Genomic DNA, 57,671 nt, shown 5'->3' on the forward strand with positions numbered 1-57,671 from the left:
TAAAGCCGGTTGTCCCCACCCGCATAGCGGGTGGTTTCTGATGCGGCGCGCTGCGCGCCCCGCACAGGCTAAAGCCTTTAAACAAAATACGGGCGCCCACATCAGCAGGCGCCCGTAAAGTGAAAACGATTTATCAATAAATGGCCAAAACGGCTTCAGCCAAATCCCTACTTTACCCCGTGGCCCATCTCGACGACCTTAGTCAGTGACCCAAACACACCCTCGTCAGCCACGAGCTGTGCCTCGGCGCGATCAAGCTGCACGGCAACGGCGGCAGGGGCGGTGCCGCCCTCGGTCGTGCGCGCGGCGACAATCGACGGGATGTCGAGCGCCTCGGTAATGTCGCGCTCAAAGAGCGGGCTTGCCTCCTGGAACACCTCAAACGGCAGGTCCTCAAGATTGCAGCCGCGCTTCTCGCACATCAGGACCAGATGGCCCACCACGGCATGTGCCTCGCGGAACGGCAGGCCACGCTTGGCCAGGTAATCGGCAACATCGGTGGCGGCAAGGTGCCCCACGCCGCACTCGCGCGCCATGGCATCCTCGTTGACGGTCCAAGTCGAAATCATTCCGGCCATAACGGACAGGCACTGCATGAGCGTATGGGCGGTATCGAGCGCGCCCTCCTTGTCCTCCTGCAAGTCCTTGTTATAAGCAAGCGGCAAGCCCTTCATGGTTACCAGCAGCTGCACCAGGTTGCCGTACACGCGACCGCTCTTGCCGCGGATAAGCTCGGCAAAGTCGGGGTTCTTCTTCTGCGGCATGATAGACGAGCCGGTGGAGTAGGAGTCTGAAAGCGTGATAAAGCCAAATTCGGAGCTCGACCACAGCACGATCTCCTCGGAAAGACGCGACAGGTGCATCGCCATGACGGATCCGGCGTAATGCAGATCGAGCAGGAAATCACGGTCGGAAACCGCATCGAGCGAGTTGGGGATCACGCCCGCAAAGCCAAGTTCGGCAGCCGTCATCTGGCGATCGAGCGGATAGCTCGTACCGGCAAGCGCGGCAGCACCAAGCGGGCAGTTGTCGGCGGCATCAAAGGCGGCCTTCAGGCGCGTAAAGTCGCGCGCGAACATCCAGAAATACGCCAGCAGATGATGCGAGAGCAGCACGGGCTGAGCGTGCTGCATATGCGTGTAGCCCGGCAGAATCACCTTGTCGTACTTCTTGGCCGCATCCACCAGCACATGGCGCAGCTCAAGATTGGCCTCCATGAGCTCCTTGGCCAGCGCCTTGACGCCCAGGCGCGTATCGGTCGCCACCTGGTCGTTGCGCGAACGCCCAGTATGCAAGCGCTTGCCAGCCTCGCCGATGCGACGCGTCAGCTCGCTCTCGATGGACATATGAATGTCCTCATCGTTGATGTCGAAGGTAAAGTTGCCGGCATCGATATCCTGTTCGATTCCGGTCAGGCCCTTGGCAATCGCCTGCTCGTCCTCGGCACTGATGATGCCCTGGGCGGCCAACATCTTGGCATGCGCCTTAGAGCCGGCGATATCCTGCTTATAGAGATGTTTGTCGACCGGCAGCGACGCGCCAAACTCCTGCGTGACCTCGGCCACGCCCGCCTCAAAACGACCGCCCCAAAGAGCCATGGAACCGTCTCCTTTCTCCAAATACCAAAACAAGCGTCCAAAGCAATGTGCCCTGTCGCTAAAGCGATTTATCAACCGCTAGTTTTACACACTCCCTGCCGCGCGCGGGGCCATGTGGCTAATTTGCAAAGAAGTGACGCACCATGCACTTGGCGCCCAACGTCTCCCTCCGGATGTTGCCCTGCGAACCATCGATCCAGGCCTTCAGGCTCATAGGAACGTCCTCGACCCTTACAGCATCGAACTCGGGCGCGAGGGCAAGCAAAGCATGCGCGATAGCATTGAACATAATGGATACTCCTCATATATATAGGCACAGAGCCGCCAAATTGATAGAAGGAGCCCCGCCGGACAACCCCGGCGGGGCTCGGACTCAGCCGCAGACGCGGCATCATATATGCGGGCGGAACGTAGGGGCCACCGATGTTAAGAAGTGTCAGCAAGCATAACGAAAGGTAGGGACCCCGTGCGCCCGTTATGTATCACGCGGATGGGCCGCGCGGATACCAAGGGAAGGAGGCGCTAGGCCTGGGCAGCAGCAGAGCTGGGGCCCTGGACCTTTGCCCACGTCTTGAGCGACAGCGTATCGATCTCGATAAAGCCGGCGCTGGCCTTCTCGTCAAACGTGGTGTCGCGGTCGTAGGTAGCCAGACCGTAGTCGTAGAGGCTGAAGGGGCTCTTGCGGCCGACGACATGGCAGTTGCCCTTAAAGAACTTCAGACGGACAGTGCCGGTCACGAACTTTTGCGTGTCGGCCATAAAGGCATCGAGCGCGTTCTTGAGCGGGCTGTACCACTGGCCGTTGTACACGGCGGTGGCCCAATCCTGCTCGAGCTTGATCTTGGTCTTGAGCAGGTCGCCCTCGACGCAGATGTCCTCGAGCGCCTTGTGGGCGGTGATGAGCGTCAGGGCGCCGGGAACCTCGTAGCACTCGCGGCTCTTAAGGCCCACCAGGCGATCCTCGACCAGATCGAGACGGCCAAAGCCATTGTCGCCGGAGATCTTGTTGAGGGCGATGACGATCTCAGAGAGCTTCATCTTCTTGCCGTCGACGGCGACGGGCTTGCCGGCCTCAAACTCAATCTCGGTGTAGGTCGGGGTGTCCGGGGTGTCCTCGGGATTCTTGGTCATAACCCAAGCGTCGTCGAGCGGCTCATTCCAGGGATCCTCCAGGTGACCGCACTCAATGGCACGACCCCACAGGTTGTCGTCGATGGAGTAGGGGTTGTCGTTGGCACCCTCGGGAACCGGCACGTTGTGGGCGTGGGCATAGGCGACCTCGTCGGGGCGACACTTCAGGTCCCACTCGCGAACCGGGGCGATAACCTTGAGCTCGGGGTCGAGGGCCTTGACGGCGGCCTCAAAACGGACCTGGTCGTTACCCTTGCCGGTGCAGCCGTGGGCGACGTAGGTCGCGCCAAACTCGTGGGCGACCTCAACAAGCTTCTTGGCAAGCAGCGGGCGGGAAAGAGCGGAGAGCAGCGGATACTTGTTCTCGTACATGGAGTTTGCTGCAATGGCTTTGGTCAGGAACTCATCGGAGAACTCGTCGCGCAGGTCGAGCACCTGGCAATCGAGAACGCCCAGGTCGAGCGCCTTCTGCTTCTTGGCATCCAGTTCGGTCTCTTCCTGGCCCACGTTGCCGCAGACACAAACGACATCGAGATTCTTCTCGTCCTGGAGCCACTTGACACATACGGATGTATCAAGACCACCGGAATATGCGAGAACGACTTTTTCCTTGCTCATGGCTGTTTCCTTTCGCCCTTGGTAGCTAGTTAGAACATCGGTCAGTTGCAAGTCATTTCAAGGTCATATACCGTGCAATATCAGGTTAAATAGCAAAAATCAGCACATACATGCCCTAGAAACATGCAGCAATGTCGTGCTAAAACCCAACGACCTCAAAATGACTCTGTTGAGGCAATTCGCCCCATGCGGACAGAGACGATTGTTATCGTCGTCGGGAAATTGCGCGCTGGCGTCGGATGGCATTGTCTGCAGTGGTGATGATCGTTACGAACTGCATCTGCCTCTCCTTTCACCTATCGCCGGGCGCAATTCTAATATCGTAAACGGTACCTTTTCCTCGGTAAGCGGTTGTTTTTCCGTCTCCGTTTTCGATGGTCGCTATATTACGCTAAAGTGCCCGCAGCACAAGCGACAAATTCAAATTTCTGAAAAGTTTTTTCATTACTTTGTGAAGCGTGGTGCAAATACGCTCCGTTCCTGCGAAAATACGCCCGACTACGAATTGATGGCTATAACGTCTGAAACAATCTCGAAACGAAAGGCTCGCTTTTATGCAAACTTACGAATCGGACGCCAATATCGGAAACATTAAGATTCTCGCCGTCGACATGGACAAGACGCTGCTGACCGACGAGCGCGTGCTGCCCCAGGGTCTTGATGAGCGCCTAGACAAGCTCGCCGACGCCGACATCGTATTCTGCCCCGCCAGCGGACGTCCCGCCCCCAAGCTCGAGGAGATGTTCGAGGGCGTCAAGAACCGCCTCGCCTTTTGTCCCGACAACGGAGCGTGCGTGATCTATCGCGGCAGCTATATCTATAAGAGCACTATTGACGTGGAGCTGTATCAGCAGGTCTTGAGCCGTGCCTCGGAGGATCCGCGCGCTGTCCCCGTCCTTTGCTGCTTCGACGAGTTCTACGTGCTTGCCCGCGACCATCAATACCACGACGAGATCAGCGTCTACTACAACACAATCAACTACGTCGACAGCTTTGATGGCATTGATTTCGAGTCCAACAAGATTTCGGTCTTCTTCCCCGGCTACGACGCCGAGCCCGCTTTCCGCGAGACCTATAGTCCCGAGTTCTCGGACAAGCTCTACGTCACCAACGCCGGGCGCGAGTGGATCGACTTTATGAACCTGGGCGTCGACAAGGGCGCCGGCGTCGCGCACCTGTGCGAACACCTGGGCATCGATATTGCCGACGCCGCCGCCGTGGGCGATACGTACAACGACATCCCCATGCTGGAGCGCGTCGGTCAAAGCTTTATCGTAGACAATGCCGAGGAGCACATGAACGCGCACGCCAAGTGGCGCATTCCGAGCAACAACGACGGGGGCGTACTGACGCTCATCGACGCCATCTTGGCGGCTCGTTAATCTATCCCGTCGCCATGCCCGGGGCCGACCGCTTGATTTTTGCTCGGTCAAGTCCTGGGCTCGCACGAAGAGCACATTTAGTGCTCTTCGGCTCGTGCGGAATCTACAAAAATCAAGCGGTCGGCCCCGGGCATGGCCATGTTGACTTTGCTTGCCGCCAAGATGGCCTCTTGAGTGTCTAGATACTTGGCTGAATTTATTTGAACAGAGGGGAGCCCCTTTTTGGAAGGGGCTCCCCTCTGTTTTGGTTACTTTGGGGTTGTGGGCACTTCCCTATTTCGCGTCGGCCCAGGTTATGCCGGTGCTGGCTTCGGCGATTAGGGGGACGCGGAGGTCTACGACGTGCTCCATGACGTCGCGGACCATGGTGGTTAGGCGCTCGACTTCGTCGATGGGGCACTCAAAGTCCAGTTCGTCGTGCACTTGCAGGATCATGTGGGCGGCAAAGCCTTCCTCTTCCAGGCGGCGGCTTACGCGGGCCATGGCGATCTTGATGATGTCGGCGGCGGTTCCCTGCATGGGGTGGTTCATGGCCGTGCGCTCGCCAAAGCCGCGGAGTTGCGGGTTTTTGGCCTTGAGCTCGGGAATATGGCGTCTGCGGCCATACATGGTCTCGGCGTAGCCCGTCTGCTTGGCGCGCGCCACTACGTTGTCGAGGAACGTACGCACGCCCGGGTAGGCCTCGTAGTAGCGGTCGATCATGTCGCGTGCCTCGGCCATCGAGATATGCAGCGACTGCGACAGGCCGTAGGCCTGCTGACCATACACGATGCCAAAGTTCACGGCCTTGGCGCGACTGCGCAGGTCGGGCGTTACCTCGGACACCGGCACACCGAACACGCGCGCCGCCGTCTCGGCATGGAAGTCCTCGCCCTCGTTAAAGGCGCGCACCAAGTGCTCGTCACCTGAGAGATGCGCCAGCAGACGCAGCTCGATCTGCGAGTAGTCCACCGCCAAAAAGACGCTTCCCTCGCCTGCCGAAAACGCCGTCTTGACGGTACGACCCAGCTCCGAGCGCGTCGGGATGTTCTGCAGGTTCGGGTCGCTCGAGGACAGACGCCCCGTTGCCGTGATGGTCTGGTTGTACGTAGTGTGTACGCGACCGTCACCACGGCGTAGCGGGCCCAGCGTGTCCAGATAGGTGGACTTGATCTTAGATTTCTCACGCCAGTCCAAGATCAGACGCACGATTTCGTGGTCACGCGCAAGGTCGCTCAGCACCTTGGCGTTGGTCGAATAATAGCCGCGCTTAGTCTTCTTGAGGCCCTTGGTCGGAAGCCCCATCACATCAAAGAGCACGTGCGACAGCTGCATGGGACTGCCAATATTAAAGGTCTCGTCACCCGCCAGGTCGCGAATACTGCGCTCAACCTCGGTAATCTGGGTCGCCAGACCCTCGGACAGACTGTGCAGACGGTCGGGGTCCACGAGCATGCCCGCGCGCTCCATCTTGGCAAGTACCGGAACGAGCGGCATCTCGATGCCATCGAACACGTTGGCGGCATTCTCACGGGCCATGCACTCGCGCAACGGTGCCACGAGCGCCAGCGTCAGAGCCGCAGTACGGGCGGCAGGCGCCGGAGCGTCCTCACCGGCACCCTCTGCGCCGCGCGCCGCAGGCAGCGCCATCTGCAGATACGTATCGGCAAGATATGCCTCATCGAACTCGGAGCGATCGGAATCCAGCAGATAGGCAGCGACCACGGTATCGAAGATACGCGTGGAATCGGTAGCGAGCGGATCCATGAGCTCGGGCTCAGAAGAATCGACGGGCGAAAGCTCGTGCAACAGCGCCTTCATATCCGGGCTCGCCACGCGACCCTCCATAAACAGACGCGCGAGCACGCCGGCAATCACGCCGTGAACGAAGTTGAAGCCCTCAACCTCAGCCGCCGCACAGCTGTCGCCCTCCTCGAGCGCGAACAGGCCCTTGGACGTCGCCAACCACAGCGTGCGCGTCAGTCCAAAGAGCGCGCCCTCTTCCTTGTCGTCGTCCACCACGGCGGCGACCCACTCGCCGGCATCAATCGCGCGGGAGACCTCAGCCGCAACGGCACCAAGCGCGTCGGCATCGCCGGCGGCTGCGCGAACCATAGCAGGTATCTCAACCACACTGGAGGCAGCAGCAGCCCCGCCCTCGCCGCCGACCAGCGCCAAGAAACGGTTCTGCATGGCGGTGATACCAAGTGTGCCCAGCGCCGCGGACACTTCGTCGGCAGAAAACGCCGGGAAGGACGTTTCGTCAAAGTCGAGCTCGACGGGCGCATCGGTGCGAATGGTTGCGACCTTGCGGCTCAGCAGCGCATCGTCGATGTGCGCACGCAGGTTCTCGCCCATCTTGCCCTTGACCTCGTCGGCATGCGCGATGACCTCGTCCAAGCTGCCGTACTGTGCGATGAGCGCGCTCGCCTTTTTGGGGCCGATGCCCGGTACGCCGGGAATGTTGTCCGACGTATCGCCCTTTAGACCGTAAAAATCGGGCACGAGCGCCGGCGTAATGCCGTGATACAGGTCGTCCACGCTCTCGGGCGTCATGATCGCCACGTCGGACAGGCCCTTGCGGGTCGAGACCACGTTGACGTGCTCGGTCACGAGTTGATACATGTCGCGGTCGCCGGTCACCAGCAGCATGTCGCAGCCGGCCTCTTCACCCAGGCGCGCCATGGTTCCCAGGATATCGTCGCCTTCCCAGCCCTCGGACTGCAGAATCGGCACGTTGAGCGCGGTGAGCAGCTCCTTGATCATCGGAAACTGCGCATGCAGATCGGGGTCCATGGGCGGGCGTTGCGCCTTATACTGCGGCAGCATCTCCATGCGCACGCGCGGTTTGCCCTTGTCAAACGCCACGACCACACCGTCGGGGTTAAAGGCATCGATCATCTTGAGAAACATGTTCAGAAAGCCGAAGATCGCGTTGGTGGGGCGGCCGTCCGGCGCATTCATGGTGGGCGGCACGGCGTGGAAGGCGCGGTGCATGAGCGAGTTGCCGTCGATAACGGCAAAGGTGCGGCGCTTGTCAGACATATTGAATACCTCGCTTTGGGCTGGGCACGGTTTGCTCACACCAGTTTACACGCTCCCCGCCCCGCGGCCACCGCACATCAGGCTTCCCTGCCGCCGCGGGCCCGCGCGTGATACGATGGCTCACGGTACATCAACCAGCACAATCGATCCGAAAGGAGCCTGCGTCATGGAGCGTCCCTGCGCATGGAAAAAGTACACGCCACAGCAAGTCGAGGAGCTCGAGGAGCTTTGCCGCGGCTATAAGCAGTTTTTGAGCGAGAACAAGACCGAGCGCCTGTGCGTCAAGACCGGCATCAAGATGGCCGAGGAGGCGGGATACGTCGACCTGGAGACCGTGATCGCCGAGGGCCGCGAGCTCAAGGCAGGCGACAAGGTGTACGCCGCCAACCACGGCAAGGACCTTATGCTCGTCAACCTGGGCACCGCCCCGCTCGAGCAGGGCTTTAACATCCTGGGCGCCCACGTGGACTCGCCGCGCCTGGACCTTAAGCAGAATCCCGCCTTCGAGGCCGGCGACATGGCCTACCTCGACACGCACTACTACGGCGGCGTCAAGAGCTACCACTGGGTAGCCTCCCCGCTCGCACTCGTGGGCGTCATCTGCAAAAAGGACGGTACCACCGTCGACATCAATATCGGCGACAAGGCGGACGACCCGGTCTTTACCATCTCCGACCTGCTGATCCACCTCTCGAGCGAGCAGATGTCCAAGCCTGCCAAGGACGCCGTCGATGCCGAGATCCTCGACGTGATCGTGGGCGGTCGTCCCGTCAAGTTCGATGGGGACGACAAGGACGCCCCCAAGGAGCCCGTCAAGCAGATGTTCCTGGACATCCTCAAGGAGCAGTACGACGTCGAGGAGGAGGACTTCCTCTCCGCCGAGATCGAGGTCGTGCCCGCCGGCCCCGCCCGCGACATGGGCCTCGACCGCTCCATGATTTTGGGCTATGGCCACGACGATCGCGTCTGCGCCTACCCCTCCATGCTCGCCCAGATCGACGTCGCCAACGTGGAGCGCACGAGCATCACGCTCATCGTCGACAAGGAGGAGATCGGCTCCGTGGGTGCCACCGGTATGACGAGCCGCTTCTTCGAGAACACCGTCGCCGAGATCATGACGCTCGCCGGCGAGGATAGCCCGCTGGCCCTGCGCCGCGCACTCGCCCGCAGCCGCATGCTCTCCTCCGACGTGTCCGCCGGCTTCGACCCGGGCTATGCCGGCAAGTTCGAGACCAAGAACGCGGCCTTTATGGGTCGCGGCCTGTGCTTTAACAAGTACACGGGCAGCCGCGGCAAGGGCGGCTCCAACGACGCCGATGCCGAGTACGTGGCCCTCGTCCGCGACATCATGGACGAGGCCGGCGTGGACTTCCAGACCTGTGAGCTCGGTCGCGTCAACGCGGGCGGCGGCGGCACCATTGCCTACATCATGGCCAAGTATGGCATGAACGTCATCGACTCCGGCGTTGCCGTCCTGTCCATGCACGCCCTGTGGGAGGTCGCCAACAAGGCCGATATCTACGAGGCCTATCGCGGGTACAAAGCCTTCCTCGAGCGCGCCTAACCAACCCTTGTAAGGCGCACCAAACCAGCCCTTTATAACTTGCGGTGGAATACGGACTAACCTGGCCTTCAACCGGCTCGCGCAGACCGTATTCCGCCGCGACTTTTTTGGCAGAGGAGAGTTCATGCTCCAGGTCATCGTTTCACCCGCCAAGCAAATGCGCGCGGCACAAGATGCTTTTGAAGTTCAGGGGATTCCGCCCTTTGCGCGCGAGACCGCTCAGCTGCACCATGCGCTCTTGGACATCGAACGAACCGAAGGCGACAGCGGCCTACAAGCTCTGTGGAACGTCAGCGACAAGCTGCTGTCCCCTTGTCTCGACATTTTGCATGAGTTCGAGCCCATCTTGGGGAACGGCGATCTCGACAATCCCGCACTCGCCCGTCACCTCTCCCCCGCCATCATGTCCTATCACGGCATTCAGTACCAGAGCATGGCACCCGAGGTGATGGATTCAGTGCAGCTCGCATGGCTGCAAGACCATCTGTGGATCCTCTCCGGCCTCTACGGGTGCGTTCGTCCCTTCCATGCCGTCGAACCGTATCGACTGGAGATGGGCGCGAAGCTCGCCGTTGACGATGCCCAAGACCTCTACGCGTTTTGGAGCGACAAGCTCGCGCGGGCTATCGCCCCGGCAGGCTCAAACACCACGATCGTCAACCTCGCCAGCGTAGAGTATGCCAAAGCCGTTCTGCCCCACCTCGCGGACGACGCCACGGCCGTCACATGCCTCTTTGGCGAGGGCATCCGCAACGGGAAGCCCATCCAACGGTCGACCGCCAGCAAAAAGGCGCGCGGCTCCATGGTGCGGTGGATGGCAGAAAACAAGCTCGAGGATGCAAGCGAACTCACCGCATTCAACATCGGCTATCGGCACATCCCCGAGCTTTCAGACAAAAACACCCTGGTTTTCATGAACGCGCAGGCACAATAGGCCCGCCGTTTCCAAACACCCCATTACTCCGCCAAGCCATCGGCCTTTGCAATCTCGCTCGTCGAGCCATCTTGGTAGGTAATCTTAACGTGCTCCACCTCGGATACCGCAGCGCCCGCCGGGGGCTCCAAGCGCCATTCCGTCAGCGCAATGTCCATGGTCGTGGGCACGTCCCCTTGATCTTTGAGCTTCACCGTCAGCGTTTTGAGCGTCGCATCAAACGTCACGCGTTCGATTTCTTCGCCCGGAATAGACCCGCCGCTCAGCTGCAGCTGCACAAACTCGTCGCGCGGATACCAATAGTCGCCCGGTGCGGCAACCGTGTTGCCACCAGAAACTTTCATGGTCATAATCGGCAGGCCCTCGTCGGCTTCAAACCCCCAGGTAGCGCCGCCAGGACCGCCGAACGTCCAAATACAAAAGGCAATCACCAGCACGGCAAGCACCGCAAAACCAATCGCAACCAACCCATGGTGCGCACGGCTTTCCTCGGCCGATACATCCCATTGCGTCTCTCGATATAGATGCTTGTCTTCCATGTACGCCTCCCCACAGGCACGCTCGTTAGGCCAATCGTACCCATTCGAGCTATACTTGAGCCCATTACATAAACGGGGAGCTTGCAGGACAAGACGGCAGGCTGAGATTGGGCGCGCCCGCCCTGACCCGCAAACCTGATATGGGTAATGCCAACGAAGGGAGCCGTGCCAATGAGCACACAGACCGAGCCCAAGCTCGTCACGCAAATCGACTTCGCCCGCGCCGGGCAGATCACACCGCAGATGAAGGAGGTCGCCGAGCGCGAGCATCGCGACCCCGAGTACATCCGCGAGCGCGTGGCCGACGGCCGCATCGCCATTCCCGCCAACATCGTGCACATCAAAAAGGGCATGCGCGCCTTTGGCGTCGGCGAGGGCCTTTCCACCAAGGTCAACGTCAACCTGGGCATCTCGGGCGACAAGGCCGATGCCGCCGAGGAATGGAAGAAGGTCAAGATCGCCGAGGACTTTGGCGCCGACGCCATCATGGACCTCTCCAACTCGGGCAAGACGCGCCAGTTCCGCCAGCAGCTCATCGACGAGACACCGCTCATGGTAGGCACCGTCCCCATGTACGACGCCATCGGCTACATGGAAAAGCCGCTGGTCAAGCTCACCAAGGACGACCTGTTCGAAGTCGTGCGCGCGCATGCCGAGGACGGCGTGGACTTTATGACCATCCACTGCGGCATAAACAAGTCGGTCACCAAGACCTTTAAGGAGACCGGCCGCCTGATGAACATCGTGAGCCGTGGCGGCTCACTGCTGTTTGGCTGGATGGAGGTCACCGGTAACGAGAACCCATTCTATGAGTTCTACGACGAGTTGCTCGAGATTTGCCACGAGTACGACGTGACGATTTCGCTCGGCGACTCCTGCCGCCCGGGCTGCCTCTACGACTCCAACGACGCCACCGAGACCGCTGAGATGATCGAGCTGGGCAAGCTGTGCAAGCGCGCTTGGGCCGCCGGCGTCCAGGTCATGGTCGAGGGCCCGGGTCACATGGCGCTCGACGAGATCGCCGCCAACATGAAACTGCAGAAGCGCCTGTGCCACAATGCCCCGTTCTATGTGCTCGGGCCGCTGGTGACCGATATCGGCGTGGGCTACGACCACATCACCGCTGCCATCGGCGGCGCTACCTCCGCCAGTTCCGGCGCCGACTTCCTGTGCTACGTGACGCCGGCCGAGCACCTATGCCTGCCTAACGCCCAGGATGTGCTCGACGGCCTCATGGCCACCAAGATCGCCGCACACGCCGCCGACATCGCCAAAAAGGTGCCGCACGCCCGCGACATGGACGACAAGATGGGCCAGGCACGCCGCAAGCTTGACTGGGACGCCATGTGGGAGTGCGCGCTCGACCCGGTTACGGGCAAGAAGCGCTACGAGGAGTCCCCCGCCGCCACCGAGGGCACTTGCACCATGTGTGGCAAGATGTGCGCCGTCCGCACCGTCAACAAGATCTTCGAGGGCACCACGATCGACCTCGGCATGGAGGACTAACCCTGTCGCCGCGGCCGCCTCTGGCGGCGAGCTGGTGCCTGTCAATTGTTGACGTGTGAACATTTGCTTGCATTTGCGTAAAGATTGCATCGCCCGCCCGGGTTCGACATAGAGTCGGCCCGGGCATCTTTATAATGCTGGCTTAAAGACCCATTTGATTCCGACCGAACAAGGGAGCGAACATGGATCGTAGTAAGGTACCTACCGTCCTGTCCATCGCGGGATCCGATTCCAGCGGTGGCGCCGGCATTCAGGCCGACATCAAGACCATCACGGCGCACCGCCTGTATGCCGAGACGGCCATCACCGCCATCACAGCGCAAAACACACTGGGCGTCACCGCCGTGCAGGATATCTCACCAGATATCGTAGCCGCGCAAATTGACGCCGTTTTTGACGATATCCGCCCCAGCGCCGTCAAGATCGGCATGGTTTCTTCTGTCGAGATTATCGATGTTATCGCCGACCGCCTGAGCGCCTGGAACGCGACAAACGTGGTAGTCGACCCCGTCATGGTAGCCACCTCGGGCGCACGGCTGATTGCCGAAGATGCCGCCGAGGCGCTCACCCGCCGCCTGTTCCCGCTAGCAACCGTCATCACGCCCAATATTCCCGAGGCCATGGCGTTGCTCGATTATGAGGTCGATTCCGAGCGCACTCAGCAAAATGCCGCCATGCTTCTCACCCGCCGCTTTGGCTGCGCGTCTCTCGTTAAGGGCGGGCATTTTGTCAACGAGGCCAACGATGTGCTAGCAGAGCCCGCGCCGCTCGATGACGAGGGCAACCACCTGGGCGATCCGCTCACCACGTGGTTCCGCCACAAGCGCATCGAGACCGGCAACACGCATGGCACCGGTTGCACGCTCTCGTCCGCCATCGCCTGCGCGCTGGCCCAGGGCATGGATCTTGCCGACGCCGTCAACGCAGGCAAGGCATACCTGACAGGCGCTCTGGCCGCCGGCCTGAACATGGGCAAAGGTTCCGGCCCCGTCAACCACATGTGGCAATATTAAGATTCGCAGCCCAAAACCACCGCAAAGGGGACAGGCACCTTTGCGGCGGTTTTTCCTTTTTGACGTCTAGCCGTCGGCGAGTTGAATTCCCAACAAACCCGAGAGCGCCAGCGCCTGCTCGGCATTGACCGTCAGGCCCCGCAGCTCACGGTAGTCGCCCGAGATGACAGGAGCCGCGAACGCGCATCGCGATACATCCACGCCGGAAAGCGGCGTCTTGAACACATCGATTCGCGTCAGGTCGCAGCCGTCCAAGCGCAATTGCCCCAGCTTTGCCCCCTGGAGTGCGGCCTCGGTCAAACGCGTGTCACGCGCAGCCATGGGGCCAATGCGTCCCTCCGAAAGGTTCGCATAGCTCAAATCGCACGATCCAAACGACACGCTCGACAGGCGCGCCTTGAGCAAGTTGAGTCCCGGTGCCGAGCAGTCAACGAAGTCGCAGCGGCTGAGCCAGCAGCCTTCCATGTTGCAGCGGATAAAGCGGCAACCGCGAAACACCACGTCGCGAAACGTCGAGCCGCTCCAGTCAACGCTATCGAACTCGCAAGATCGGAACACAACGCCATCGAAGGTCGCGCCGTTCGCCACGTCGTAGGCAAGATCCAAATCCTCAAAAGCGGTATTGGAGACGAGCTCATCGCCCTCGGCAAAGAGGTCGATGAGCTCGTCCATGCCCATATGGCAGCCAATCCGTTCGTTTACCCGGGCAAAACCACCGCAAAGGCGCCTGTCCCCTTTGCGGTGGCTTGGGGCCGTGCTACTCACCGAGCATCTCTTTGAGCTTGGCTGCCACGGCGTGACCCAGGCTCTCATGGCTTTCGGGCATCATATGCAGATAGTCGATATCGCCCGGCTCGGCAAACTCCGCTGCATTCAAAAAGTCGCAGCCAAACTGCTCGGCTACGTGCGCATAGTATTCAGCAAAATGCTCCGAGGCCTCGACGGAACGCTCGTCAAAATCGGTCATATATACATCGGCGATTTGCGGCTTGATCTTGATAGGTGCCATCAGCAGAATACGCGGGCAGGGTGCAGCATTGGTCCAGGGAAATGCACGCACCGCGCGAATCAGCGCCATGGTGCCACGGGCAATATCGGAGGCCGTCACACCAAAGACCGTCTTGCAATCGTTGGTTCCCAGCATAATAACGATCGCATCCAGCGGCTTATGGGCCTCGAGCAGCATCGGCAGTGCGCGGATGCCGTTAAGATTGGTGTTCAGATGGCACATGTCGTCGTGTACCGTCGTGCGGCCGTTGAGGCCTTCTTCAATTACATGCCAGCCCTCGCCTAAGTCACGTTGGGCCACGCCGCACCAGCGCACATCCTGCGCATAGCGCACCGCGGTGCCGTCGCGCATGCCCGCCGGATCGTAACCATAGGTGTTGCTGTCGCCAAAGCATAGAACGTTTTTCATCGTAAGCCCCTCGCTCAGTAAAAAACCGACGGAAGCAGCCTCTCCCGCCGGCTCGACCCATCTGTCAGCACGTACCGATTACAGGTACTTGCGCCAGTCGTCCTCGTCCTCATCATCCTCGGTAGCAGCTTGGATCTGCTCGGCGGCGCGAGCTGCCGCAGCGCGAGCGGCAACCTGGGCATAGGACTCCTCGTTGCGCTCGGGGAAGTTTGCCAGCACGTGCTCGAACTTGGCAAAATCCTCATCCCAGCGCGTAGAAGGCACGGCAAAGAAGACTTGCTTGACCTTAAAGTCGCCCGACGCGAGCTCCTTGCGGAAGAGCTCGGCCACGGCCTCTGCGTCAAAGCCGTTGTTGTCGCAGCCCCAAGCGCCCAGCACGAGCTTCTCGCGACCTAGCTCGTCGCAGATGGCAAGCACAAAGCGAATGCGGTCGCGCAGGGCATCCAGCAGAGCATCGTCGCTCACGCGATACTCCTGGCGGGCGCGCTTAACGTTGGGCGCGGCGGCCACGATCACGTCGGCGTATGCATGCACGTGGTTGCGGTCGAAGCGCACCGCAGGCACCACCAGCGCACGGTTTCGGTAAAGCTCGCAGTTGATGTTGCGGCGACGGTTCTCGCCGTACCATTTGCGCTGCTTATCGAGAACGTTGTACAGATACGAATCGGCGCACAGCGTGGCCTCCTGGCCCAGATAACCCTGAATATAGCCACCGCCCGGATTGGTGAACGAGGCAAAGGCGAGCACGGCCATGTCGCAGAACTGCGCATAGCCACGACCGTTGTCCAAGATGGCCTGCGTGGTGGAGGCATCGAGCACGGTGACCTCGGGCAGAACCGGAGCGGGCTCCTCAGCAGGCGCGGACTCAGCTTCGGCGATTTCCTCGGCAGGCTCCTCGACGGGCTCGAGCGCTGCCTCGACCTCGGCAGCCTCCGCGCCCTCGACGTCCTCGGCAACCTGTTCTTCGGTGGCCACAGCACTCTGAACCTTGGCCTTCATCGCCGAGACAAAGCCGGCAGGCATACCGTCAAACTCGCGAACACCGGCAAGCGAACGCTCGATATCCTTGGCGCACGCTTCGGACACAGTTGCCACGTGACGCTCGGCGGCCTTGGCACGGGCCTCGCGCTTGGGATTGGGCTGACCCGCTCGGTTGGACCTGCGGTTACGGTTCCTGTTGTCGACGTCTGCCATAAGTGGTCACCTTTCTCGGTCTCTGCCGCTATCGGCTTTTCCCATCCATGATACCCCGCCGCGTACAAAAAAGACGGCCCCGAAGGACCGCCTTTCGCATCGATTTGCACGCACGGCAAGCACCGCCGCAATTCGCCACTAGTCGCGACGGCCGAGGATGTTCAGAATGCGCAGGAACACGTTGATAATATCCACGAACAGGTTAGAGGCCATAAGCACGGCGTTGGGCAGCGTAGGCGGCACCGTCGTGGCAACATAGGTGTCGTAGCCAATAAAGCCGGCGAACACCACGATCACGATCAGGTCGGTGATGGTCTGTGAGACGCCCATGAACATCAGCACGATCTCAACCAGAATAGTAGCGAGCAGAATGCCAAAACCGATGCCATATACGCGCTGGAAAAACTTGGGGAACGTCACGCCCAAGGCGCCAAAGACAAAGGTGATGGCGGCCGTGGCGATAAAGGCAGTGTTGATGGTGGGCAGGTCGTAGTTGGCAAGGCCAAACGACGCGGTCAGGCCAAAGGTGCTCGCAAAGATTACGTAGCCCACAAGGGACAGGCCCACGGACTGCTTGCTGGCGGCGGCCGACATCATGACCATGCCGACGATGGTCAAAATAAATGAGCCAAAGACCAGCGGCAAAGCGGCGCCGCTCATCATCATGCGCGCAAACGACATGGTGCTCGTAAAGTAAGCACCGACGTCCATGGCGCAAAAGCCCAAAAAGATCAGGGCAGACATGACAAGGTTGTACGCGCGCGGCGACATCTCCTTGGCGCGGCTTGCGCCGCTCTCGACGGGGCCGTTCTGATAGCCCTGGATATCGTTCATAGGTTCGTCCTTTCAAAAAGTGCCGTGAAAGACGGCGCAGCAGGTGACAAGATTCCTGTCATTGTACCCGAATGCCGTACGTCCTTACCCACGGCGCTCGCCCTCGAGCGTACGGTCGAATGCCCACACCCACCAACGCATCAGATGGGCCTGCGAACCATCTGGTCGTTCGCGCGTCTGGTCCTCCAGATACAACTCGGTCGCGTGCCCGCCAAAACGCACCTTATAGGTTGCCGTACGGATGCCGTGAACCGTCAGGCCAAACCCAGTGGTCGAGACAATCTCGTCAATCGTAAAGCAACGACCGTCGACCCAGCAGACGGTGACCGGCACGACCTGTCCGCCCGCGAGGATGCGAGCCACGACGTCCACATACTGCTTGTGCACGCGCCGAGTTTTGCCATCTGTCTGTCGATATTCCATGCCTCCTATTATCGAACGCATGTTTGCATGTTGTAAAGCGAACAGACTGTGGTTTTGGAGTGTCGTAGTAATCGCACGTGTCCGCATGGCGTGTTAGCAAAAAGAACACCCGCGGTCAACAGGGCTAATATTCAATTTTAGTGCCAAAAAGTTCACTTCTCCCATCAGAACTCGGTAAAGAGACCCGCAGGAGGTGATACGATTTATCATGTTTTTGTAACGTGTCTGCAAACTTCGAGAAAGCCCATATATGGACGTAACGTTCTCAACCTTCCTCGGCCAAATTGTGTCGAACCCAGTCCTTGCCGTCACCGTGATCCTCGCGTTGGGCGCCATCTTCGTCAATGGATGGACCGACGCGCCCAACGCCATCGCGACCTGCGTCACTACGCGTTGCATGCCCGCCCGCGCCGCCATTCTCATGAGCGCCGCATTCAACTTCCTCGGCGTGCTCATCATGACGCACTTTAACGCGAGCGTCGCCAACACCATCTCACATATCGTCGACTTTGGCGGAAACAGCACCATGGCGCTCGCCTGCCTATGCGCGGCGCTGTTCTCCATCGTCGTCTACGGCGCCACAGCGTCGCGTTTTGGCATCCCCACCTCGCAAAGCCACAGCCTTATCGCCGGCCTGACCGGTGCCGCCATCGCCCTCGGCGGTGCGAGCAGCGTCAACGTCCACGAGTGGATGAAGGTCATCTACGGTCTGGCGCTCTCCATCGGCCTGGGCTTTGTCATGGGCTGGGTCCTGTGCAAGCTCGTCTCGATTCTTTTCGCCGCCGCCAACAGGCGACGTGCCAATGTCTTCTTTAAATACGCTCAGATCGCGAGCGCTGCGGCCATGAGCTTTATGCACGGCGCGCAGGATGGACAGAAGTTCATCGGCGTGCTCTTTTTAGGCGTGGCCTTTGCCAGCGGCCAGACGAGCGTCGGCGATGCAGGCATCCCCATCTGGATTATGCTGCTGTGCTCGGCCACTATGGGTATCGGCACCAGCGTGGGCGGCGAGCGCATCATCAAGTCCGTCGGCCAGAGCATGGTCAAGCTCGAAAAGTATCAGGGCTTCTCCGCCGACCTCGCAGGCGCCGCAAACCTGCTGCTTGCCACCCTTACCGGCATCCCCGTGTCCTCCACACACATCAAGACCTGCGCCATCATGGGCGTCGGTGCCGTCAAGCGCCTCTCAGCCATCAACTTCGGCGTCGTCAAAGACATGATGTTCACCTGGTTCTTCACCTTCCCCGCCTGCGGACTCATCAGCTTTGTCATGGCCAAGCTGTTCATGATGTTCCTCTAGTCAAACCGAACGTCCATCCGGACTGCATTACCTCGCCCACCCGTCTTCACCTCGAAAGGACCCACTCATGGCAAAGAAACCCGATTCGTTCTACTTTGACAACTACGTCGCCTGCGCCGACCTCGCCGTCCAGGCCGCAGAGCTGCTCACCAAGATTTTCGAGAACTTCGATCCCGCAAAGATTCACGATATGCTCAACAAGATGCACGCGATCGAGCATGCGGCCGACAAGAAGCACCATGAGCTTGAGGACGCCTTGCTCACCGCCTTTATCACCCCGCTCGAGCGCGAGGATCTGGATCTGATGAGCTGCTCACTCGACACCGTGCTCGACCGCATCGAGGGCGTCGTGCAGCGCGTCTACTTCACCAACATCCAGAGCATCCATCCCGACGCCATCGTCATCGCCCACAAGGTGACTGACGCCTGCCGCGCCATGAAAGACCTGATGGTCGAGCTGCCCAACTACCGCAAGTCCAAGACCCTGCGCGAACTCGTCATCCAGATCAACACCATCGAGTCCGAAGCCGACGAGCTCTATATCAACGCCATGCGCAACCTGCACGTTAACGGCAAGGACCCGCTCGAGGTCATCGCCTGGCGTGACGTATACGCCTTCCTGGAGTACTGCGCTGACTGCTGTGAGAATGTGGCCGATGTCGTGGATTCGATTGTCATGAAGAACAGTTAATTGGGGGCACGTATCCCACCGGTCGCGGGCCCGACCACTAATACCTTTTTCACTCCGGCTGCAAGCAGAGTCGTTCAAAAGGTATTAGTGGTCGGGCCCGCTCCCTTACGTACCACCATTGGGAACCTTGGCTGATAGTTGTAGCGCAATGGGGGTTTGGCTGAAGGGACCTTTGGTACCCGTTCGGACACTTTGGCCCTTGATGAGCGTTTGGCCGATTGCTGCTTTGGGTACTCTTTGGGTTACTTTGGATTTGTTTGACTTTTAATTGAAGGAAGGCTTGTATGTCTTATTTGGATCTGGCTCGGTCTCGGTATTCTTGTCGCGAGTTTGAGGATCGTTCTGTTGAGCAAGCTGTTGTGGATGCCATTGTTGAGGCTGGGCGTATTGCTCCTTCTGCTTGTAATAATCATCCAACCCGTGTGATGGTGTTGGATACGCCTGAGCTTCTGGAGAAAGCAGCTGCTTGTCAGCCTCGGTTTGCTCGTGATGAGTCTATCTTTGGCGCTCCGCTTGTCTTCCTTATTTGCAGCGTTACCGGTGATGCTTGGGTGCGCCCTTATGACCAGATGAATTCTAGTGAAATCGACACCTCAATCGTGTGTGATCAGATGATGATGGAGGCCACCGAGCAGGGCCTGGGAACGTGCTGGGTATGCCATTTTAAGCCTGAGGTGGCGCAGGAGCAGTTCAATCTGCCCAAGGGCGTCTATCCCTATCACATGCTCGTCTGTGGATATCCTGCCGACCACATCGCCGATCCCGAGCATCACGAGGCCCGTACCATTCCCCTCTCCGACTTCCTCCTCAAGTAGGTTTTGGGACATGCCTTAAAACCTACCCTTGACCGCTCACCCGTTCGCCGAGTTCTGCGCCATTATGTGCAGGGCTCGGTTTTTTATGTTACGCACTCCGGCACGGTCATAAAAAAGGACCCGCAAGCTGCGGGTCCTTTCTAGGCACTAAATTGTAGGCCGAATGTTAGTCCAGGTCGTCGGCAGCAAAGTTGTCGATCGGGGCGAAGGGATCGGCCACGGGGACAACCGGGTCAGCGACGGGCAGCGACTCGGCGGGAACAGTCACTGCAGGAGAAGCGGCAGAACCGACCGGCGTGGAGGCCATGAGGTCGGCCGGGAAGGAGTTCTGGGCATCGTCCATGAAGTGCTGGATGAGCTTGAGATACTCGGCCTTGAACTCCTCACGGGAGGCCTTGAGTCGATCGATCTCCTCGAGCTCGGCCTGCTTTTCGGTCAGAGCCTGGCGGATAACCTCGCGGGCCTTGGCGTCAGCCTCGTTGCGAATACGCTCAGCGTTCTCGTTGGCATCGTTGACGATGGTCTCAGCGGTCTGCTGGGCAGCGATCAGGGCAGCGGAAATCTGGCGCTCCTGAGCGGAGAAGTCAGGGGCGGGAGCAGCAACGGGGGCGGCAGGAACGGCCTGGGCGGGGGCATCCTGAGCCTGGGCAAGCTGAGCCTGCGCATCGGCAAGCTGCTGCTCAGTAGCAGTCAGACGACCCTTAAGGTCGACGATCTTAGCGAGCATAGCGTCAACCTCGGAGGACAGCGTCTCCAAGAAGACGTCGACCTCAGCAGGATCGTAGCCACGCTTGGCCTCAGAGAAAGTCTGAGCCTGGATGTCTGCAGGGGTAATAGCCATAACAAGTCTCCTTTTCATCGCCTCGGCGCTACACGCCCGACGTAAGTTACTAAGTCAGTTCTACACGAGTATACCTATAAGAAGCTGCAGAACCAGCCTCTGCACCAACTGCAACGCAATAATCGCAACGACCGGCGAAAAATCGATACCGCCCATCGGCGGGATGAAACGACGGAACAGGTTGAGCCACGGACCGCACACGCTATCAAGCACCGCGGCAATATCCTGAAGCAAACCACCCTGCTTCATGGGAATCCACGTCATAAAGCAGTAGACGACAATGAGCGTGGAATAGAAGTTGAACAGCGTATTGACCAGCTGGACGATAGTGTAGATGTTGATGAGAATCTCCTCGTCTTGTCTTTACTTAAGGTAGCCGTCGGCACGAAGCTTCTTGAGATCGGAATCTTTGACCTCGCAACCGGCGGGCAGCACCATGAACACGCGGTCGCCCACCTCCTTGACCGTGGCACCCAGACCGCAGGCAAAGCCGTAAGAGAAGTCCAAAACGCGCTTGGCAACTTCGGTGCGTACGCCCACAAAAATCAGTGCGACAGGCTGCTTGGTGCGAACGCGGCGCACCACGGTCTCCACGTCGTCATAGCTCTCGGGGCGCAGGACATAGGCCGGCAGCTGCGGTGTGGCGTTGATGATATTGCTCGCATAGGCCGAGGCATCGCTCGGTGCAGGCGCAGGCGCAGCGGCGGCACGGGCGCGGGTGTTCTCGGCGTAGCTCGACGGCGTGTCATAGGCACCAGGACGATAACCGCTCGCAACACTGTCCTGCGAGCGCGAAGGCGGGTTATACGTCGTGGCATGGCGGGAGTCATCGCCGACCAGCTGCCCGGAGCGTGTATACACGGCAACCGACTCAGCTTCACCACGGCGCGTCTGACCAAGCAGGCCGTTGCTCGGCTCGTCTTGGGTGTAGAAGCCCTCGCCCGAAGCACCGCTGTAGCCGTTGCCCTGATAGCCATCGTCATAGCCATCATCGTAGCCGTAGTCGTCGTCCTGGCCATAACCCTGGTCGTAACCCTGCTGGCCGCCCAGGTGCATCTTATTTTTAATCTCGTCAAGGAAGCCCATGGTTGTGTCCTCTCGCGGTTTAGTGCAGGCGCCCCGATAATCAGTGCGCACTTCAGAGCCTTATTTTACTGCAAACTCCGGGCTAAATACTACCCTGCCCAGGCGAACGAGCGTAGAGCCCTCCTCAAGGGCAGACTCAAAGTCCTCGCTCATACCGCAGGAAAGCTCAGGCAGGTTCAAATCGGGATGCGCCGCCTCCAGCTCATCCCTCAGCTCACGAAGCCCCGCAAAGGTGCGGCGTGCCACATCCTTATTCCCCCGGGGCGCCATAGTCATAAGCCCCTGTACGCAAATTCCCTCAAGTTCTGCAAGCTCACCCGCGGCGGCGCGAATCTCATCGGGCGAAAAGCCTCCCTTTGACTCCTCACCACTCACATTGACCTCAATGAGCACACGCTGGGGGCCGGCGAGTTCGCCTGCCTCAATCTTGCGGGCAGCACGGCTCGAGATCGCCTGCGCCAGATGCAGCGAACCCACCGAGTGAATCAGCTCGGCTGAGCCCAGCACCGCATTGATCTTATTGGTCTGCAGGTTGCCGATCATATCGAAGCGCACCTCGGGCAGCTCCGGATGCTCCGCCAAACCTGTGAGCTTGCGAACCAGCTCCTGCGGGCGATTCTCGGCAAAATGGCGATACCCCGCCTGGATGGCGGCAACGGTCTCATCGACACCAACGGTCTTGGACACGGCAATGAGGCGCGCGGCGTCGTGGGGACGGCCCGCGCGATCGAGCGCCGCATAAAAACGTTTCAGAATCTGCTCGCGGCGAGCGCGCATCAAGTCCAAATAGTTATCCATTGCCAATCGCCTCCGCTGACAGCCAAACAAGTAGTCCCATGCTATCGCAAGAGCGCGGCCCCGCATGTGCAAGGCCGCGCTCACTTAGGTATTTACAATCTTTCGACGAACGAGGTTACTTACTCCTCGTCGTCCTCGCCATCGTCCTCGTCCTCAAGATGATCGAGCAGGTAGCGAAGACCCTCGCTGACCTCGTTAGTGGGCACCTTGGCAACGTAGCGAGCGTCGACGGCGGGCCTCATGATAACACCCTCGCCCGAAGGCACGCGCATGCTCTCGAGCTCATCCTCATCAGTGCGGGCGATATCGCCGGCATTCATGCGCTGACCAGTCAACAGGAAGGTCAGACGGCAAGCGGCATCGATGGAAATCGAAGCGATGCGATCGAGGTAGCGCGAAACCATGATGGCGCGGCGCAGGTCGTCATAGTTGCTGTCGTCGTCCATAAAGTCGCCCGTATCCATGCGGTTAAAGGTGCGGAAGAACTTCTCGTAGGCGGCGTGCACTGGCTCGTCCTCGACGGCCAAGTTGCAGATGATGGACATGTCATTGGTGACGAGCGCAGAAAGCGAAGAGCCCAGCACCTGGTAAACGGCCTCAGCCTCGGCCTCAACCGTGCCGACAAGCTCCTTGGGCAGCGAGATGTCGGCCTTGATCATATGACGCGTGGCGCGGCAGATCTGACGGACCTTATCGGTCATGCGCTGCAGGTTAAAGTCGACGTAGATAATCGTCTGCAGCAAGCGGAAGTCGGAGGCGACCGGTGACTGCGTGGCGATCAGGTTGTAGCACACGGCCTCCAAGTTAGCGCAGCGCGCGTCAATCGAAAGCGTGCGCTTCTTGGTCTTGGTGGCGAGCTTGCGGTCGTCGGTCACATAGGCCTTCACGGCATCGTGGAGGGCCAGATCGACGGCCTCGTAGATGCTCAGCATCTCGTGGCGGGCCTCGATGAGCTGACGGGAAAACAGTTTGCGCATGGTTCACTCCAATCAGTTGGGTGCGGTCATGCCGCCCGCACAGTGAATACGCACCGGACCAGGTCCGATCGACTTGGGACTAGTCGCATCGATCAGCCAAAGCGGCCGGTGATATAGTCTTCCGTCCGCGAGTCCACCGGGCTGGTAAAGATCGCGTCGGTTTGACCATACTCGATAAGCGTGGCGGGCTCGCCGGCAACTTCCTGCAAGAAGAACGCGGTGTAGTCACTGATACGAGCTGCCTGCTGCATTGAATGCGTGACGATGATAATCGTCATCTCGGGCGCCAGCTCGGCCATCAGATCCTCGACCTTAGAGACGGAAGTGGGGTCGATGGCGGAGCAGGGCTCGTCCATCAGGAGGACATCGGGTTGCACCGCAAGCACGCGCGCGATGCACAGACGCTGCTGCTGACCGCCCGAGAGCGCCAAACCATCCTTGTTGAGCTGATTGGATACCTCTTTCCAGAGGTTGGCGCGCTTGAGCGATTCTTCCACGATGTCATCGAGGTCGCTTTTGCTAGTCACGCCCTGCAGACGAGGGCCAAAGGCGACATTCTCGTAGATGGATTTGGGAAACGGGTTGGGCTGCTGAAAGATCATGCCAACGCGACGGCGGAGGTCGACCGGATCGACGCCCTCGGCATAGATATCGTTGCCGTCAAGCGTCATGGTGCCCTCGACGCGCGTACCCTCGATCAGGTCATTCATGCGGTTGATGCAGCGCAAAAACGTCGACTTGCCGCAGCCCGAAGGGCCAATGAAGGAGGTGATGGCGTTTTTGGCGATGTTGAGGTCGAGCCCCGTCAGCGCATGAAAGTCACCGTACCAAAAGTTGAAATCCTTGGCCGTGATGGCCGCTTGCTCCGGCGTGGGAGCGGACTGATAGACGGACATGGGACTCCTTAACTAGCGGCGCTTGCGCGACAGGAAACGCGCAAACAGGTTGAAGGCCAGAATGATCACCATCAGCAAGAGCGCGGTGCCATAGGCTGCGTTCATGTTGATGCCATCGTTGGCAAGCAGGTACAGATGGACCGTCATGGGGCGACCGGAATCAAGCGGCGAGATAGGCAGGTTGATGGCCTGACCCATGGTGTAAAGCACCACCGCAGTCTCGCCGATGGCACGGCCGATGGCAAGGACGATACCGGTGGCGATGCGGCCAAAGGCAGAAGGGAGCACGATCTTGGAAACGACCTGCCACTTGGTGGCGCCCAGGCCGTACGCGCCCCAACGGATATAGCGCGGCACGGCGCGAATAGCCTCCTCGGTGGTGCGCATGACGATGGGAAGCATCAAGAGCGCGAGCGCCAGAGCGGCCGAGACCATCGAAAGGCCCAGGCCCATAGCCTCGACAAACAAGGCGTAGCCAAACAAGCCCATAACGATGGAGGGCACCGAGGCCAAAGCGTCAGCGGCGTAGCGAATGAGCTCGACGATCTTGCCCTGCTTGGCGTACTCGGCCAGATAGACGGCTGCCAGCACAGCGATCGGCGTGCAGATAAGCATGGCGAGCGCCGTCACGTAGACGGTCGAGACGATCGTGGGCCAAATACCGCCCTCGGCGTTGACGCCCTGCGGCCAACCGAAGATAAAGTCGAGCGAGATATGTGGCAGGCCGTTAATGACCACGTAGGCGATGATAGCGACCAGCACCAGCGTGGTGATGTAGGCAGCGGCACGAAACACGCCAAGCATGATCTTGTTGGACAGGCCCTTGTTGATGCGGCCCTTCTTGCCGTGGGAAAGGGCACGCTTGATGCGCTCGCGCGACGAGGTCGTATCGACCGTCGTGTCAACGGAATCGGACATAGCCTACCCTCTCTTCTTCTTGGAAATCAGACGAACGATGCCCACCAGCGTGGCGGAGATGATAAACAGGACCACGCCCATGCCGAACAACGCCGAGCGGTGCAGACCCGAGGAATAGCTCATGTCGAGCGCAATCTGGCTCGTGAGCGTCGAGATGGGGCTCGCAATGCTGTCGGGAATAACCGGGGCGTTACCCACGACCATGAGCACGGCCATGGTCTCGCCGATGGCACGGCCCATACCCAGCACGATGGCATCCACGATACCCAGCTTGGCGGCAGGTAACACGACCTTATAGATGGTCTGCCACTTAGTAGCACCCATGGCATACGATGCCTCGCGAATGCCCATGGGAATGGAATTGAGGGCATCGATGGTAAGCGTCGTGATGGTAGGGACGATCATGATGGCGAGCACGAACCACGCTGTCAGCGCACCAAAACCAAGACCACCGGTCAGTTGCGCGATAAACGGACGAATGATGATCATGCCAAAGAAACCATAGATGATAGAAGGGATGCCGGCCAGCAGGTCGACGGCAGGGCTGATGAGCTTGCGCACGCGCTTGCTGGCGATCTCGACCAGGTACACGGCCGTACCTACGCCCAGCGGCACGCCCATGGCGAGCGCACCGACGGTCACCAGACCTGAGCCGGCAAGCAGCGACATGATGCCGTAGTGGCCCTCAGAGGGCGCCCACGTAAAGCTAAAGAATTCCGCCAGACCGATGTCGGTAAAGACGGGCAGCGCCGAGTACGTGGTAAAGACAAAAATCAGGATGACGGTAACGACCGCCAAGAACGCGCAGGCAAAGAAGATCCACTGCAGCGCCTTCTCCTTGATATAGGTACTGCGCGATACGAGCGCCAGCTCGCGCTTCTTGGGCGTCTGAACATTCTGCTCAGTCTGGGAGTTTTCCTGTGCTTCCATGCTACTCACTCCCCTTCTCGTCGTTGGTGACGGGGATAAAGCCCGCCTCACGAATCTGCTTGTCCATTTTTTCGGACGTCACGTAGTCGATGTAATCCTGCGCCTGCTGCGAAGGCGCACCCTTCACAAAGAAGTAAAGGTCGCGTGAGATGGGATAGCCGCCGCTCGCGACCGTCTTCTCGGACGCCTCAACATGATTGACCGAGACGGCCTTGACCGAGGTCTTGGCGTTGAGGCTATCGACGAAGCCCAGCGAAATGTAGCCAATGGCACCGCGCGAACGAGATACCACGTCGCGCACCTGGCCCGTGCCCGAAAGAACGGCCGAGCGGCGATCGAACGGGGTGCCGTCCATCACGATGGTGCGAAAGGCCTCACGCGTGCCGGACGCCTCATCTCGGTTGATGACCTGAATCCTCAGGTCCTCGCCACCGACTTCTTTCCAGTTGGTGATCTTGCCGGCGTAAATATCGCGGAGCTGCTCGGTCGAGAGGTTATCGACCGGGTTATCGTCGTTCACGATGACCGCGATACCGTCGTGGGCAATGACGATGGGAGTCAGGCCCAGATCCTGTTCGTCGGCATTGAGTCCACGGGAGGAGCTGGCGATATCGGCCGTGCCGGCGCTGACAGCCTCGATGCCAGCGGAAGAACCCAAACCGGAAACGAGCACGTCGATGCCGGTCTCCTCCTTAAAACCCTCGGCCGCAATCTCGGCGATAGGAAGGCAGGTCGTGGAGCCGGCGACGGTAATGGAAGAGGTAGAAGATCCCGAAGAACAGGCGCACAGCGTAAGCGTAAGCACAGCGGCGCTCAGGACCGATACGATCTTTCTCATAGCATCACGCCGATCGCAGCATGGCGCCCACAGGTGCCGTTCTCGTTACGGTAGGAATAAAAGCGGTCGTTCTGACGCACGGTCGAAAGCTGGGTATCCACGATATTATCCGCGTCGACACCGACATCTACCAGCGCCTCGCAAATGGCAGCGGAAAGATTGAGCATGCGAGAGGTGCTCGCATCGATGCACGAGAACTCGGCGGCAAAGCGATCCATGAGTTCCTGGGATACCTCATATTCGTCACCCAAGATATGGGGGCCGATATAGGCCGAGATGTCACTTGCATCGCAGCCGGCAGCATCGCAAAGCGCCTGGCACGCCTTGGCGGAAATACGTGCAATCGTGCCCTTCCAGCCGGAGTGCACCACGGCAAATCCGCCAGGGGCCACCAGCACCACGGGAACGCAGTCGGCAAAGCAGAGTAGCACGGGTACGTTATGCGCCGTGCAGACGATGGCATCGCAGCCCTCGGCAATCTGCTCGCGAACGTCCTCAAGGTCATCGGCGCCGTTCGAGGTCACCGCAACGATATGGTCACCATGGACCTGATTGGGAACGAGCAGGTTGTGCTCGCACTCGGCGGCACCCATAGCCTCGAGCGCGCGACGACGATTTTCTTGAACAGCAAAGGGGTCATCGCCAACATGCGAGCCCAAGTTGAGTGAGGAGTACGCATCTTCGGAAACACCACCGGCGCGTTCGGTGAAGGCAAAGCGAACATCGGATGTCGCGCCCTCCACCAACGTAACTCCATCATGGTCGACACGCGAAACGTTGTCCGCACGTGCTGCCATACTAAAGCCTCCTAATAACACAAGTATTGCGGCATCGCCGCTACAGCCAGCGTTTATATGGCTGTCATACTTCTCTTAAAGGATACCTGCTGCGCTGGAGGCAATCGTAAAGGGAACGTAAGGAGATTGGAGGTTCTAGTTTACAAAGTCGAAATAAAAAGGGCGCGCCCATACGGACACGCCCCTGTGCACAACAATGCAAAGAACGACTTAGAAGCTACCGCGCTTCAGGAAGTCGGGAAGCTCGAACTGATCGTTGCCGAAGTTAGGAAGCTCGGTGCCACCGACGTTGCGGGTCGGAGCGGCCTGAGCCGGGCTTGTGGCAGGAGCGGTGCGCTGCGGCTCAGCGGAGGCAGCGGCCTTGCTCTGAGACTGCTGGGCAGCAAAGAGCTCGTCCTGACGGTTGACGTTGGAGTCGGAGAAGCCCGTAGCGATGACGGTGATACGCACCTGATCGCCCAGGGACTCGTCGACAACGGTACCGAAGATGATGTTGGCCTCGGGGTCGACGGCGTTGGCGACAACGTCGGCGGCGTCGCTGATCTCCTGGATGCCCAGGTCCTTGGAACCGGCGATGGAGAGCAGCACGCGCGTGGCACCATCGATGGAGCTCTCGAGCAGCGGGCTGGAGATGGCCTGCTGGGCAGCGTCGACGGCACGGGTATCCCCAGAAGAGGTACCGATACCCATCATGGCGGTACCGGCCTGCTTCATGATGGTCTTAACATCGGCGAAGTCCAGGTTGATGATACCGGGGACGGTGATGAGGTCGGTGATGCCCTGGGTGCCCTGGGAAAGAACGCCATCGGCAATCGCGAAGGCCTCGAGCATGGTGGTCTTCTTCTCGGCGATGTCGAGCAGCTTATCGTTAGGGATGACGATCATGGTGTCGACGCAATCGGAGAGGGTCTTAATGCCCTCCTCGGCGCTCTTCTTGCGCTTGCGGCCCTCGAAGGTGAAGGGCTTGGTCACGACGGCGACGGTCAGCGCACCGACCTCGTTCATCGCGATATCGGCAACGATGGGAGCAGCGCCGGTACCGGTGCCACCGCCCTCGCCGCAGGTGATGAACACCATGTCGGCGCCAGCGAGCGCCTCGGCAATGTCGTCGCGGGACTCATCGGCAGCCTTGCGGCCAACCTCGGGGTTGGCGCCGGCGCCCAGGCCGCGGGTAAGGTCGGTGCCGATGTGCACCTTGATATCGGCATCAGAGATCGCGAGTGCCTGAGCATCGGTGTTGATGGCAACAAACTCGACGCCGCGGATGCCCTCTTCGATCATTCGATTGACCGCGTTGGTACCGCCGCCGCCGACGCCGACCACCTTAATGACGGCAAGGTAGTTGTTGATCTCTGTCTCGTGCATGTCGGTCCTCCGAACAAAGGTTATAGCCATAGCATGGGTCGACCCCTGCGCACATTAACCTTCAGGTTGAAAGTAAATGCAAAGGTAAACCGTATTATGTTTGCACATTATGAACGTATCAGTCAAATAATTGACCGTGAAAACCAAACAAACCAGATAAACGGCGTGGTATGGCCCCTCAACAAAGCATCAACCAGCGCTACGAGGTCGGAGCGTTCCTAAATGTATAGTTACCCGGAGAGCGCACATTGATATACGTTACGCCCTCTACCTGCGAAAGCAGCTTGGTGACTACGCGCTCCTTCTTGACGATATCGTTCGAATCGCCCAGCGACACCTCAATGCCGTTATTGAGGTTTGCCGAGATGGCTTCGACCGAAGGCGTGGAAATATCCTTGACTTGTCCCAAGAACTCGCTCGAAAAACCACGCACATAATCCAAGCCAGCCTTAACGGCCTTGGAGCTCACCGCCTGGCCGGAAACCGGAGCGACATCCGCCGAGACATCAGTCAACAACACCGCGCCATAGTGCTTAGCGAGCGCCAGCGCGGCATCAATGCCGGTCAGGGTATTTGAGCCCTGCCCCGTCGTGATGACGTTGCCCTGGTCATCCACTTCGACCGACGTCGACAGCGGGGCGATCCAGGTGTCATCATCCCCGATGGCCCAGGCAAGGTCATCGGAGCTGATATAGGCAATTGCGATGACCTTGCGCTCCATCGGCGTAATGATGAGCGTATGCGGGAACTGACGCTGGACATCCACGCCCGAGACCCACGGGTTCTGCTTGAGGTCCTCGGTAATCTGGTCGGGATCGACGTTAAAAAGCGACGTTCCCTCGGGCAAATCGATCAGCTGGATAGCATCGTGCTTCGTCACATGCTCGCTGCCTTGAATCTGAATATCAGTGGCGGTAAACAATCCAGAGTTGATCACCACGATAGCAACGACGACGAGCACGGCCAAGACGGCCAGAACGCCGCCCACGATTTTGCCTTTGCCTGTAACGAGAGAAGCGGCGTCTGACGTTTTATTTGCCATCGCCCCAAGTGAAGACAACGGGTTGACGCCTTTTTTACCCGAAGGCTTCTTGGCGGTAGCCGGCACCGATGTCAGCGAGCGCGGTTTCGATGCGCCCAGCGTGCGACCGGGACGCACCGCTTTAGTTCCTGTCGAGGGCTTAGGAGTTGCCATGGGACGGGCAGGCTTGGTGCCCATAACAGGCTTTGACGTCACCGAGGGACGCGAGGACTTTTTTGCGGCCGGACGATTACCGAGCTGCGAGCCGACAACCGGCCGACTGGTCTGTCGAGCATGCCCGACAGACTTAGAGTGCGCGACGGTATTGCGTTGAGGTTTGGCAGGCGCGCCGGAACGCCCTCCGGCGCGGCGGAAGGTGGGTTTCGATACTCTAGAAGCCGAGGAATTTAACTTCCGGTCTGAGCTCGATGCCATACGCCTCCCTCACCTTTCCGTGCACATGTCTGATAACCGCGGCAACGTCATCGGCCGAGGCAGTTCCGTTATTAACGATAAAATTAGCGTGAACGGGCGAAACTTCCGCGCCGCCAATCGAAAAACCCTTTAATCCACAATCCTCGATAAGCTTGCCCACACTCGCATCGGGCGGGTTGCGAAAGACAGACCCGCAGGATGCGCGACCCATGGGCTGCGTACGCTTGCGCCTTGTAAGGTACCGCTCCATGCGCTCGCGAATGTCGGCCTTGGGCGCCGGTTTAAGCTTGAACACGCACTCGAGGATGATCTCATTGCGGGGAAGGCTACATTCGCGGTAGCCCCAAGTGATCTCGGACCCCGCATAATGCTTGATACCGAATGCCGGGTCAAACGTTACGACATCCTCAACCAGCGAGCCAATCCACTCGGTCCGTGTGCCGGCATTCATAGATATCGCACCGCCGACCGAACCAGGGATGCCAACGGCAAACTCAAGGCCCGAAAGGCTACGCGACAGGGCATCGTTGACCAGGCGCGCAAACATCACGCCCGCACCGACCGTCAGCGTACAACCGTCATCGGCAACAACCGTGCGCTGAAACTCACGTCCGAGCGAAATGACGGCACCGCGATAACCGCCATCGGCAACCAGCAGATTGGAGCCCTTGCCGATGATGACCCACGGCACCTGCTCGCGATCGAGCACCGCCACGGCGCGACGGAGGGCATGATAGCTATGGCACGTCACAAAGAGGTCGGCCTTGCCGCCGATACGATAGCTCGTATGACGCGCAAGGCGCTCGTCCTCGATCACATCCGTGTCGATCATGCCCGAGAGCGCCATGACGGCGTTAAACAGACCCATTAGACTTAAGCGTCTTTCTTGGCAGTCAGATACTCAATGAACTCGGGGCCGACGGTCGTAACGTCGCCGGCACCCATGGTGAGCAGCAGGTCGCCCTCGCCCACCATCTGCTCGAGCTCCTGATTGAGCTCAAGACGGCTGGAGCAGTACACGACCTCCTTGCCAGGATGCTTGGCGCGCACGGTATCGGCGAGCATCTTAGAGGTGACACCCGGAATGGGCATTTCGCCAGCCGAGAACACATCAATCAGCAGCAGTTTATCGGCATTGGCAAATGCATCGGCAAAGTCGTCGCACAGGGCCTGCAGGCGCGAATAGCGGTGCGGCTGGAACACGACGTCGACGTGCTTGTAACCCAGCGACGAAGCGGCAGCAAGCGTCGCCTTGATCTCGGTGGGGTGATGGCCGTAATCATCGACCACGGTGATGCCATCGATATCGCCCACGTGGGTAAAGCGACGGCGGACGCCTTCAAAGCTCGAGAGCGCCTTGGCGGCGGCGTCGATGTCAAGGCCCAGGACATGGGCGACGGTGAGCACGGCCGTGGCGTTGAGCATGTTGTGGCGACCGGGATTGCTCTTGATCTCCACAGCGTGCTCAGTGCCGTCCTCAAAGCGAACGATAAAGTCACTCTGGATGCCCTTGACATCCGGGTGCATGCAGACGATGTCGTTGCTCTCGGCAAAGCCGTAGGAAAGCACGTGACGGCCCGTCGACTTGGCGAGCTCGACCAGATGCGGGTCCTCACCGCAGACGATGACGGTGCCGTCCTCGCCCACCAGGCTCATGAATTTGGCGAAAGTTGCCTCGATCTCCTCGATACCCGAGTAGTGATCGAGGTGGTCGGCCTCGACGTTGGTCACAATGACTACGTTGGGGTTCAGGAACAGGAAGGAGCTGTCGGACTCGTCGGCCTCGGCGACAAAGTAGTCGCCCGAGCCGTTCTTGCCGTTCGTGTCATAGCCCTCGACGATGCCACCGATCAAGAAGCTCGGATCCAGACCCATGCGGTCGAGCATGGTGGCGCACATCGAAGACGTGGTGGTCTTGCCATGCGTGCCGGCAACAGCGACGGTGGTGTACCCGTGGCCCAATGCAGAGAGCATCTTGGCACGGGGCCACACAGGAATGCCCAGCTCGCGAGCGCGCACGAGCTCAGGGTTGGACTCCGGAATAGCGGTGGAGACAACAACCACGTCGGGCTTGACCTCGTCGATCGTGGCGGCCTCATGGCCCACATGCACCTTCACACCAGCGCGGGTAAGCTGGCGGATATAACGTGACGTCTTAAGGTCGGAGCCGGTAACGGCATAACCGCGCTCGTGCAGAACGAGGGCGATGCCGCTCATGCCGGCGCCGCCGATACCGATAAAGTGGGCGCTCTTAAACTCGGGCGCGGAGGTTGCAGTCTGGGAATCAGCCATGTGCTCGTGTACTCCTTGCGTAAACACTGCCTGTAACCCGTTAACTGTACCGCACCTACCGCATCAGCGCGAGGGCGACCGACGATATCCCGTCTAACTAACGCAAACCCTCTACCGCATCCGCCAGAAGAGCGGCGGCCCTATCCTGAGCCAGACCACGTGCCGCCTGACGCATGGCGTCGCGCGCCGCCGCGTCATCGACCAAGTGCAGCAGCTCATCGGCAAAGGCAGAACCATCGATATCGGCATCGGCGCAGAGCACACCGGCCCCGGCGTCGACCAGATAACGGGCATTGGTGGTTTGGTGGTCGGCCGTCGCATGCGGATACGGCACGAGCACCGAGGGCACGGCGAGCGCAGCGATCTCGGCCACGCTCGATGCGCCCGAACGCGAGAGCACCAAATCGGCAGCAGCCAGCATATCGCCCATGTTGTCGATGTAAGGCTGGACGCGATAACGCTTCGCCTCCTCGGGCGTCAGCGCCAAAGCGCGCTCGGTCTCCTCAAAGCCGTCGGCACCCGTCGAATGCAACACATAGAGGCTCTTGCGCGAAAGCAGCTCGTTTTTGAGCGAGACCACGCGCTCGTTGAGGTGCTGGGCGCCAAGTGAACCGCCAAAGACGAGCAGCAGCGTAGCGTCCTCGGGAACGCCAAGTGCCTTGCGGCCGCGAGCGCGATCGCCCTCGATCACCGAGCGACGTACGGGGTTGCCGGTCATGAGCACGTGGTCAGGGTCACCTTCGCGCTCAAAAACCGAACGCGCTGCCGGCACCGAGATGCACACGCGGGCGGCGTGGGAGTTCATCATCTTGTTGGCCAGGCCCGGAACAGAGTTCTGCTCATGCAGCAGATACGGAACGCCCGCGCCCTTGCACCACCCCAGCAGCGGAACCTCGACATAGGCACCAAAACCGATGGCGGCGTCGGGCTTGCCGACCTTTGAGAAATGACTGGCGAGCGCACGCTTGGCTTTGTTGACACGCCACAGCGAGGTCAGCGCCGTCCAAGGACGGGAGCGGTCGAAGCCCGTGACCGTAATGGGCACAAAATCAAACCCAGCCTCGGGGACCAGACGACCCTCGAGCTTGCGCGACTGGCCCACGAACACAACGTGGTGGCCACGATCACGCAGTTCTTCGGCCAAGGCGAGCGCGGGGTTGATGTGTCCTGCCGTGCCGCCGGCTGCAATAGCAACGGTCATTTTATCGGTCATGGTAGTCCCTTCGTACACGCGGTCCCTGGTCGTCGGTGCGCAGACGCGCCGACGGGTCCGAGTTCAAATCGATTCGATTATATCCGCCGCCCGCGTTGCGAGGGCTGGGGCGCTGAGGACGACCTTGCGGAGCCATTCGCGGGCGTGGACGAGCTGCCGGCTCGGATGGAGAACCATCAAGAACGGTAAAGCCGCTACGCGAAGGTCGTTCACCGCGCACATGGGCCACGCCGGCAGTGCTCTCGTCCATAACGGCAAAGCTCTCGCGGCGACGGTCGTACTCATCGCGACGGGCGCTCTCATACGAAACGCGCAGGATCAGACCGGCGAGCATAAGCGACACGATAATCGACGAACCGCCGTAGCTAATAAACGGCAACGGTTTGCCCGTCATGGGAAACACGTTGAGGATGCCCAGCGCGTTAATCAAAAACTGCACCGCGAGAATGACCGCGGAGCCAGACGCCATAAGCGCGCCCCGACGATCGGTCGCCTGCTCGGCAATGCGAAACGCCGAGTAGATCAGCATCGCAAACACCAAGAAGAACAGCACGGTTCCGACAAAACCGACTTCCTCGCCAATGATGGCCAGGATGTAGTCATTGTGCGCCTCGGGAAGATACGAGTACTTCATGGTTGAGTTGCCGATGCCACGGCCGAACAGACCGCCCGAGGCAAAGGCCATGATGGCAAGCGTGGCCTGATAGCCGTCACCATACTCGTCGGCCCAAGGGTTCAAGGCAACCTGAATGCGCACCATACGGTACGGCTCTGCGACAAGCGCAATCACGATCACGAGAATGCCGAAGATTAGCACGCCGATGATAAATCTGGGGTCGAGACCCGCAAACAACGCCATGCACATGAGGGTCAACAGGATGATCAGGACAGTACCGAAATCGGGCTGGATAAAGATCAGAAAGAGCGAAATACCCAGGTAGATGCCCATCTTGCGAAGGAATTCGTTGATGTTGCCACCGGGCGAAAAGAAGCGATCAAGCATGATGGCCGAATACGCAATGGCAAATGGCTTTAAAAACTCGGAAGGCTGGAACTGAATACCGGCGATGTTGAGCCAGCGCGTGGCGCCACGGCTGCCGCTGCCCACCAAGAACACCAGAAGCAGTAGCCCTATCATGCCGATAAGGAAGATCCTGAGCACATCCTCCCCAAACCAGCTGTCCGGCAAAACGCGCACGATGGCAATCAGCGCTAGAACACCGACCACGGCAAACGCGGCCTGTCGACCCAGAAAAAACGTCGCCGAGCCATTCTCGTGCAGCGCCTCGACCGAAGACGCCGAGTACACCATCAACAGGCCAAAGCATACCAAGGTAAACAAGCAGGCCATGAATATCAAACGGGGGCGCATGATACGGGCGGGAACGCCGGCAATATAGCGTTCGCTAAACGACTGCCCGCCGCGGCTGGAACGCGGTGTGATACGACGTGAGGAAGCACGGTCCGAGTCGGGCCTCCTCATACCTTGTCGGGGGCTCTCCTCTCTCACCGCAACCCCTATTCCATTTGTGATTTCGCTGCAGCGGCAAGCTGGGCCACGTAGTCCTTAAACACGCGGCCGCGCTCCTCATAGCCCGAGAACTCATCGAACGAAGAGCAGGCAGGAGAAAGTAAGATCACGTCACCACGGCTCGACAGCGAACGGGCGACGTCCACGGCGTCGCGTAGGTCATCCGCCTGGGCGATATCCACATCGCCATCGACATCGGCCTCGTCCATAGCGGCGGTGAAGCGCTCGCGCGCATCGCCAAAGCAGACGACCGAGCGCACGTTGTCCATAACGACGCGCGCGAAGTCCGTGAGCGGCGTGCCCTTATCGTGGCCGCCGAGCAGCAAGATCACGTCGTCATCGGGAAATGCCGTCAGTGCCTTCTCGACCGCATCGGTGTTGGTCGCCTTGGAATCGTTGACGTAGCGCACGCCGTCAATCTCGCCACACGGCTCCACGCGGTGCTCGAGCGGCTGGAACGAGGCAAGACCGCGGCAGACACCATCGACATCGGCACCGACCGCCAAGGCAGCCGTGGCGGCGCACAGGGCATTGATAACATTGTGATGGCCCGAGATCTTGAGCTCGGATGTAGCGATGAGCGGGGTCTCGACGCCCTTCAGGCGCACGACCATCTTGCCGTCGCGCACAAAGGCGGCATCCTCGCCCTCAGGCTCGTCAAAGGCAACCTTGCAGATGCGACGACCCGGCGTGTAGATGTACTCATCGAACTCGTGAATGCCGGCGTCTTCGACGTCGACAACCGCCAGATCGTCATCGACCATATTGTCAAACAGTTTGATCTTGGCAAGCGCGTAGTTCTTATGGCTCTTATGCCAGCCCAAGTGGTCGGGAGTGATGTTGAGCAGCACCGCCACGCGGGGGTGGAGCTCGGTTGTCGTAGCAATCTGATAGCTCGAGAGCTCAGCCACAAACCACTCGTTGTGGGCTCGGCCGTCAATCTCGTTGACCGGCGGCTCGCCGATGTTGCCGACAGCTACGCTGGCCTCACCAGCAGCCTTGAGCAGATAATCAGTCAGCGACGTGGTAGTCGTCTTGCCGTTGGTACCCGTAATGGCAATCCAGTTATCGGGCGACAGGCGATAGGCAAACTCGGGCTCACCCATAATCTGGGCGGCATGCTCGCGCCCGGCCTTAAAGAAGCCCGAGAACTCCGAGATGCCCGGGCACGTCACGCATACGTCATAGGCGCCCTCGACCTGTTCGGTCCCATAGACAAACGACGCACCAGCAGCCTCGAGCGCACGCGTGGCGTCATTGGGCTCAGAGGTGCCGCCGCCATACACGGTAACGGCGCTTACGCGCTCGGGATGTGCCAGCGCCCAGCGGGCGACATCGAGACCGGATTTGCCCTGACCCAAAACGAGCAGGCTAAAGACATCAGCAAGAGGCATGAAAGACCACTATCCCAACTGGAAGAACAGAGCAAGGCCAACGGCACCAAAGGCCGCAGCGATAATCCAAAAACGGATGACGACCTTGGTCTCGGCCCAGCCCTTCTTTTCGAAATGATGATGGATGGGCGCCATAAGGAAGACGCGCTTGTGCGTAAAGTGGAAGTAGACAACCTGAATCATGACCGACAGGGTCTCAACGATAAACAGGCCGCCGATGATGAGGGAGACGACCTCGGTGTTGGTCATGATGGACGTGCAGGCAAACGCGGCGCCCAGGGCAAGCGAGCCGGTATCACCCATAAAGATGCTCGCCGGATAGCAGTTGAACCACAGAAAGCCCAAGCAGGCACCGGCACACGCGGTGCAGAAGATGGACAGGTTCACGTCTCCGTGCAAAAACGCCATGGCGGCCATGGCGAGCATGGCAATCATGGAGGTGCCGCCAGCAAGACCGTCAAGGCCATCGGTCAGGTTCACGGCATTAGAAAGACCGGCGATCATCAGCCAGCAAAAGACAATGTAGAGCCACGGGAACGAAAGGCCACAGATGGTGGTCGAAAGAACACCGAGGTCAATCGTCAGGCCGCCGGGAAAACGAATCTCGGGGGCGACGCCGCACCAGTTGACGGCAAGTACCGTAAAGGTGACACAGATAATGGTTAGGCCGATCATCTTGGCATGGGGCGTCAGACCGAGCGAGCGCCCATGCGTAACGGAGGTCAGGTCGTCGATCAGGCCCAGCACGCCGGTCGCCAGCGTGGCGAGCAGCACGAGCACGAGCTCGGTGGTGAGCTTGCCCATCAGCAGGCAGGTCAGCGAGATCGCGACGAGGATGACAACGCCACCCATGGTGGGCGTTCCCTGCTTAACCAAATGACGCTTGGGGCCGTCGGCACGAACCTGCTGGCCGATACCCTCGACCTTGAGTAGCTTGATCCACCACGGCATGAGCAGCAGCGCAATGGCGGCGGCGATGCCAAGCCCCAAAAAAGCCTGATACGTTGGATACGAGGGATTGCCGAACATGGGCTAGCACACACCTTCCACAAAGCGGTCGAGCTCAACAAAGCGGGAACCCTTGACCAGTACAACATCATGTTTTTCAAGCGCGCCGCCCATGCGGTCGAGCACCTGCTGATAATCGGAGAACACTTGGATGCGGTCCTCGTCCATGCCCATCATTCGCGCGGCATCGGCCATAAGCTGGGCCAGCTCACCACCCACGCACGCCAGCATGTCGAGCTTCTTGGCGGCGGCATAGGCGCCCACGAGCTCATGCATGCGAGGAGCCTCATCGCCCATCTCGCCCATCTCGCCCAGGATCGCCATACGAGACCCCGTGCACGAAAGCGAGCACAGCAGATCGAGGCCAGCAGCCATGGATTCGGCACTGGCGTTATAGGAATCGTCGATGATGCGTGCACCGCTCTTGGCGCGCTTGATCTCCTGGCGGTGACCGGTGATCGTGAGGCCTCTAAAGGCAGCATCGATCTGCTCGGGCGTCACGCCCAGGCGATAGGCAACTGCGGCGGCCTTAACGGCATTTGGGACGGACTGCACGCCGGGGATGGCAAGCATGGTATCGGTCGTCTCACCCTGGCCAAAATCGAGCGTAAAGACCGGACGGCCCTCGTCATCAACACGAATGTCGCGGGCACGGACCTCATCATCGTCCGAGACGCCGGCCAGCATCACATCGATACCAGCAGGCTGGGCGAACGTATCGCGAATGAACGGCGTAAAGTCGTCCTCACCGCCCAAAATCAGCAGTGGCAAGAAGTCGCCGGCGGCGCACATACCCTGGACAATCTCGGCCTTAGCGCGGGCGATGTTCTCGCGGCTGCCCAAAATGCCGATGTGAGAGGTACCAATCTTGCTCACGATGGCAAGGTTGGGATTGGCGGACTGGGACAGGCGCTCAATCTCGTGGAAATGGTTCATGCCCATCTCGAGCACCAGGACCTCGGTATCGGCCGGAGCGGAAAGCACCGTGAGCGGCATGCCGATCAGGTTATTGAAATTGCCCTTGGTGGCCCAGACACGATAGCGCTTGGCGAGCACGGCGGCGAGCACGTCCTTGGTCGTCGTCTTGCCGATGGAACCGGTAATACCAACGACCAGGCAGCCAAGCTCCAGGCGATACGTGTGCGCCAAACGCAGCAGAAACTCCTCGGGATCATCGGTCAGCAGGATGGCGCACCCCTTGTCCTGCGCCAGCGAGACCAGCTCGGCCTCGGGCTCACGCGTCATCACGACGGCGCCGGCACCCGACTGGACGGCACGGGAAGCAAAATCATTGCCGTCGACGTTTTCACCGGGAAAGGCGACGAAAATCGTCCCTTCCTCGACCTGGCGCGAGTCGATAACGCACCCGCGGCATACCCGATCGGCTTCTCCCGTCACGGTTCGGGCCCCTGTTGCGGCCGCGAGGTTGTTGACGGCGATCTCTATCATTGCAGCTCCCCTGTAAACCTAATAATGCTATCGGCGTATTGTATCCCAGCGCCGCACATGCGTGGTGCAGGGCATGTGAACACCCTCATATGGGACAACAAACCACGCCCCAAAGATTGTAACCCCCTACTTCGTGTGCGGGATACCCAGCACGTCGAGCGCGTTGGCCATAATGGACTGGAACGGCACCGCAGCGGCATCTGAGCCGCTCGGCGTTCCGTCGAGCGTGATATAGCACAGCACCTTGGGCGATTGTGCCGGTGCAAAGCCCATAAAGGACGACATGTAGTTCTCCTTGAGGTAGCCGCCGTTCTCGTCGGCACGTTCGGCCGTACCGGTCTTACCCGCCACGTCATAGCCGTCAACCGCGCCGCCAACGCCCGTTCCCTCGGACACGACCGTCTGCATGCACGATGTCACCTGGGATGCGGCGTCCTCCGAAATCGCGCGCTCGCCTTCGCCCCAGTCCTTCTCGTCGCCCTTGCTGGACTTATAGAAGTGCGGTGTCATCATCACGCCGCCGTTGGCGATGCCGCCCACGGCACGTGCGATCTCAATCGGCGAGACAGACAGTGCCTGTCCAAAGCTCATCGAGCCCAGCGTGGCGCCGTCATACTGGTCACGCTCCTTGACGATACCCAGGCTCTCGCCCGGAAAATCTACACCAGAGCTGTGACCGATGCCCCACTTGTCCACATAGGTGGCAAAGTCGTCGGCACCGATCTTGCGCCCCACCAGGACAAAGCCCACGTTGGACGAACGGCGCATCATCTCGCGCACATCCATGGTCATGGCGTAGTCGCGCTTGTCGGCATCGGTGACGGTATCGTCGCCCACCTTGATGCTCGCCGGCACCTCAAACGACGTACTCGATCGCACGACACCCAAGTCGAAGCCGGCGCCCGCCACGAGCGTCTTAAAGACCGAGCCGGGCTCGTAGGCGTCGGTGACCAGGCGCAAGTTCATATCCTCGGTCTTGGCGTTTTCCAGATCGGTCTGGTCGTAAGTCGGATACGAGCAGGCTGCCAAGATCTCGCCTGTCGTAGGATCGGTGACCAGCGCCGAGCCGTTCTTGGCCTTTGTCTTCTCGACAGCCTCTGCCAGGGCATCCTCGGCCGCACGCTGGATATTGACGTCGAGCGTCGTCACGATATCAACGCCGTCGACCGCAGCCACCTTTTTATAGGCACCGCCCGCGATATAGCTGCCGTCCCTCGCGCGCTCGCGTACGAGAGAACCGTTCGTGCCGGTCAGAAGCTTGTTGTATTGCTTTTCGAGACCCGTCAAGCCGTCGTTGTCTACATTCACTACACCCAGCACCTGCGATGCCAGATTACCGTATGGATATACGCGCTTCATGGCCTGCTCAAAAAGCACGCCGGGCAGGTTCTTCTTCTCCAGCGCCGCAACATCGTCTTCGTCCACCTGGCGCTTGATATACACCCAGGTTCCATCGGACTCAACGAGCTTGCGGCAGGTCTTTTTATCGATTCCAGTTGCCTTGACCAGCGCCGACACCGTCTTGTCAACATCCTCGACAAGCTGCGGGTTCACGGCGATGTTGCGACATTCGACTGACGACGCCAGCACGTTACCGTTGCGGTCGTAGATGGTGCCACGTCTGGCATAGAGGGTCTGCGCAAGCAGGCGGCGCGCATCGGCACGCTCGCGCAGTTTATCGGCTTCGACAATTTGATAGTCGGCAAGGCGAAAGACGCCCAAGCCCAAGCCAAGCCCGATGAATCCCATGACGGCTTTGCGGCGAGGCAGAGGCGCGCCTGTGAGCCATTCGGTCGACGAACTCTTGCGCGACCCGGTGTTATGCACTTGAGGGCCGCCCGAGCCGCGAAGTCGCGACGCCGGGTCGTTGCCACGGGACTGCCCGGCGTTGTAAGATTGCCGACCCGTTCCTTGATAACCAGAACGTCCCCGCGACGAGGGACGTCCAGAACCGCGGCCCCCATCGGAACCGCGGCGATAGTCATTTGTCATACTCAGCTACCGTCTTGCTACTGAGCGGTCGCGGTCGCGTTGGCGCCCGCGGCTGCATCCTGCGAAAAGTCAAGTGTAACGCTCTCGCTGGGCTCCACCATGCCATAAGCGCCCGCAAGGTCGCGAATGCGCGTGTCGGCGCCATAGACCGAATGCATGACCTCCAGGTCGGAGCTCTCATCGGTCGCCTTTTCGAGCGTGTTGGTAAGCTCGGCGTTGCTGTTGAGCACCTGGGCCGTAACGCCGGCGAGCGCCACGCGGGCGACGCCGATCGTCATGAAGATAGCCGCAATGATGCAAAACGTTTTAAGAACGCTCATGAAAACCGGGCTTACCGCCTGGTTTGCCTGACGGCCCGCGCCCGTGTAGACATCAAAGCGCGGCGTGCGCTGCTCACGGGGAGCAACGGGGGCCTGCGGCGTCTCACGATAGGCGGGCATGGCGTTCATATCATAGGCGAGTGCTGCGCTTGAAGTGTTGTAGCCCATGATATGCCGCCTCCCATCCCGAGTACGTTGGTAGTGTGTTTAAGCTTCGTTTATGGTGCGAGCGGGAGGTCCAATATCGCGCGGTCGCGCCTACAGACGCTGCGCCACGCGGATTTTGGCTGATCTCGCCCGAGGGTTGCACTCAACCTCATCAGGCTGGGCAACCAGGGGTTTGCGGGTGATGACCTTGAGTATCGGCACGTTGCCGCACACGCACACCGGAATCTCCGGCGGACACGTGCACCCCTGGCTCATCTCCTTAAAGTGGTTCTTTACGATACGGTCCTCGAGCGAGTGATACGAGATGACGCAGATACGTCCGCCCGGGTTGAGCCACCTGGTGGCGGCATCAAGCCCTCGTTCGAGCACATCGAGCTCGTGATTGACCTCGATGCGAATGGCCTGGAAACTTTTCTTGGCCGGGTGTCCACCATGCCGACGAGCGGCAGCCGGGATACCCGCCTTGATGATCTCGACAAATTGGCCGGTGGTTTCGATCGGTTCTTGCTCGCGGCGGCGCACGATCTCGCGCGCGATCTGTGAGGCGAACTTCTCTTCGCCGTAGACGCGTAGAATCCGGGCGAGGTCGTGTTCGTTATAGGTGTTGATGACCTCAGCTGCGTTTAAGGTGTTATTACCCGGATCCATCCGCATGTCCAATGGGGCGTCCTCGTTATACGAAAAGCCCCTGCCAGGGATATCGAGTTGCGGCGACGAAACGCCCAAATCGAACAGGAAGCCATCGACCCCGGGCACCTCGGCCGAGCAAAGTAGCTCGTCCAAGTCGCCGAAGTTGCCCTTCAGCAGCTGGTGCGGAACGCCGGGAACCTCGCGGTCCAGACGGGCGCCAGCGGCCTCGAGGGCCATGTCGTCCTGATCGACGCCGAGCAAAAGGCCCGTCTCCCCCACCTGCGCGGCCATCTTTACCGAATGGCCGGCACCGCCAAGGGTGCAATCGCAGACAACGGAGCCGCTCTTTAGCCGCAGCGACTCAAGCACTTCGCCGAGCATGACAGGTTCATGCCGATATTCTTGTGTCAAGATCCCACGCTCCATCCGTTACCCGTGCCTTGCCCTTACGAGAAGAAGAGGTCCAGCAGGGCCTCATCGTCATCGTCCTCATCGGCCGCGGCGCGATCCCAAACCTCAAGGTGGTCGTAGTTGCCCACAACCGTGACCTCGCGGTCAAGGTTCGCCTGCTTGCGGAGAGACTCGGAAAGACCGATACGACCGGCGCTGTCCACGTCCATCGACGTGGTGCGCTTGTTGATCGCCCTCATGAGCTTCTGGTCATTAATGTCACGCGGGTTAAAACCCTCGTGGCCCTCACGACCCGCGAAGAGTCCTTCGACCCACTTATCGAAGGCCTCGGCAGAGAACACGTACAGAGCATCGACATCCAGGGCTTTGAACACGCGAACGTGCTCTCCAAGCTCCTCGCGAAGGGGTGCAGGCAGGGACAGACGACCTTTTGCATCGAGATTGCGCTCGTATGCACCAGTCATTCCCATGTGCGCCCTCCCCTCGGTTACTCAGATGGCACGTACGCGGGGAACCACCCCGCCTGTCGACGTCATTAATAATATGGGGAACCGCCCCATTTTTCAACACCTTTCCCCACCCCTTCCCCCACCCCGCCCCACTACTCCACCCACCATATATTGCAAAACACCCCCAAGCATATGTTCGAAAACACAATATGTTGTGTTTACAGCAACAGCGGGATGCCACCTGTAGAACCACGCCCGCGAACCTCAACCTTCAAGTTGACCTTGAGGCGATTTTTACGTCCCTTTACACGCCGTTCACATCGCCCCCAAACTCCCCTGCCCACGGTACACACGGCCCACCACCGCGTCGGTGTCTGGCGAAAAATGGGACGGGCCCCAGATTGCCCATGCGCGCAAAAGTGCGTCTCGGCAATCTGGGGCCCGTCCCATTTAATATTTATAAATATGCAGGTCAGCGAGGTGCTAGCGATGTGCTAGCGGATGCGCCGCCAGATAGACCTCGGTCAGTTGCGTTCGGTCGACATGCGTGTAGACCTGCGTGGTCGATATATCGGCATGTCCCAAGATCTCCTGTAGCACACGGAGGTCTGCGCCGCCCGCAAGCATATGGGTGGCAAAGGAGTGACGCAGCGTGTGGGGATGGAGTCCCACCAGCCCCACCTGGCGCCCGTAGCGCTCACAGATGGCATGAATGCCCTGGCGCGACAGACGGCGGCCGTTCTTATTTAAAAAGACCGCCGAGGTCTCGGTTCCGCGGGCATGGGCCGCCAAGCGAGAACGTCCCTCAGTTACATAGAGCGTCAGAGCTCGCGCCGCGCTTCCCACCAGCGGGGACAGGCGTTCCTTTGAGCCCTTACCGCGAACGAGTACAAAGCCATCGTCGATATGGATATCGCCCACATCGAGCCCCACCAACTCGCTCACACGCAAACCGCATCCGTAGAGCACTTCCAAGATGGCATGGTCGCGCAAGCCCATCTCGCCCTCGGGGAAGTCTTGATCGAGCAGCGCCGAGACATCCTCCACCGATAGATACTCCGGCAAACGATCAGCCTTTTTAGGAAGGCGCAACGCCGCCGTTGGATTTTGGGCCACAGCCCCATCGCGCACCAAAAAGGCATGCAGGCCCTTCACGGCCGCAAGCGCACGCTCCACCGAGGCATCCGAATAGCCCCCATCGCGACGGTCGGCGACAAAGCCCTCCACGACCTGACGGGTCACCTCTTCAAAAGACACAATACCCGCCCGCTCCAGATAGGCGCAGTACGTCGTCAGGTCACGACGATAGGCCGCAATCGTGTTGCGCGCCAAACCCCGCTCGACCGCGAGGTAATCGAGATACTCCCCCGCCGCCACGGCGAGCGACGAGGGAGTAGCTTCGGTATGTTCCTTATTCGCCGGCACCCTTAGTCCGTAGCGAGGTTCATGGGCGTCACCTGCAGACGGTCGACACCCTCGTGCTGGCCGATCGAAGCGCGCACGAACTCGCGGAACAGCGGCTGTGGGTTGGTCGGGCGGCTCTTGAACTCGGGATGAGCCTGAGTTGCCACATACCACGGATGCACGTCGCGCGGCAGCTCGACCATCTCGACCAGGCGCTCGTCGGGCGACAGGCCCGAGATAACCAAACCGGCGTCCTCGAGCTGGTCGCGGAAGGCGTTGTTGAACTCAAAGCGATGACGGTGACGCTCGTAGACGAGCTCCTCGCCATATGCCTCGCGAGCGAGGGTATCGGCGGCGAGCTTGCACGGATAGGCGCCCAGGCGCATGGTGCCGCCCTTCTCGGTCACGTCCTCCTGCGAGCTCATCAGATCGATGACACTATACGGGCCATCCGGATCGAACTCGGAGGAGCTGGCGCCGGCAAGGCCGACGACGTTGCGCGCAAATTCGCACACGGCCACCTGCATTCCCAGGCAAATGCCCAGATACGGAATCTTGTGCTCACGGGCAAACTCGGCCGCGAGGATCTTGCCCTCCAGGGCGCGCTTGCCAAAGCCGCCGGGGACCAGGATGCCCGAGGCGTCGCCCAGAACCTCGGAGACATTCTGCTCGTCGAGGCTCTCGCCGTCGACCAGCTGGACGTCCACATGGCGATCGTAGAAGACGCCTGCATGGTGCAGGGCCTCGATAACCGACAGGTACGCATCGGGCAGCTGCGTGTACTTGCCCACGACGGCGATCTTCACCTTGTCGGCGTGATGGTTGGCGTGATTCTGCTTGCGCAGGAACTCGTTCCACTCGCTCATGTCGCGCTCACGCGGGTCCAGACCCAGGCGTTCGCAAATGCGCAGGTCAAAGTCCTGCTCGGCAAGCAGCTGCGGAACATCGTAAATGCTCGCGCAGTCCTCGTTGGTAAAGACGCAATCGGTGTCGACGTCGCAGAAGCTTGCGATCTTTCCGCGGATAGCGTCATCGATATGGTGGTCGGAGCGCAGCACGATGATATCGGGCTGGATGCCAAAGCTGCGGAGCTCCTTGACGGAATGCTGCGTGGGCTTGGTCTTGACCTCGTGGGCGGCGGCGATATAGGGAACGAGCGACACGTGGATGTAGCAGACGTTCTCGGGGCCGGCCTCCTTGCGGTACTGGCGAATAGCCTCGACAAACGGCTGCGACTCGATGTCGCCGATCGTGCCGCCCAGCTCGGTGATGACCACATCGGAGCCGGTCTGCTCCTCAATGCGGCGGAACTTGTCCTTAATGGCATTGGTGACGTGCGGAATCACCTGTACGGTGCCGCCCAAAAAGTCGCCGCGACGCTCGCGGGCGATTAGGCTTTTGTAGATGGCACCGGTCGTAAAGTTGGAATCGCGGGTCAGGTTCTCATCAATAAAGCGCTCGTAATGACCCAGGTCCAGGTCGGACTCGTAACCATCCTCGGTAACGAAGACCTCACCATGCTGGAACGGGCTCATGGTACCGGGGTCGACGTTCAGATACGGGTCGGCCTTCTGCATCGTTACTTTGTAGCCACGCGACTTGAGCAGACGGCCCAGCGAGGCCGCGGTGATACCCTTGCCCAGGGACGAAACCACGCCACCGGTTACGAACACATGCTTGGTCATATTGAGTTACCTGCGCTTCCCGTAGAAGTTGTTTATCCACATCTTACGGGTCTTCATTGTAATACTCGCGCCGCGGACCGTTCGCAATTTTTCTCGCGTGCGATTGCATTTCTCAATCTTGAAACAAAACGCCGCCCGGTTTCCCAGGTGGCGTCGCTATGGCAAGGGTTACATGCTGCTATCGATCAGCAACCTCGTCCTCAAGCATTTCTTGAACGAGCATGCCAGTACGGACACCCTCAAGATACCACTCGCCACGTTCGGTGAGGCAAATGCCATTTGCAAGCTGACCGCCGTCGTCGCTATAACGCGAGACGACATCAATCATGCCTTCGGAATCCAAGCGATCGATTGCGGCGCGGGCACGATACGGCGAAACCCCCACGCGCTCGGCAAGCGTTTTGCGCGAGAAACCATACGGCCCGCCATTGTCTTCGGTTTGCTGGTCGATCTCCATCAACACCAGCACCTCGACACGCTTCATATCGTTGACACTCGCACGACCCTTGCCCGCCATAGCAGCCTCCTCAAACCGAGCACGAGCATCTAACGCGCCGTGCGCGACCGACACACCTCACGATGGCAGGTAATATCCATCATGCGGCATCCCGCTAAGGATGAAACAGTTACGGTTATTGTATACCGCTCAAATTGTCTCTAGGCAGGTAAACGGCTATTTTTCGCCGAAATAGGCGCTTTATTGATCAAAAAGCCGTACCGGGCGCTAACCCGATACGGCCAAAATGCAATGCAATTACCGCGGTGCTTCAAACTTAGCGATGGAAGAAACCGCGGCGCTCAAACTTGGGCTCGCAGCACACGTTGATACCCAGTTTGCGCAGTACCGTCTCGTCCGTCGGCGAGATGATCACGCTAAAGAAGGCGTCGCAGCCGCGCAGCTGCTCCAGGCCCGAAAGGACGCGAGCGGCCGTCTCACTCGTGGCCGAGGTGATCGACAGCGCCATAAGCGTCTCGTCGGTGTGGAGGCGCGGGTTTTTGCTTCCCAGGAAATGCGTCTTGAGCTTGCTGATGGGCTCGATCGCCTCATCGCTGATGACCTCGAGCTCAAGGTCGACGCCCGAGACATGCTTGAGGGCGTTCATAATGAGCGAACTTGCGGCGCCCAGGCGCGTGGAGGTCTTACCGGTCACCACGGAGCCATCGGGCATGACCATGGCACCCACGGGACCACCCGTCAGCTGCTCCCTGGTGAGGGCCGCCGAGCGCGCCGGTGAGTAGTTCTTATCGATGCCGGCTTTCTTCATAATAATCTTGAGACGGTCGACTTGCTCATCGCCCACGCCGGTACGGCGCACATTTTCGACCGCGGTAAAGTAGCGGCGGACGATCTCCATCTTGGAAGCGTCGCGGCAGGCATCGTCATCGGTGATGGCAAAGCCGACCATATTGACGCCCATGTCCGTAGGGCTCTGGTAGGGGCTCTTGCCCAGGATCTTTTCCATCAGGGCACGGACTACCGGGAAGGCCTCGACGTCGCGGTTGTAGTTGACCGTGGTCTTGTTGTAGGCCTCAAGGTGGAACGAATCGATGATATTGGCGTCGTCGAGGTCAGCCGTGGCGGCCTCATAGGCGATGTTGACCGGATGCGTGAGGGGCAGATTCCAGACCGGGAAAGTCTCGAACTTGGCGTAGCCGGCGGCGGTGCCGTGCTTGTGCTCGTGATAGAGCTGCGAGAGGCAAGTGGCGAGCTTGCCTGAGCCGGGGCCGGGAGCGGTGACCACGACGAGCGGACGGGTGGTCTCGACAAACTCGTTCTTGCCGTAGCCGTCGTCGGACACGATCAGATCGACGTCGTGGGGATAGCCCTCGATGGGATAGTGCAGCTTGGCAGGAATGCCGAGCGCGTTTAGGCGATTACGGAAGACGTCAGCGGCGGGCTGGCCTGCATACTGGGTGATGACCACGGCCGCGACAGCAAAACCGTTGCCGCGGAACAGGTCGACCAGGCGCAAGACGTCCTCGTCATAGGTAATGCCCAGGTCACCGCGAGCCTTGTTCTTCTCGATGTGGTTCGCGTTGATCGCGATGATGACCTCAACGTCATCGGCAATGCTCTTGAGCATGCGGAACTTGCTGTCCGGTTCAAAACCCGGCAGCACGCGACTCGCGTGATAGTCGTCAAACAGCTTGCCGCCAAACTCCAAATACAGCTTGCCGCCAAACTGCGAGATGCGCTCCTTAATATGAGCGGCCTGCAGCTCGATATATTTCGCGTTGTCGAAACCCTGGCGCATGTATGGCTCCCGTCCCGTTTCCATTTAATGTTCTAGGCGATTATAACGGAGCAGACCCTTCCCAACACCCAAGCAGCCAACGGGCATCAACCAAACACGTCATCGATAAGTTGCGGTGAAATAGTTCCCGTTTAACCCCTCAAGACGGCCAAACAGGAACTATTCCACCGCAACTTCCCCTTTTTGGCGCAAACTAACCTGACCCCTTTGCATCAATAATGGAAACGTCGCAGGTTGAGCATAAGTCAGCGAGCGCCGCCCAGGACGTACAAGTTGGCATGAAAAAGGCAAGGCATAGACCTTCTGGTCATGCCTTGCCTTTTGAATGACAAATTGTCGTTCTGGGCGGCGCGCAGCGTCGACTGGTTGCGCGGTTCGTAGAACCGCGCAACATGAGAGCGCCCCCTCCCGCGCACGGAACGGGAGGGGGCTAAAGGTAGGAGTCTACCGGTGGGTTGACCCCACCGGACAGACGATGACCAGGTGATCCTTTACAGGATCGTCAAGGTTTCCGTGTGGTACCCGTTGGGTACTTAGAGCAGCACGCAGGCGACGGTCAGGATGACGGCGCAGACGACGGAGAGCGCGACGATGAGCTTAAGGGCAAACTTGAGCCAGGTCGTCCACTCGATCTTGGCCAGGGCGAGACCGCCCATGATGGCACCGGAGGTCGGGGTGAACAGGTTCACGACACCGATAGCAGCGGAGAAGATCATGACCATGACCTCGGGCGAGAAGCCGAGCTTAACAGCCAGCGGTCCCATGATGGGCATGGAGACGGTAGCCATACCAGAGGTCGAGGGGATCAGGAAGGACAGGCCGAAGTAGACCAGGAAGCTCATGGGAGCGAAGATCACGCCGGACAGGCCAGCCAGAGCATTGGCGGCAGCGTCGAGGACGTAGACGTCGAGGCCGGTGTTAGCCATGAGGACGGAGATACCACGGGCGAGGGCGATGACGAGAACAACGGACATCATGTCGGCAGCGCCGGTGATGAAGGTGTTAACGATCTGCTTCTCGGACAGGCCACCGATGATACCGATCAGGACGGCCATGAGGAAGAACCAGGTGGAAGCCTCGTCGAAGTACCACTGGCCAATGGGCAGACCGGTGATCAGGGCAGACCAGCCCTGGACGACGGCGTTACCGTCGGCGTCGTAGACGGCACCAGCGTCGAAGAAGTTGGCGACGCCCTCGTTGAGGTCGGCCAGCGGAATGAAGCCGACGATCATGACGACGAAGGTGAAGGCGAAGGCGATCAGAACACCCTTCTGACGACCGGTGAGCTTGACCTCCTTGTGAACCTCGGAAGCAGCCTTGCCGTGAGCCTCTTCGGCGTCCTTGAGCTCCTGCATCGACAGGATGGTGGAACCCTTGTCAGCCTTGACCTTCTTGGCATAGTTCATCACGAAGAAGATGGACATGCCGGTGGTGACAATCCACAGGACGGCACCGAGGCCGATGATGATGGACTGGTTGACCTCAATGCCAACGCCGGTCAGAGCGTCGACGGCAGCGCCGACGGCGAACGGGTTAACCGTGGAGCCCAGGCAGCCGCAGCCAGCGCCGAGCAGGACGGTGGCGGCACCGACCATGGGGTCGAAGCCAGCGGCCATCATGGTAGCGGCGAGCAGGGCGTAGAAGGGAACGGTCTCCTCGCACATACCATAGGTGGTACCACCGAGGGAGAAGATGAGCATCAGCACGGGAATGAGCATGATCTCGTTGCCCTTAAGCTTCTGCACCAGAACGGCGATGCCGTTGTCCAGGGCACCGGTCTCGGTCATCATGCCGAGGAAGCCGCCCAGGATCATAACGAAGAGGCAGACGGGCAGAGCGTCAGCGAAGCCCTTAATCGGGGCGGTGCAGAAATCGCTCAAACGGGCGGCAGTAACCGCGCCACCGGACGTGCCGGAGACGATAACGGTAATCACTGCGACAATTGCCAGCAGAGCAAGAAGAATGGTGAACGATGAAGGCATACCGCGCTTTTTCTTAGCGGTCTCAGTCATAGTTCTCATCCCCCCTTCATAAATCATTTACTGATCTCGCCAGAAGCGGCTCTTCCGTGCCGTGCCTGCCGCTTGATGCGAGATTATTACCAGATAAAACCGCTCGGGGTGTGCAGCAATACACCCCGAGCGAGATGCTAGATGCTCTTACTTGAGCGTGGCGTACATGACAGCCTTGATGGTGTGCATGCGGTTCTCGGCCTCGTCGAAGACCTTGGAAGCGGGGCTCTCGAAGACCTCGTCGGTGACCTCCTGCTCGGTGATGCCGAACTGCTCGCACTTCTCGGCGCCAATGGTGGTGTTGGTGTCGTGGAAGCTGGGCAGGCAGTGCAGGAAGATGGCGCCCGGGTTGGCCATAGCCATGACCTCGGAGGTAACACGATACGGGGTGAGCTGAGCGATGCGCTCGGCCCAGACCTCGTCGGGCTCGCCCATGGAGACCCACACGTCGGTGTAGATAACGTCGGCACCGGTGACGCCGTCCTTGACGTCGGTGGTCAGCTTGATGGTGCAGCCGTTGGCCTCGGCGATGGGCTTGCAGGCCTCGATGACGTCGTCGGCGGGCATGCACTCCTCGGGGCCGCAGGCCACGAAGTTCATGCCGAGCTTGGAGCAGACAACCATGAGGGAGCGAGCGACGTTGTTCTTGCAGTCGCCCATGAAGACGAGGGTCTTGCCCTTGATGTCGTAGTTGAAGTTCTCCTGGACGGTCAGGATGTCGGCGAGCATCTGGGTGGGATGCCACTCGGTGGTCAGGCCGTTCCACACGGGCACGCCGGACTTAGCAGCGAGCTCCTCGACGTCGTCCTGGGCAAAGCCACGGAACTCGATGCCGTCATACATGCGGCCGAGAACACGGGCGGTGTCCTCGATGGACTCCTTCTTGCCCATCTGCGACGAACCCGGATCGAGGTAGGTGACGCCCATGCCCAGATCCATGCCGCCGACCTCGAAGGCGCAGCGGGTACGAGTAGAGGTCTTCTGGAAGAGCAGAACGATGTTCTTGCCCTCGAGATAGCGGTGCGGAACGCCAGCGCGCTTCATATCCTTGAAGTTCTTGGAGAGCTTGAGCAGGTACTCGATCTCCTCGGTGGTGAGGTCGAGAAGCTTGAGGAAGCTACGGCCGGAGAGGTTAACACCCATGGTTCGATTCCTTTCGAAGAAATGAATTACGTAAGTATCAGTGTTGCCCGTTTAACGGGCGAAGCCGGTGCGGTTGTAGGGGGACCGCACCGGAAACGGAAAGACTTAGAGGTCCTCGCGCCAGAAGGGCATGCTCATGCAGCGCGGGCCGCCGCGGCCGCGGGAGAGCTCGGCGGAGGGCACGACGAGAAGGTCCAGGCCCTCCTTGTACAGCACGTCGTTGGTGACGGTGTTGCGGGCGTAGACGCAGATCTTGCCGGGCTCGACGCACAGGGTGTTGGAGCCGTCGTTCCACTGCTCGCGGGAGGCCGCGATCGGGTCGCCGCCGCCGCAGGGGATCAGCTTGACCTGGTCGACGCCGGTGGCGTCCTCCAGGACGTGCTCGAGGGTGTCCTCGATCAGGCGGATGTTCACGTCGCCCGGGTTCTTGCCGGCGGTCAGCTCGTAGACGCGCAGGGTGCCCATGATGGCGGGGTGGATCGTGAACTTATCGACGTCGATCTGGGTGAAGACCGTGTCGAGGTGCATGAAGGCGCGCGAGACCGGGATGTCGAAGGCCAGGATGCGCTCGACCTTGGAGTCGGAGTTCCAGAAGATGTTCTGGGCCATGACGTCGATCGCGGCGGCCTGGGTGCGCTGGGAGATGCCGACGGCGAGGGTCTTCTCGTTGATGTTCAGCACGTCGCCGCCCTCGGTGTGGAACTGGCAGTCGCGGCGGAAGTACAGCGAGACGTCCTTGTAGTCGGGGTGGTACTTGAAGATGTACTTGCCGTACAGGGTCTCGCGGTTGCGGGTGACCGAGTACATGCGGTTGAGGTTGACGCCCTCGCCGACGACCGCGAACGGGTCGCGGGTGAAGTAGAGGTTGGGCATCGGGTCGATGATCAGGTCGGACTCGGACTCGGAGTTGACCAGGGAGTCGAGGGTCGTGGACGCCGTGAGGGGCATGTCGATCTCGGACTTGGTCATGGCGGCCATGGTCTTCTTGACGAACTCGAGGTTGTCCTCGATGGAGTCCAGCTTCTCGCGGACGATCTGCGGCATGTGCTGGCCGCGGATGCCGGCCTCGGCGATGTACTGGTCGGTGAACTCGGCGCGGGCGCCGGGGACCTGGTCGAACACCTCGGCGACGAGGTTCTCGAGATAGAGGACCTCCACGCCCTGGTCCCTCAGGATCTGGGCGAAGGTGTCGTGCTCCTGCTGCGCGACCTCCAGGAACGGGACGTCGTCGAACAGGAGTCGCTCGAGCTCGTCGGGCGGCAGGTTGAGGAGCTCGTCGCCGGGACGGTGCAGGCAGACCTTCCTGAGCTTGCCGATCTCGGAAGGCACGTGCAGACCTTTCGTCATGGCCTCCTACCTTTCTTTCGGGCCCTTGTCAGGGCCGATTCGTTAGCGCCCCTCCGTGTGAGGCGTTATTGCTGACGACATATTTATATCCAAAATCAGCCCATACTTCCACCTTGCCCCCGAACGGTTTTTTATAGGGGGTGAACGGCATACACATATACTTCACGCATGGCACACTTCATCTTAATAAAGCGTATTTACGTGCTTAAACGCGTTTTCAATCCTAAAATCAAATGGAACTTAACTTTGTTAAACCATCCTCAAATTGCATATTTCCACTAAAGCTATGAATAGAATTAGCGGTTCATACCGCGTCTCAACCATTTTCATTTTTATTCAGAAAAAAGTTTGTCCTATTCATTTCTGGTAAATAAATTACCGTTTACCAGACGCTTGATACCGTTCACCGGAAACTCAGTATAAGGCCCAGCGGATACCGGCTCGCTTTACGGCCCCATTTGTAACAACTTGACTTCTCGGTATAGAAAAACGGACCCGCTTCACTAGGGAAACGGGTCCGTTTTCGATTATCTTCGGCCAATTTAGATAACGCCCTCGAAGATCATCGGAATCCTAGCGATCAAACTCCGCCAGCGCCTCGCCCAAAAGCCTCAGGCCCTCGCGCAGAACGTCCTCGCTCGCGCAGTAGCCCAGGCGTGCGCCACAGGGAAGCTCAAAGCGGCTGCCGGGTACCAGCAGCACTCCCCTCTCGGACAGCAGGCGCTTGCAGAACTCCTCGTCGTCCTCGGGAATATCCAGCTGGATAAACGAGGTAGACACGCCCTGTGGGGCCGTCCAGGAAACGCGATGCTGCGTATCGATCCAAGCCTGCGCGATATCGCGGTTGCCAAACACGATCTTGCGATTGCGCTCGAGGATCTTGTCCTTGTGCTCAAGCACATAGGTCGCCAGGGCGTCGTTGAACACACCGCCGCAGATCATGGTGTAATCGCGATAGGTACGGATGCGGTTGGACACCTCTTCGTCGGCCACGACCCAGCCCACGCGGGCCGCAGGCGTCGAATAGGTCTTCGACAACGAGTTGGTGACAATGGCCTTCTCGTACACGTCGACCATCGACATAAAGGACCCAGTGTTTTCGAGCGGCAGATACACCTCGTCGCACAGCACATAGGCGCCCACCGAACGGGCGATCTCGGCAATCTGGCCGAGCGTATCGGCATCGAGCACCGTACCGATGGGGTTCGATGCGTTATTGATGCAGATGAGCTTCGTGTTGGGGCGCACCAAGCGCTTGAGTTCCTCGATATCGGGCTTCCAGCCGAGTTCCTCGCGAAGCTCCCAATACTCGACCTCGGCGCCCAGCGTGCGCGGAATCTCGTAGAGCGGCGCGTAGGTGGGCCACTCGGCGATAACGTGGTCGCCGGGCTCGACCACGGCCATGATGGCGTTGAGGTTCGCACCCGTGCAGCCATTGGTCTGCAGAATGTGGTCGGGATTGACCTCCCGACGATACAGCTTGGCAACCACGGCCTTAAACTCCGGCGAGCCCTCGATCCAGCCGTAGTTCATCTTCTCGCGGTCCAAGCGCTCGTAGAACGTGGCGCCGTCCTGCTCATCGAGCGCGCGCAGCTCGCCCATGGTGAGCGACGAGATCGTCGACTGGGCGATGTCCCACGTGGCACTTTTCTCCCAAACGTTGAGCCATTCCTCAACGCCAATCGTCTTGATGTCCATGGCCAAGCTCCTTACAAAAGCAGTCATCCAATCGTGTTGACGTCCCTCATACAAGATTGGGGCGGTGCGAAAACCCGCACCGCCCCAATGGGAGACATCTAATGGCAGCTAGATGTATGTATTATGACCTGTACGGGTCCTGAAAGACCTTAGAGGTCCTCGCGCCAGAAGGGCATGCTCATGCAGCGCGGGCCGCCGCGGCCGCGGGAGAGCTCGGCGGAGGGCACGACGAGAAGGTCCAGGCCCTCCTTGTACAGCACGTCGTTGGTGACGGTGTTGCGGGCGTAGACGCAGATCTTGCCGGGCTCGACGCACAGGGTGTTGGAGCCGTCGTTCCACTGCTCGCGGGAGGCCGCGATCGGGTCGCCGCCGCCGCAGGGGATCAGCTTGACCTGGTCGACGCCGGTGGCGTCCTCCAGGACGTGCTCGAGGGTGTCCTCGATCAGGCGGATGTTCACGTCGCCCGGGTTCTTGCCGGCGGTCAGCTCGTAGACGCGCAGGGTGCCCATGATGGCGGGGTGGATCGTGAACTTATCGACGTCGATCTGGGTGAAGACCGTGTCGAGGTGCATGAAGGCGCGCGAGACCGGGATGTCGAAGGCCAGGATGCGCTCGACCTTGGAGTCGGAGTTCCAGAAGATGTTCTGGGCCATGACGTCGATCGCGGCGGCCTGGGTGCGCTGGGAGATGCCGACGGCGAGGGTCTTCTCGTTGATGTTCAGCACGTCGCCGCCCTCGGTGTGGAACTGGCAGTCGCGGCGGAAGTACAGCGAGACGTCCTTGTAGTCGGGGTGGTACTTGAAGATGTACTTGCCGTACAGGGTCTCGCGGTTGCGGGTGACCGAGTACATGCGGTTGAGGTTGACGCCCTCGCCGACGACCGCGAACGGGTCGCGGGTGAAGTAGAGGTTGGGCATCGGGTCGATGATCAGGTCGGACTCGGACTCGGAGTTGACCAGGGAGTCGAGGGTCGTGGACGCCGTGAGGGGCATGTCGATCTCGGACTTGGTCATGCCGGCCATGGTCTTCTTGACGAACTCGAGGTTGTCCTCGATGGAGTCCAGCTTCTCGCGGACGATCTGCGGCATGTGCTGGCCGCGGATGCCGGCCTCGGCGATGTACTGGTCGGTGAACTCGGCGCGGGCGCCGGGGACCTGGTCGAACACCTCGGCGACGAGGTTCTCGAGATAGAGGACCTCCACGCCCTGGTCCCTCAGGATCTGGGCGAAGGTGTCGTGCTCCTGCTGCGCGACCTCCAGGAACGGGACGTCGTCGAACAGGAGTCGCTCGAGCTCGTCGGGCGGCAGGTTGAGGAGCTCGTCGCCGGGACGGTGCAGGCAGACCTTCCTGAGCTTGCCGATCTCGGAAGGCACGTGCAGACCTTTCGTCATGGCCTCCTACCTTTCTTTCGGGCCTTACTGGCCGAATGTATCAGCGCCCCTCCGTATGGGACGCTGCTTGCTGACAGCTCTAGTTATATCCAAAAACCACCTGCAATTCCACCTCGCCCCCGAACGGTCAGCAAAGTGCGATGAACGGTATATCTCATATGATTCCCCCATGATGCACTTCGGTTCTCTAAAGCAGGTTTTCAAAGGTAAATGTTCTTTTTTCTAAGGAATTAAGCTAGATTGCACAAATATTTTCATGTTTAAGAATTGCATAGCTAAAACGGTTTTCTGCATATATATGTCGTTTGTTCATGATTCAATTTGGATTCGATTATATTCAGCTCGCAATCATTCTTATTCATACATCCTCACCAATTGAGTATGGATATAGATTGTTTCTAAACGAGTTGGGCAGTTAGTTGCATGCCTTGGCAGCGTAAGAAGTAGGTAAAGATACCGTTCACGCGATACGTCCGTGCCACAGGTCGACTAAATTGAGACAATAGTGAATAGTGTTAGGCTACCGTCCCCTGTGGGGACTGAACGGACAGATGCATATGCCGAGCAAAATCGAAAAGAAGCAAGCCGCCGCAAAGCTGCGCAAACCGCCGCGCGACTTCTCATACACGCAAAACCGAGAGCTCAGCTGGCTACGCTTTGACAACCGCGTGCTCGACGAAGCCTTCGACGAAACCGTTCCGTTATTCGAGCGACTAAAGTTCGTCTCGATCTTCGAGTCCAACCTCGACGAGTTCCTTATGGTGCGCGTGGGCGGCCTGTCCGATCTGGCGGAGCTCAAAAACCAACCTGTCGACAACAAGAGCAATATGACCGCCTCCGAACAGGTCGATGCTGTCATGGCCGAAATGCCTGGGCTCCTTACCCGTTGGGAGTCCATCTTTAAGAGCATCGAGGACAAGCTCGACACCTTGGGCGTTCACCGCGCCCACATCGATTCGCTTACGCCCGAGGAGCGCACCTTTGTAACCCGCTA

51 protein-coding genes (1 of these 51 running past the window's edge) are annotated in these 57,671 nt (G+C 59.7%); 9 read left to right on the forward strand and 42 right to left on the reverse strand.

Features of this window, described 5'->3' with window-relative positions:
• Window positions 1–167: 167 nt before the first annotated feature.
• The 3 genes from argH to ABHT90_RS05930 form a co-directional block, all read right to left on the reverse strand.
• Window positions 168–1,598 carry an argininosuccinate lyase gene (gene argH, locus ABHT90_RS05920; protein ID WP_346981930.1) on the reverse strand — a complete coding sequence of 477 codons (1,431 nt, stop codon included), beginning with the start codon at window positions 1,596–1,598 and terminating at the stop codon, window positions 168–170.
• A 118-nt stretch (window positions 1,599–1,716) separates the two neighbouring features.
• Window positions 1,717–1,887, reverse strand: a complete 171-nt coding sequence (locus ABHT90_RS05925) for a hypothetical protein (protein ID WP_161144721.1) — start codon at window positions 1,885–1,887, stop codon at window positions 1,717–1,719.
• 233 nt (window positions 1,888–2,120) lie between these two features.
• Window positions 2,121–3,347, reverse strand: coding sequence for an argininosuccinate synthase (locus ABHT90_RS05930; protein WP_346981931.1), 1,227 nt, complete (start codon window positions 3,345–3,347; stop codon window positions 2,121–2,123).
• Between the two features lie 554 nt (window positions 3,348–3,901).
• On the opposite strand from ABHT90_RS05930, the gene ABHT90_RS05935 reads away from it, so the two are divergent.
• Window positions 3,902–4,729, forward strand: a complete 828-nt coding sequence (locus ABHT90_RS05935; protein WP_346981932.1) for an HAD-IIB family hydrolase — start codon at window positions 3,902–3,904, stop codon at window positions 4,727–4,729.
• Window positions 4,730–5,002: 273 nt separating this feature from the next.
• Here ABHT90_RS05935 and polA read toward each other — a convergent pair whose 3' ends face one another.
• Window positions 5,003–7,753: a DNA polymerase I gene (polA, locus tag ABHT90_RS05940; RefSeq protein WP_138112213.1), complete on the reverse strand. Its 2,751-nt coding sequence runs from the start codon at window positions 7,751–7,753 to the stop codon at window positions 5,003–5,005.
• Window positions 7,754–7,919: 166 nt separating this feature from the next.
• On the opposite strand from polA, the gene ABHT90_RS05945 reads away from it, so the two are divergent.
• Together ABHT90_RS05945 and ABHT90_RS05950 are read left to right on the forward strand one after the other, a co-directional pair.
• Window positions 7,920–9,317: an aminopeptidase gene (locus ABHT90_RS05945; protein WP_138112211.1), complete on the forward strand. Its 1,398-nt coding sequence runs from the start codon at window positions 7,920–7,922 to the stop codon at window positions 9,315–9,317.
• A gap of 124 nt (window positions 9,318–9,441) precedes the next feature.
• Window positions 9,442–10,251 (forward strand): YaaA family protein, encoded by an 810-nt coding sequence (locus ABHT90_RS05950; RefSeq protein ID WP_346981933.1) that lies wholly within the window; start codon window positions 9,442–9,444, stop codon window positions 10,249–10,251.
• 23 nt (window positions 10,252–10,274) lie between these two features.
• Here ABHT90_RS05950 and ABHT90_RS05955 read toward each other — a convergent pair whose 3' ends face one another.
• The gene (locus tag ABHT90_RS05955) at window positions 10,275–10,790 is read right to left on the reverse strand and encodes a hypothetical protein (RefSeq protein WP_138112207.1); all 516 of its coding nucleotides are present in this window, start codon (window positions 10,788–10,790) and stop codon (window positions 10,275–10,277) included.
• Between the two features lie 171 nt (window positions 10,791–10,961).
• On the opposite strand from ABHT90_RS05955, the gene thiC reads away from it, so the two are divergent.
• Entirely contained in the window at window positions 10,962–12,296 is a 1,335-nt protein-coding gene (thiC, locus tag ABHT90_RS05960; RefSeq protein WP_346981934.1) for a phosphomethylpyrimidine synthase ThiC, read from the forward strand.
• 182 nt (window positions 12,297–12,478) lie between these two features.
• Window positions 12,479–13,309 (forward strand): bifunctional hydroxymethylpyrimidine kinase/phosphomethylpyrimidine kinase, encoded by an 831-nt coding sequence (gene thiD, locus ABHT90_RS05965; RefSeq protein WP_138112205.1) that lies wholly within the window; start codon window positions 12,479–12,481, stop codon window positions 13,307–13,309.
• A gap of 66 nt (window positions 13,310–13,375) precedes the next feature.
• Here the strand turns inward: thiD and ABHT90_RS05970 are convergent, their stop codons facing one another.
• From ABHT90_RS05970 to ABHT90_RS05990, 5 genes are all read right to left on the reverse strand, one after another.
• On the reverse strand, window positions 13,376–13,987 hold the full coding sequence (locus tag ABHT90_RS05970) for a pentapeptide repeat-containing protein (protein WP_346981935.1): 612 nt from the start codon (window positions 13,985–13,987) through the stop codon (window positions 13,376–13,378).
• A 79-nt stretch (window positions 13,988–14,066) separates the two neighbouring features.
• Complete coding sequence (locus ABHT90_RS05975; RefSeq protein ID WP_346981936.1) at window positions 14,067–14,726, reverse strand: SGNH/GDSL hydrolase family protein; 660 nt, start codon at window positions 14,724–14,726, stop codon at window positions 14,067–14,069.
• A 78-nt stretch (window positions 14,727–14,804) separates the two neighbouring features.
• Complete coding sequence (locus tag ABHT90_RS05980) at window positions 14,805–15,920, reverse strand: TIGR02452 family protein (protein ID WP_055286096.1); 1,116 nt, start codon at window positions 15,918–15,920, stop codon at window positions 14,805–14,807.
• Window positions 15,921–16,058: 138 nt separating this feature from the next.
• Window positions 16,059–16,754, reverse strand: a complete 696-nt coding sequence (locus ABHT90_RS05985) for a Bax inhibitor-1 family protein (RefSeq protein WP_346981937.1) — start codon at window positions 16,752–16,754, stop codon at window positions 16,059–16,061.
• Between the two features lie 84 nt (window positions 16,755–16,838).
• On the reverse strand, window positions 16,839–17,177 hold the full coding sequence (locus ABHT90_RS05990) for a hypothetical protein (RefSeq protein WP_006234236.1): 339 nt from the start codon (window positions 17,175–17,177) through the stop codon (window positions 16,839–16,841).
• A 250-nt stretch (window positions 17,178–17,427) separates the two neighbouring features.
• On the opposite strand from ABHT90_RS05990, the gene ABHT90_RS05995 reads away from it, so the two are divergent.
• From ABHT90_RS05995 to ABHT90_RS06005, 3 genes are all read left to right on the forward strand, one after another.
• Window positions 17,428–18,477 (forward strand): inorganic phosphate transporter, encoded by a 1,050-nt coding sequence (locus tag ABHT90_RS05995; protein WP_006234237.1) that lies wholly within the window; start codon window positions 17,428–17,430, stop codon window positions 18,475–18,477.
• Window positions 18,478–18,544: 67 nt separating this feature from the next.
• Complete coding sequence (locus ABHT90_RS06000) at window positions 18,545–19,168, forward strand: DUF47 domain-containing protein (RefSeq protein ID WP_006234238.1); 624 nt, start codon at window positions 18,545–18,547, stop codon at window positions 19,166–19,168.
• 284 nt (window positions 19,169–19,452) lie between these two features.
• Window positions 19,453–19,983, forward strand: a complete 531-nt coding sequence (locus ABHT90_RS06005; RefSeq protein ID WP_346981938.1) for a nitroreductase family protein — start codon at window positions 19,453–19,455, stop codon at window positions 19,981–19,983.
• Between the two features lie 166 nt (window positions 19,984–20,149).
• Here the strand turns inward: ABHT90_RS06005 and ABHT90_RS06010 are convergent, their stop codons facing one another.
• The 32 genes from ABHT90_RS06010 to arcA (ABHT90_RS06165) form a co-directional block, all read right to left on the reverse strand.
• Window positions 20,150–20,824 carry a DivIVA domain-containing protein gene (locus tag ABHT90_RS06010; protein ID WP_346981939.1) on the reverse strand — a complete coding sequence of 225 codons (675 nt, stop codon included), beginning with the start codon at window positions 20,822–20,824 and terminating at the stop codon, window positions 20,150–20,152.
• Between the two features lie 60 nt (window positions 20,825–20,884).
• A complete protein-coding gene (locus ABHT90_RS06015) occupies window positions 20,885–21,172 on the reverse strand; it encodes a YggT family protein (protein ID WP_346981952.1) in 288 nt (95 codons plus the stop codon).
• A gap of 15 nt (window positions 21,173–21,187) precedes the next feature.
• The gene (locus ABHT90_RS06020; protein WP_022094497.1) at window positions 21,188–21,910 is read right to left on the reverse strand and encodes a cell division protein SepF; all 723 of its coding nucleotides are present in this window, start codon (window positions 21,908–21,910) and stop codon (window positions 21,188–21,190) included.
• A 60-nt stretch (window positions 21,911–21,970) separates the two neighbouring features.
• On the reverse strand, window positions 21,971–22,708 hold the full coding sequence (locus ABHT90_RS06025; protein WP_346981940.1) for a YggS family pyridoxal phosphate-dependent enzyme: 738 nt from the start codon (window positions 22,706–22,708) through the stop codon (window positions 21,971–21,973).
• A gap of 119 nt (window positions 22,709–22,827) precedes the next feature.
• Window positions 22,828–23,685, reverse strand: a complete 858-nt coding sequence (locus ABHT90_RS06030; protein WP_346981941.1) for a phosphate signaling complex PhoU family protein — start codon at window positions 23,683–23,685, stop codon at window positions 22,828–22,830.
• Between the two features lie 92 nt (window positions 23,686–23,777).
• Window positions 23,778–24,581: a phosphate ABC transporter ATP-binding protein PstB gene (pstB, locus tag ABHT90_RS06035; RefSeq protein ID WP_035137966.1), complete on the reverse strand. Its 804-nt coding sequence runs from the start codon at window positions 24,579–24,581 to the stop codon at window positions 23,778–23,780.
• A gap of 12 nt (window positions 24,582–24,593) precedes the next feature.
• The gene (gene pstA / locus ABHT90_RS06040; protein ID WP_346981942.1) at window positions 24,594–25,499 is read right to left on the reverse strand and encodes a phosphate ABC transporter permease PstA; all 906 of its coding nucleotides are present in this window, start codon (window positions 25,497–25,499) and stop codon (window positions 24,594–24,596) included.
• A 3-nt stretch (window positions 25,500–25,502) separates the two neighbouring features.
• A complete protein-coding gene (pstC, locus tag ABHT90_RS06045) occupies window positions 25,503–26,429 on the reverse strand; it encodes a phosphate ABC transporter permease subunit PstC (RefSeq protein ID WP_346981943.1) in 927 nt (308 codons plus the stop codon).
• Between the two features lies 1 nt (window position 26,430).
• Window positions 26,431–27,267, reverse strand: coding sequence for a phosphate ABC transporter substrate-binding protein (locus tag ABHT90_RS06050; protein ID WP_055251678.1), 837 nt, complete (start codon window positions 27,265–27,267; stop codon window positions 26,431–26,433).
• Window positions 27,264–28,064 carry a purine nucleoside phosphorylase YfiH/LACC1 family protein gene (locus ABHT90_RS06055; protein ID WP_316364737.1) on the reverse strand — a complete coding sequence of 267 codons (801 nt, stop codon included), beginning with the start codon at window positions 28,062–28,064 and terminating at the stop codon, window positions 27,264–27,266. The genes ABHT90_RS06050 and ABHT90_RS06055 overlap by 4 nt, the downstream gene beginning before the upstream one ends.
• 210 nt (window positions 28,065–28,274) lie before the next feature.
• Window positions 28,275–29,429, reverse strand: coding sequence for a cell division protein FtsZ (gene ftsZ / locus ABHT90_RS06060; protein WP_022094491.1), 1,155 nt, complete (start codon window positions 29,427–29,429; stop codon window positions 28,275–28,277).
• Window positions 29,430–29,628: 199 nt separating this feature from the next.
• A complete protein-coding gene (locus ABHT90_RS06065) occupies window positions 29,629–30,417 on the reverse strand; it encodes a cell division protein FtsQ/DivIB (protein WP_022094490.1) in 789 nt (262 codons plus the stop codon).
• A 424-nt stretch (window positions 30,418–30,841) separates the two neighbouring features.
• Complete coding sequence (murB, locus tag ABHT90_RS06070) at window positions 30,842–31,753, reverse strand: UDP-N-acetylmuramate dehydrogenase (protein ID WP_346981944.1); 912 nt, start codon at window positions 31,751–31,753, stop codon at window positions 30,842–30,844.
• A 5-nt stretch (window positions 31,754–31,758) separates the two neighbouring features.
• On the reverse strand, window positions 31,759–33,177 hold the full coding sequence (gene murC / locus ABHT90_RS06075) for a UDP-N-acetylmuramate--L-alanine ligase (RefSeq protein WP_055286074.1): 1,419 nt from the start codon (window positions 33,175–33,177) through the stop codon (window positions 31,759–31,761).
• 97 nt (window positions 33,178–33,274) lie between these two features.
• Window positions 33,275–34,390: an undecaprenyldiphospho-muramoylpentapeptide beta-N-acetylglucosaminyltransferase gene (murG, locus tag ABHT90_RS06080; protein ID WP_346981945.1), complete on the reverse strand. Its 1,116-nt coding sequence runs from the start codon at window positions 34,388–34,390 to the stop codon at window positions 33,275–33,277.
• The gene (ftsW, locus tag ABHT90_RS06085) at window positions 34,380–35,741 is read right to left on the reverse strand and encodes a putative lipid II flippase FtsW (RefSeq protein WP_346981946.1); all 1,362 of its coding nucleotides are present in this window, start codon (window positions 35,739–35,741) and stop codon (window positions 34,380–34,382) included. The genes murG and ftsW overlap by 11 nt, the downstream gene beginning before the upstream one ends.
• A gap of 167 nt (window positions 35,742–35,908) precedes the next feature.
• Complete coding sequence (murD, locus tag ABHT90_RS06090; protein WP_346981947.1) at window positions 35,909–37,315, reverse strand: UDP-N-acetylmuramoyl-L-alanine--D-glutamate ligase; 1,407 nt, start codon at window positions 37,313–37,315, stop codon at window positions 35,909–35,911.
• 9 nt (window positions 37,316–37,324) lie between these two features.
• Window positions 37,325–38,344, reverse strand: a complete 1,020-nt coding sequence (gene mraY, locus ABHT90_RS06095; protein WP_006234262.1) for a phospho-N-acetylmuramoyl-pentapeptide-transferase — start codon at window positions 38,342–38,344, stop codon at window positions 37,325–37,327.
• Window positions 38,345–38,347: 3 nt separating this feature from the next.
• Window positions 38,348–39,772: a UDP-N-acetylmuramoyl-tripeptide--D-alanyl-D-alanine ligase gene (locus tag ABHT90_RS06100; protein WP_346981948.1), complete on the reverse strand. Its 1,425-nt coding sequence runs from the start codon at window positions 39,770–39,772 to the stop codon at window positions 38,348–38,350.
• A 126-nt stretch (window positions 39,773–39,898) separates the two neighbouring features.
• Complete coding sequence (locus ABHT90_RS06105) at window positions 39,899–41,521, reverse strand: peptidoglycan D,D-transpeptidase FtsI family protein (RefSeq protein WP_346981949.1); 1,623 nt, start codon at window positions 41,519–41,521, stop codon at window positions 39,899–39,901.
• Between the two features lie 260 nt (window positions 41,522–41,781).
• Window positions 41,782–42,252, reverse strand: a complete 471-nt coding sequence (locus ABHT90_RS06110) for a hypothetical protein (RefSeq protein WP_022094483.1) — start codon at window positions 42,250–42,252, stop codon at window positions 41,782–41,784.
• A 90-nt stretch (window positions 42,253–42,342) separates the two neighbouring features.
• Entirely contained in the window at window positions 42,343–43,308 is a 966-nt protein-coding gene (gene rsmH / locus ABHT90_RS06115) for a 16S rRNA (cytosine(1402)-N(4))-methyltransferase RsmH (RefSeq protein WP_346981950.1), read from the reverse strand.
• A 20-nt stretch (window positions 43,309–43,328) separates the two neighbouring features.
• Window positions 43,329–43,763 carry a division/cell wall cluster transcriptional repressor MraZ gene (locus ABHT90_RS06120; RefSeq protein ID WP_006234269.1) on the reverse strand — a complete coding sequence of 145 codons (435 nt, stop codon included), beginning with the start codon at window positions 43,761–43,763 and terminating at the stop codon, window positions 43,329–43,331.
• A gap of 462 nt (window positions 43,764–44,225) precedes the next feature.
• Window positions 44,226–45,167 (reverse strand): site-specific tyrosine recombinase XerD, encoded by a 942-nt coding sequence (xerD, locus tag ABHT90_RS06125; protein ID WP_175406015.1) that lies wholly within the window; start codon window positions 45,165–45,167, stop codon window positions 44,226–44,228.
• Window positions 45,168–45,169: 2 nt separating this feature from the next.
• Entirely contained in the window at window positions 45,170–46,831 is a 1,662-nt protein-coding gene (gene pyrG / locus ABHT90_RS06130) for a CTP synthase (RefSeq protein ID WP_006234274.1), read from the reverse strand.
• Window positions 46,832–47,009: 178 nt separating this feature from the next.
• Window positions 47,010–47,348: a helix-turn-helix domain-containing protein gene (locus ABHT90_RS06135; protein WP_040358312.1), complete on the reverse strand. Its 339-nt coding sequence runs from the start codon at window positions 47,346–47,348 to the stop codon at window positions 47,010–47,012.
• A 256-nt stretch (window positions 47,349–47,604) separates the two neighbouring features.
• Window positions 47,605–49,086: a DUF1846 domain-containing protein gene (locus ABHT90_RS06140; RefSeq protein ID WP_006234276.1), complete on the reverse strand. Its 1,482-nt coding sequence runs from the start codon at window positions 49,084–49,086 to the stop codon at window positions 47,605–47,607.
• 533 nt (window positions 49,087–49,619) lie between these two features.
• Window positions 49,620–51,107, reverse strand: coding sequence for a YfcC family protein (locus tag ABHT90_RS06145; RefSeq protein ID WP_430393370.1), 1,488 nt, complete (start codon window positions 51,105–51,107; stop codon window positions 49,620–49,622).
• A gap of 138 nt (window positions 51,108–51,245) precedes the next feature.
• Window positions 51,246–52,241, reverse strand: coding sequence for an ornithine carbamoyltransferase (gene argF / locus ABHT90_RS06150; protein ID WP_006234279.1), 996 nt, complete (start codon window positions 52,239–52,241; stop codon window positions 51,246–51,248).
• A gap of 105 nt (window positions 52,242–52,346) precedes the next feature.
• On the reverse strand, window positions 52,347–53,588 hold the full coding sequence (gene arcA, locus ABHT90_RS06155; protein WP_346981951.1) for an arginine deiminase: 1,242 nt from the start codon (window positions 53,586–53,588) through the stop codon (window positions 52,347–52,349).
• 573 nt (window positions 53,589–54,161) lie between these two features.
• Window positions 54,162–55,286 carry an aminotransferase gene (locus ABHT90_RS06160; RefSeq protein ID WP_346979360.1) on the reverse strand — a complete coding sequence of 375 codons (1,125 nt, stop codon included), beginning with the start codon at window positions 55,284–55,286 and terminating at the stop codon, window positions 54,162–54,164.
• A 149-nt stretch (window positions 55,287–55,435) separates the two neighbouring features.
• Window positions 55,436–56,677 carry an arginine deiminase gene (arcA, locus tag ABHT90_RS06165; RefSeq protein ID WP_117848985.1) on the reverse strand — a complete coding sequence of 414 codons (1,242 nt, stop codon included), beginning with the start codon at window positions 56,675–56,677 and terminating at the stop codon, window positions 55,436–55,438.
• Window positions 56,678–57,234: 557 nt separating this feature from the next.
• On the opposite strand from arcA (ABHT90_RS06165), the gene ppk1 reads away from it, so the two are divergent.
• On the forward strand, window positions 57,235–57,671 hold the beginning of the coding sequence (gene ppk1, locus ABHT90_RS06170) for a polyphosphate kinase 1 (RefSeq protein ID WP_346979361.1). The gene runs 2,137 nt beyond the window's last position; the window shows 437 of its 2,574 coding nt (coding positions 1–437); it begins with the start codon at window positions 57,235–57,237; the stop codon falls past the right edge of the window.

The sequence above is a fragment of the Collinsella aerofaciens genome (assembly GCF_039758815.1).
In the GTDB taxonomy this organism is placed as follows: domain Bacteria; phylum Actinomycetota; class Coriobacteriia; order Coriobacteriales; family Coriobacteriaceae; genus Collinsella; species Collinsella aerofaciens_BP.

Bases quoted from the DNA above. Each gene is read 5' to 3' on its own strand.
- argH (WP_346981930.1), bottom strand. From the start codon at position 1,598: ATGGCTCTTTGGGGCGGTCGTTTTGAGGCGGGCGTGGCCGAGGTCACG.
- ABHT90_RS05925 (WP_161144721.1), bottom strand. From the start codon at position 1,887: ATGTTCAATGCTATCGCGCATGCTTTGCTTGCCCTCGCGCCCGAGTTC.
- ABHT90_RS05930 (WP_346981931.1), bottom strand. From the start codon at position 3,347: ATGAGCAAGGAAAAAGTCGTTCTCGCATATTCCGGTGGTCTTGATACA.
- ABHT90_RS05935 (WP_346981932.1), top strand. From the start codon at position 3,902: ATGCAAACTTACGAATCGGACGCCAATATCGGAAACATTAAGATTCTC.
- polA (WP_138112213.1), bottom strand. From the start codon at position 7,753: ATGTCTGACAAGCGCCGCACCTTTGCCGTTATCGACGGCAACTCGCTC.
- ABHT90_RS05945 (WP_138112211.1), top strand. From the start codon at position 7,920: ATGGAGCGTCCCTGCGCATGGAAAAAGTACACGCCACAGCAAGTCGAG.
- ABHT90_RS05950 (WP_346981933.1), top strand. From the start codon at position 9,442: ATGCTCCAGGTCATCGTTTCACCCGCCAAGCAAATGCGCGCGGCACAA.
- ABHT90_RS05955 (WP_138112207.1), bottom strand. From the start codon at position 10,790: ATGGAAGACAAGCATCTATATCGAGAGACGCAATGGGATGTATCGGCC.
- thiC (WP_346981934.1), top strand. From the start codon at position 10,962: ATGAGCACACAGACCGAGCCCAAGCTCGTCACGCAAATCGACTTCGCC.
- thiD (WP_138112205.1), top strand. From the start codon at position 12,479: ATGGATCGTAGTAAGGTACCTACCGTCCTGTCCATCGCGGGATCCGAT.
- ABHT90_RS05970 (WP_346981935.1), bottom strand. From the start codon at position 13,987: ATGGGCATGGACGAGCTCATCGACCTCTTTGCCGAGGGCGATGAGCTC.
- ABHT90_RS05975 (WP_346981936.1), bottom strand. From the start codon at position 14,726: ATGAAAAACGTTCTATGCTTTGGCGACAGCAACACCTATGGTTACGAT.
- ABHT90_RS05980 (WP_055286096.1), bottom strand. From the start codon at position 15,920: ATGGCAGACGTCGACAACAGGAACCGTAACCGCAGGTCCAACCGAGCG.
- ABHT90_RS05985 (WP_346981937.1), bottom strand. From the start codon at position 16,754: ATGAACGATATCCAGGGCTATCAGAACGGCCCCGTCGAGAGCGGCGCA.
- ABHT90_RS05990 (WP_006234236.1), bottom strand. From the start codon at position 17,177: ATGGAATATCGACAGACAGATGGCAAAACTCGGCGCGTGCACAAGCAG.
- ABHT90_RS05995 (WP_006234237.1), top strand. From the start codon at position 17,428: ATGGACGTAACGTTCTCAACCTTCCTCGGCCAAATTGTGTCGAACCCA.
- ABHT90_RS06000 (WP_006234238.1), top strand. From the start codon at position 18,545: ATGGCAAAGAAACCCGATTCGTTCTACTTTGACAACTACGTCGCCTGC.
- ABHT90_RS06005 (WP_346981938.1), top strand. From the start codon at position 19,453: ATGTCTTATTTGGATCTGGCTCGGTCTCGGTATTCTTGTCGCGAGTTT.
- ABHT90_RS06010 (WP_346981939.1), bottom strand. From the start codon at position 20,824: ATGGCTATTACCCCTGCAGACATCCAGGCTCAGACTTTCTCTGAGGCC.
- ABHT90_RS06020 (WP_022094497.1), bottom strand. From the start codon at position 21,910: ATGGGCTTCCTTGACGAGATTAAAAATAAGATGCACCTGGGCGGCCAG.
- ABHT90_RS06025 (WP_346981940.1), bottom strand. From the start codon at position 22,708: ATGGATAACTATTTGGACTTGATGCGCGCTCGCCGCGAGCAGATTCTG.
- ABHT90_RS06030 (WP_346981941.1), bottom strand. From the start codon at position 23,685: ATGCGCAAACTGTTTTCCCGTCAGCTCATCGAGGCCCGCCACGAGATG.
- pstB (WP_035137966.1), bottom strand. From the start codon at position 24,581: ATGTCCGTCTATCAGTCCGCTCCCACGCCGGAGCAAGCGGCCATCACG.
- pstA (WP_346981942.1), bottom strand. From the start codon at position 25,499: ATGTCCGATTCCGTTGACACGACGGTCGATACGACCTCGTCGCGCGAG.
- pstC (WP_346981943.1), bottom strand. From the start codon at position 26,429: ATGGAAGCACAGGAAAACTCCCAGACTGAGCAGAATGTTCAGACGCCC.
- ABHT90_RS06050 (WP_055251678.1), bottom strand. From the start codon at position 27,267: ATGAGAAAGATCGTATCGGTCCTGAGCGCCGCTGTGCTTACGCTTACG.
- ABHT90_RS06055 (WP_316364737.1), bottom strand. From the start codon at position 28,064: ATGGCAGCACGTGCGGACAACGTTTCGCGTGTCGACCATGATGGAGTT.
- ftsZ (WP_022094491.1), bottom strand. From the start codon at position 29,429: ATGCACGAGACAGAGATCAACAACTACCTTGCCGTCATTAAGGTGGTC.
- murB (WP_346981944.1), bottom strand. From the start codon at position 31,753: ATGGGTCTGTTTAACGCCGTCATGGCGCTCTCGGGCATGATCGACACG.
- murC (WP_055286074.1), bottom strand. From the start codon at position 33,177: ATGGCTGATTCCCAGACTGCAACCTCCGCGCCCGAGTTTAAGAGCGCC.
- murG (WP_346981945.1), bottom strand. From the start codon at position 34,390: ATGACCGATAAAATGACCGTTGCTATTGCAGCCGGCGGCACGGCAGGA.
- ftsW (WP_346981946.1), bottom strand. From the start codon at position 35,741: ATGGCCTGCTTGTTTACCTTGGTATGCTTTGGCCTGTTGATGGTGTAC.
- murD (WP_346981947.1), bottom strand. From the start codon at position 37,315: ATGCCTCTTGCTGATGTCTTTAGCCTGCTCGTTTTGGGTCAGGGCAAA.
- mraY (WP_006234262.1), bottom strand. From the start codon at position 38,344: ATGTTCGGCAATCCCTCGTATCCAACGTATCAGGCTTTTTTGGGGCTT.
- ABHT90_RS06100 (WP_346981948.1), bottom strand. From the start codon at position 39,772: ATGATAGAGATCGCCGTCAACAACCTCGCGGCCGCAACAGGGGCCCGA.
- ABHT90_RS06105 (WP_346981949.1), bottom strand. From the start codon at position 41,521: ATGGGATTCATCGGGCTTGGCTTGGGCTTGGGCGTCTTTCGCCTTGCC.
- ABHT90_RS06110 (WP_022094483.1), bottom strand. From the start codon at position 42,252: ATGGGCTACAACACTTCAAGCGCAGCACTCGCCTATGATATGAACGCC.
- rsmH (WP_346981950.1), bottom strand. From the start codon at position 43,308: ATGGAGCGTGGGATCTTGACACAAGAATATCGGCATGAACCTGTCATG.
- ABHT90_RS06120 (WP_006234269.1), bottom strand. From the start codon at position 43,763: ATGGGAATGACTGGTGCATACGAGCGCAATCTCGATGCAAAAGGTCGT.
- pyrG (WP_006234274.1), bottom strand. From the start codon at position 46,831: ATGACCAAGCATGTGTTCGTAACCGGTGGCGTGGTTTCGTCCCTGGGC.
- ABHT90_RS06135 (WP_040358312.1), bottom strand. From the start codon at position 47,348: ATGGCGGGCAAGGGTCGTGCGAGTGTCAACGATATGAAGCGTGTCGAG.
- ABHT90_RS06140 (WP_006234276.1), bottom strand. From the start codon at position 49,086: ATGCGCCAGGGTTTCGACAACGCGAAATATATCGAGCTGCAGGCCGCT.
- ABHT90_RS06145 (WP_430393370.1), bottom strand. From the start codon at position 51,107: ATGAGAACTATGACTGAGACCGCTAAGAAAAAGCGCGGTATGCCTTCA.
- argF (WP_006234279.1), bottom strand. From the start codon at position 52,241: ATGGGTGTTAACCTCTCCGGCCGTAGCTTCCTCAAGCTTCTCGACCTC.
- arcA (WP_346981951.1), bottom strand. From the start codon at position 53,588: ATGACGAAAGGTCTGCACGTGCCTTCCGAGATCGGCAAGCTCAGGAAG.
- ABHT90_RS06160 (WP_346979360.1), bottom strand. From the start codon at position 55,286: ATGGACATCAAGACGATTGGCGTTGAGGAATGGCTCAACGTTTGGGAG.
- arcA (WP_117848985.1), bottom strand. From the start codon at position 56,677: ATGACGAAAGGTCTGCACGTGCCTTCCGAGATCGGCAAGCTCAGGAAG.